Source organism: Aeribacillus sp. FSL K6-1305 (assembly GCF_038050115.1).
GTDB classification, from domain to species: Bacteria; Bacillota; Bacilli; order Bacillales; family Aeribacillaceae; genus Aeribacillus; species Aeribacillus composti.
On the sequence record NZ_JBBOQV010000002.1, the window covers coordinates 57,672 to 115,342 of the forward strand.

The 57,671-nt window shown below is 37.9% G+C and carries 56 protein-coding genes, 2 pseudogenes and 1 riboswitch (2 of these 59 cut by a window edge); of the genes and pseudogenes, 29 read left to right on the forward strand and 29 right to left on the reverse strand.

What is annotated here, in order from left to right:
- Positions 1-47: the 3' portion of a hypothetical protein gene (locus tag NST97_RS10160; protein ID WP_340882080.1), read on the forward strand. It extends 583 nt beyond the left edge of the window; only the last 47 of its 630 coding nucleotides appear in the window; the start codon falls outside the window, past its left edge; it ends in the stop codon at positions 45-47.
- Positions 48-349: 302 nt separating this feature from the next.
- Here the strand turns inward: NST97_RS10160 and NST97_RS10165 are convergent.
- Positions 350-1,694: pseudogene (locus tag NST97_RS10165) on the reverse strand (IS4 family transposase).
- Positions 1,695-2,012: 318 nt separating this feature from the next.
- Here NST97_RS10165 and NST97_RS10170 point away from each other — a divergent pair.
- Positions 2,013-2,585, forward strand: coding sequence for a TetR/AcrR family transcriptional regulator (locus NST97_RS10170; protein ID WP_066247743.1), 573 nt, complete (start codon positions 2,013-2,015; stop codon positions 2,583-2,585).
- A gap of 77 nt (positions 2,586-2,662) precedes the next feature.
- Positions 2,663-5,038, forward strand: coding sequence for a YhgE/Pip domain-containing protein (locus NST97_RS10175; protein ID WP_341343192.1), 2,376 nt, complete (start codon positions 2,663-2,665; stop codon positions 5,036-5,038).
- Positions 5,039-5,212: 174 nt separating this feature from the next.
- Here the strand turns inward: NST97_RS10175 and NST97_RS10180 are convergent, their stop codons facing one another.
- Both NST97_RS10180 and NST97_RS10185 read right to left on the reverse strand, forming a co-directional pair.
- Positions 5,213-5,803 (reverse strand): nitroreductase family protein, encoded by a 591-nt coding sequence (locus tag NST97_RS10180; RefSeq protein WP_063386768.1) that lies wholly within the window; start codon positions 5,801-5,803, stop codon positions 5,213-5,215.
- A gap of 90 nt (positions 5,804-5,893) precedes the next feature.
- A complete protein-coding gene (locus NST97_RS10185; protein WP_130156867.1) occupies positions 5,894-6,280 on the reverse strand; it encodes an OsmC family protein in 387 nt (128 codons plus the stop codon).
- Positions 6,281-6,460: 180 nt separating this feature from the next.
- Here NST97_RS10185 and NST97_RS10190 point away from each other — a divergent pair, with 180 nt between their 5' ends.
- Complete coding sequence (locus NST97_RS10190) at positions 6,461-6,610, forward strand: BH0509 family protein (RefSeq protein WP_375338764.1); 150 nt, start codon at positions 6,461-6,463, stop codon at positions 6,608-6,610.
- 423 nt (positions 6,611-7,033) lie between these two features.
- Here the strand turns inward: NST97_RS10190 and NST97_RS10195 are convergent, their stop codons facing one another.
- Genes NST97_RS10195 through NST97_RS10205 form a run of 3 tightly spaced genes read right to left on the reverse strand, consistent with a single transcriptional unit; the run spans position 7,034 to position 8,704 of the window.
- Entirely contained in the window at positions 7,034-7,861 is an 828-nt protein-coding gene (locus tag NST97_RS10195; RefSeq protein ID WP_063386771.1) for a YihY/virulence factor BrkB family protein, read from the reverse strand.
- A gap of 29 nt (positions 7,862-7,890) precedes the next feature.
- On the reverse strand, positions 7,891-8,214 hold the full coding sequence (locus tag NST97_RS10200) for a YtxH domain-containing protein (protein WP_063386772.1): 324 nt from the start codon (positions 8,212-8,214) through the stop codon (positions 7,891-7,893).
- A 16-nt stretch (positions 8,215-8,230) separates the two neighbouring features.
- Positions 8,231-8,704, reverse strand: coding sequence for a low molecular weight protein-tyrosine-phosphatase (locus NST97_RS10205; protein ID WP_130156865.1), 474 nt, complete (start codon positions 8,702-8,704; stop codon positions 8,231-8,233).
- A 150-nt stretch (positions 8,705-8,854) separates the two neighbouring features.
- Here NST97_RS10205 and NST97_RS10210 point away from each other — a divergent pair, with 150 nt between their 5' ends.
- Positions 8,855-9,085: a DUF1128 domain-containing protein gene (locus NST97_RS10210; protein ID WP_063386774.1), complete on the forward strand. Its 231-nt coding sequence runs from the start codon at positions 8,855-8,857 to the stop codon at positions 9,083-9,085.
- Positions 9,086-9,593: 508 nt separating this feature from the next.
- The gene (locus NST97_RS10215; RefSeq protein ID WP_063386775.1) at positions 9,594-9,776 is read left to right on the forward strand and encodes a hypothetical protein; all 183 of its coding nucleotides are present in this window, start codon (positions 9,594-9,596) and stop codon (positions 9,774-9,776) included.
- 41 nt (positions 9,777-9,817) lie between these two features.
- On the opposite strand, the gene NST97_RS10220 is transcribed toward NST97_RS10215, so the two are convergent.
- The 3 genes from NST97_RS10220 to NST97_RS10230 all read right to left on the reverse strand — a co-directional run bounded on the left by NST97_RS10220 (position 9,818) and on the right by NST97_RS10230 (position 12,095).
- On the reverse strand, positions 9,818-10,189 hold the full coding sequence (locus tag NST97_RS10220; RefSeq protein WP_339193364.1) for a DnaJ family domain-containing protein: 372 nt from the start codon (positions 10,187-10,189) through the stop codon (positions 9,818-9,820).
- A 21-nt stretch (positions 10,190-10,210) separates the two neighbouring features.
- Positions 10,211-10,756 carry a DUF2179 domain-containing protein gene (locus tag NST97_RS10225; protein WP_327863655.1) on the reverse strand — a complete coding sequence of 182 codons (546 nt, stop codon included), beginning with the start codon at positions 10,754-10,756 and terminating at the stop codon, positions 10,211-10,213.
- Between the two features lie 103 nt (positions 10,757-10,859).
- Positions 10,860-12,095: a DUF418 domain-containing protein gene (locus tag NST97_RS10230; RefSeq protein WP_242513770.1), complete on the reverse strand. Its 1,236-nt coding sequence runs from the start codon at positions 12,093-12,095 to the stop codon at positions 10,860-10,862.
- Positions 12,096-12,267: 172 nt separating this feature from the next.
- Positions 12,268-12,371, forward strand: a riboswitch (TPP riboswitch).
- A 69-nt stretch (positions 12,372-12,440) separates the two neighbouring features.
- Here NST97_RS10230 and thiT point away from each other — a divergent pair.
- Positions 12,441-13,001, forward strand: coding sequence for an energy-coupled thiamine transporter ThiT (thiT, locus tag NST97_RS10235; RefSeq protein ID WP_066247732.1), 561 nt, complete (start codon positions 12,441-12,443; stop codon positions 12,999-13,001).
- Between the two features lie 41 nt (positions 13,002-13,042).
- Here thiT and menC read toward each other — a convergent pair whose 3' ends face one another.
- Both menC and NST97_RS10245 read right to left on the reverse strand, forming a co-directional pair.
- Positions 13,043-14,152 carry an o-succinylbenzoate synthase gene (gene menC / locus NST97_RS10240; RefSeq protein WP_242513771.1) on the reverse strand — a complete coding sequence of 370 codons (1,110 nt, stop codon included), beginning with the start codon at positions 14,150-14,152 and terminating at the stop codon, positions 13,043-13,045.
- Positions 14,153-14,417: 265 nt separating this feature from the next.
- A complete protein-coding gene (locus NST97_RS10245; RefSeq protein ID WP_063386780.1) occupies positions 14,418-15,374 on the reverse strand; it encodes a carbon-nitrogen hydrolase family protein in 957 nt (318 codons plus the stop codon).
- 858 nt (positions 15,375-16,232) lie between these two features.
- On the opposite strand from NST97_RS10245, the gene pdxR reads away from it, so the two are divergent.
- The 6 genes from pdxR (at position 16,233) to NST97_RS19280 (ending at position 19,766) form a co-directional block, all read left to right on the forward strand.
- Positions 16,233-17,672, forward strand: coding sequence for a MocR-like pyridoxine biosynthesis transcription factor PdxR (gene pdxR, locus NST97_RS10250; protein ID WP_063386781.1), 1,440 nt, complete (start codon positions 16,233-16,235; stop codon positions 17,670-17,672).
- An 84-nt stretch (positions 17,673-17,756) separates the two neighbouring features.
- Positions 17,757-18,005 carry a hypothetical protein gene (locus tag NST97_RS10255; RefSeq protein ID WP_063386782.1) on the forward strand — a complete coding sequence of 83 codons (249 nt, stop codon included), beginning with the start codon at positions 17,757-17,759 and terminating at the stop codon, positions 18,003-18,005.
- A 249-nt stretch (positions 18,006-18,254) separates the two neighbouring features.
- On the forward strand, positions 18,255-19,097 hold the full coding sequence (locus tag NST97_RS10260) for an SPFH domain-containing protein (protein ID WP_063386783.1): 843 nt from the start codon (positions 18,255-18,257) through the stop codon (positions 19,095-19,097).
- 15 nt (positions 19,098-19,112) lie between these two features.
- Positions 19,113-19,280, forward strand: coding sequence for an Arc family DNA-binding protein (locus NST97_RS10265; protein WP_065095528.1), 168 nt, complete (start codon positions 19,113-19,115; stop codon positions 19,278-19,280).
- A gap of 190 nt (positions 19,281-19,470) precedes the next feature.
- Positions 19,471-19,665 carry a DDE-type integrase/transposase/recombinase gene (locus tag NST97_RS19275; RefSeq protein ID WP_094244459.1) on the forward strand — a complete coding sequence of 65 codons (195 nt, stop codon included), beginning with the start codon at positions 19,471-19,473 and terminating at the stop codon, positions 19,663-19,665.
- The gene (locus NST97_RS19280; RefSeq protein WP_445684614.1) at positions 19,623-19,766 is read left to right on the forward strand and encodes an IS3 family transposase; all 144 of its coding nucleotides are present in this window, start codon (positions 19,623-19,625) and stop codon (positions 19,764-19,766) included. The genes NST97_RS19275 and NST97_RS19280 overlap by 43 nt, the downstream gene beginning before the upstream one ends.
- A gap of 41 nt (positions 19,767-19,807) precedes the next feature.
- Here the strand turns inward: NST97_RS19280 and NST97_RS10270 are convergent, their stop codons facing one another.
- Entirely contained in the window at positions 19,808-20,863 is a 1,056-nt protein-coding gene (locus NST97_RS10270) for an acyl-CoA dehydrogenase family protein (protein WP_341343193.1), read from the reverse strand.
- 385 nt (positions 20,864-21,248) lie between these two features.
- Positions 21,249-21,782 carry a DUF4242 domain-containing protein gene (locus NST97_RS10275; protein ID WP_063386785.1) on the reverse strand — a complete coding sequence of 178 codons (534 nt, stop codon included), beginning with the start codon at positions 21,780-21,782 and terminating at the stop codon, positions 21,249-21,251.
- A gap of 126 nt (positions 21,783-21,908) precedes the next feature.
- On the opposite strand from NST97_RS10275, the gene NST97_RS10280 reads away from it, so the two are divergent.
- The 11 genes from NST97_RS10280 (at position 21,909) to NST97_RS10330 (ending at position 33,270) form a co-directional block, all read left to right on the forward strand.
- Positions 21,909-22,355: a winged helix-turn-helix transcriptional regulator gene (locus NST97_RS10280; protein WP_066247718.1), complete on the forward strand. Its 447-nt coding sequence runs from the start codon at positions 21,909-21,911 to the stop codon at positions 22,353-22,355.
- 639 nt (positions 22,356-22,994) lie between these two features.
- Complete coding sequence (locus NST97_RS10285; protein ID WP_130156861.1) at positions 22,995-23,786, forward strand: ABC transporter ATP-binding protein; 792 nt, start codon at positions 22,995-22,997, stop codon at positions 23,784-23,786.
- 59 nt (positions 23,787-23,845) lie between these two features.
- A complete protein-coding gene (locus NST97_RS10290) occupies positions 23,846-24,826 on the forward strand; it encodes an ABC transporter substrate-binding protein (RefSeq protein ID WP_130156859.1) in 981 nt (326 codons plus the stop codon).
- A gap of 188 nt (positions 24,827-25,014) precedes the next feature.
- On the forward strand, positions 25,015-25,773 hold the full coding sequence (locus NST97_RS10295) for an ABC transporter permease (RefSeq protein ID WP_063386789.1): 759 nt from the start codon (positions 25,015-25,017) through the stop codon (positions 25,771-25,773).
- Positions 25,774-26,277: 504 nt separating this feature from the next.
- The gene (locus NST97_RS10300) at positions 26,278-26,880 is read left to right on the forward strand and encodes a glycerol-3-phosphate responsive antiterminator (protein WP_232515598.1); all 603 of its coding nucleotides are present in this window, start codon (positions 26,278-26,280) and stop codon (positions 26,878-26,880) included.
- Positions 26,881-27,350: 470 nt separating this feature from the next.
- Entirely contained in the window at positions 27,351-28,664 is a 1,314-nt protein-coding gene (locus tag NST97_RS10305) for an ABC transporter substrate-binding protein (protein WP_066247712.1), read from the forward strand.
- A gap of 116 nt (positions 28,665-28,780) precedes the next feature.
- Complete coding sequence (locus tag NST97_RS10310; protein ID WP_327848576.1) at positions 28,781-29,680, forward strand: carbohydrate ABC transporter permease; 900 nt, start codon at positions 28,781-28,783, stop codon at positions 29,678-29,680.
- On the forward strand, positions 29,670-30,494 hold the full coding sequence (locus NST97_RS10315; protein ID WP_003252244.1) for a carbohydrate ABC transporter permease: 825 nt from the start codon (positions 29,670-29,672) through the stop codon (positions 30,492-30,494). Before NST97_RS10310 ends, NST97_RS10315 begins: the two co-directional genes overlap by 11 nt.
- A gap of 14 nt (positions 30,495-30,508) precedes the next feature.
- On the forward strand, positions 30,509-31,654 hold the full coding sequence (locus tag NST97_RS10320; protein WP_341343194.1) for an ABC transporter ATP-binding protein: 1,146 nt from the start codon (positions 30,509-30,511) through the stop codon (positions 31,652-31,654).
- Between the two features lie 11 nt (positions 31,655-31,665).
- A complete protein-coding gene (locus NST97_RS10325) occupies positions 31,666-32,466 on the forward strand; it encodes a sugar phosphate isomerase/epimerase family protein (protein ID WP_341343195.1) in 801 nt (266 codons plus the stop codon).
- Between the two features lie 15 nt (positions 32,467-32,481).
- Complete coding sequence (locus NST97_RS10330; RefSeq protein ID WP_341343196.1) at positions 32,482-33,270, forward strand: HAD-IIA family hydrolase; 789 nt, start codon at positions 32,482-32,484, stop codon at positions 33,268-33,270.
- Between the two features lie 133 nt (positions 33,271-33,403).
- On the opposite strand, the gene NST97_RS10335 is transcribed toward NST97_RS10330, so the two are convergent.
- On the reverse strand, positions 33,404-34,204 hold the full coding sequence (locus NST97_RS10335) for a uroporphyrinogen-III synthase (RefSeq protein WP_327855843.1): 801 nt from the start codon (positions 34,202-34,204) through the stop codon (positions 33,404-33,406).
- A gap of 416 nt (positions 34,205-34,620) precedes the next feature.
- Between NST97_RS10335 and NST97_RS10340 the strand changes: the two genes are divergently transcribed.
- Entirely contained in the window at positions 34,621-35,262 is a 642-nt protein-coding gene (locus NST97_RS10340) for a YiiX/YebB-like N1pC/P60 family cysteine hydrolase (RefSeq protein WP_341343197.1), read from the forward strand.
- A 3-nt stretch (positions 35,263-35,265) separates the two neighbouring features.
- A complete protein-coding gene (locus NST97_RS10345; protein ID WP_341343198.1) occupies positions 35,266-36,336 on the forward strand; it encodes a hypothetical protein in 1,071 nt (356 codons plus the stop codon).
- Between the two features lie 487 nt (positions 36,337-36,823).
- On the opposite strand, the gene NST97_RS10350 is transcribed toward NST97_RS10345, so the two are convergent.
- The 4 genes from NST97_RS10350 to NST97_RS10365 form a co-directional block, all read right to left on the reverse strand.
- Positions 36,824-37,780, reverse strand: a complete 957-nt coding sequence (locus NST97_RS10350) for a siderophore ABC transporter substrate-binding protein (RefSeq protein WP_327863076.1) — start codon at positions 37,778-37,780, stop codon at positions 36,824-36,826.
- Positions 37,781-37,945: 165 nt separating this feature from the next.
- Positions 37,946-38,704 carry an iron ABC transporter ATP-binding protein gene (locus NST97_RS10355; protein ID WP_094244445.1) on the reverse strand — a complete coding sequence of 253 codons (759 nt, stop codon included), beginning with the start codon at positions 38,702-38,704 and terminating at the stop codon, positions 37,946-37,948.
- Positions 38,698-39,648: an iron chelate uptake ABC transporter family permease subunit gene (locus NST97_RS10360; RefSeq protein WP_066249998.1), complete on the reverse strand. Its 951-nt coding sequence runs from the start codon at positions 39,646-39,648 to the stop codon at positions 38,698-38,700. The genes NST97_RS10355 and NST97_RS10360 overlap by 7 nt, the downstream gene beginning before the upstream one ends.
- On the reverse strand, positions 39,638-40,591 hold the full coding sequence (locus NST97_RS10365) for an ABC transporter permease (protein WP_063386800.1): 954 nt from the start codon (positions 40,589-40,591) through the stop codon (positions 39,638-39,640). The genes NST97_RS10360 and NST97_RS10365 overlap by 11 nt, the downstream gene beginning before the upstream one ends.
- 384 nt (positions 40,592-40,975) lie before the next feature.
- Between NST97_RS10365 and NST97_RS10370 the strand changes: the two genes are divergently transcribed.
- Together NST97_RS10370 and NST97_RS10375 are read left to right on the forward strand one after the other, a co-directional pair.
- Entirely contained in the window at positions 40,976-41,452 is a 477-nt protein-coding gene (locus tag NST97_RS10370; protein WP_063386801.1) for an N-acetyltransferase, read from the forward strand.
- A 247-nt stretch (positions 41,453-41,699) separates the two neighbouring features.
- Positions 41,700-43,058 (forward strand): annotated as a pseudogene (locus NST97_RS10375) (IS4 family transposase).
- Between the two features lie 156 nt (positions 43,059-43,214).
- On the opposite strand, the gene NST97_RS10380 reads toward NST97_RS10375, so the two are convergent.
- The 5 genes from NST97_RS10380 to NST97_RS10400 form a co-directional block, all read right to left on the reverse strand.
- Positions 43,215-44,069, reverse strand: coding sequence for a Cof-type HAD-IIB family hydrolase (locus NST97_RS10380; protein WP_327873283.1), 855 nt, complete (start codon positions 44,067-44,069; stop codon positions 43,215-43,217).
- A gap of 39 nt (positions 44,070-44,108) precedes the next feature.
- Entirely contained in the window at positions 44,109-45,971 is a 1,863-nt protein-coding gene (locus tag NST97_RS10385) for an ABC transporter ATP-binding protein (protein WP_339197573.1), read from the reverse strand.
- A complete protein-coding gene (locus NST97_RS10390; RefSeq protein ID WP_341343199.1) occupies positions 45,952-47,685 on the reverse strand; it encodes an ABC transporter ATP-binding protein in 1,734 nt (577 codons plus the stop codon). The genes NST97_RS10385 and NST97_RS10390 overlap by 20 nt, the downstream gene beginning before the upstream one ends.
- Positions 47,686-47,960: 275 nt before the next feature.
- Positions 47,961-49,424: a catalase KatA gene (katA, locus tag NST97_RS10395; protein ID WP_117017086.1), complete on the reverse strand. Its 1,464-nt coding sequence runs from the start codon at positions 49,422-49,424 to the stop codon at positions 47,961-47,963.
- 450 nt (positions 49,425-49,874) lie between these two features.
- Entirely contained in the window at positions 49,875-51,077 is a 1,203-nt protein-coding gene (locus NST97_RS10400; RefSeq protein WP_063386806.1) for an MFS transporter, read from the reverse strand.
- Between the two features lie 160 nt (positions 51,078-51,237).
- Here NST97_RS10400 and NST97_RS10405 point away from each other — a divergent pair, with 160 nt between their 5' ends.
- Positions 51,238-52,206, forward strand: coding sequence for a hypothetical protein (locus NST97_RS10405; protein ID WP_094244440.1), 969 nt, complete (start codon positions 51,238-51,240; stop codon positions 52,204-52,206).
- Positions 52,207-52,497: 291 nt separating this feature from the next.
- Here NST97_RS10405 and NST97_RS10410 read toward each other — a convergent pair whose 3' ends face one another.
- The 6 genes from NST97_RS10410 to NST97_RS10435 form a co-directional block, all read right to left on the reverse strand.
- A complete protein-coding gene (locus NST97_RS10410) occupies positions 52,498-53,553 on the reverse strand; it encodes an ABC transporter substrate-binding protein (protein ID WP_375338818.1) in 1,056 nt (351 codons plus the stop codon).
- A 14-nt stretch (positions 53,554-53,567) separates the two neighbouring features.
- Positions 53,568-54,371 (reverse strand): ABC transporter permease, encoded by an 804-nt coding sequence (locus NST97_RS10415; RefSeq protein WP_130157449.1) that lies wholly within the window; start codon positions 54,369-54,371, stop codon positions 53,568-53,570.
- Between the two features lie 10 nt (positions 54,372-54,381).
- Entirely contained in the window at positions 54,382-55,173 is a 792-nt protein-coding gene (locus NST97_RS10420) for an ABC transporter permease (protein ID WP_063386810.1), read from the reverse strand.
- Positions 55,163-56,242: an ABC transporter ATP-binding protein gene (locus NST97_RS10425; RefSeq protein WP_066250021.1), complete on the reverse strand. Its 1,080-nt coding sequence runs from the start codon at positions 56,240-56,242 to the stop codon at positions 55,163-55,165. Before NST97_RS10425 ends, NST97_RS10420 begins: the two co-directional genes overlap by 11 nt.
- 26 nt (positions 56,243-56,268) lie before the next feature.
- Positions 56,269-56,811, reverse strand: a complete 543-nt coding sequence (locus NST97_RS10430) for a helix-turn-helix domain-containing protein (RefSeq protein ID WP_066250024.1) — start codon at positions 56,809-56,811, stop codon at positions 56,269-56,271.
- An 820-nt stretch (positions 56,812-57,631) separates the two neighbouring features.
- Positions 57,632-57,671, reverse strand: partial view of an HD domain-containing phosphohydrolase gene (locus NST97_RS10435; RefSeq protein WP_063386813.1) — the 3' end only. The gene runs 947 nt beyond the window's last position; 40 of the gene's 987 nt are visible here — the last part of the coding sequence; its start codon lies off the right edge, out of view; the stop codon is at positions 57,632-57,634.

Sequence of the window (57,671 nt, forward strand, 5' to 3'; positions counted from 1 at the left end):
AATATACTTATGGTAATAAATATCCTCCTATTGTCTTACCTCAATAAAAAGGGTTGAAAATTATGAAAAAAGCTATTATATCTGCAATTTTTGCAGGATTAGTCGTTTTAATAGGTGAGTATATATTCACAAATAGCTTAATTAAGTTATCGGTTCAAATACCCGTGTTATTAATTGGTATTGTGCTGATATATAGGCTACTGGGAAAATAGATTGATACACATTTTCGCTGTATAAAATCTTTACAACATTCCCCTGTACTGTTTTAAGTGCAGGGGAATGAAGATAATTGCTAGTAATAGTCATATCCATTTTCTCCTTTATTTTTGATTTTATTTTAATTACTAACTCAACTTTCGCAGATAGAAATTGGCAAATAAGCCTTGATATAACTAGGAAGGCCTGCAATCCATTGCTGTAGTTGACTTTCAATGATTTTTTTGTCATTTTATTTATCTTTTTTAGGGTATCTTGAAGAAGCTCGATCAACTGCTGTAAAGCTACAGCCCAATCCAGTTCATTGATTTCATCGCATAGTTCATAAAAGAGACCGCCAATGGTCCGATCATCCGTGTTACATTGATTTTGCCACGAGAGAACGATGTAACGAGTAAACACAATGTTGGTATGGCTGATAAGCAAGTCGAAAGAACGGCCTTGGAATTCTTCCTGAAGGCGCAACAGTGACTTAGTCGTCTTGAAAAATACTTCGATGTCCCAGCGTATTCCATAGATGCGCACGATTTCTTGTTCTGTCAGGGTACAATCGGTGCTAAGAATGGCCACCCATTCGTTTTTCTTGTTTCGGTTTTGAATGAAGACCACTTTAACTGGTATTCCATTTGCCATCACCGTGTGAATGGAACGAAGGATTCCTTTCTTTCCTTGAACCGGATTAGACAATCGATAGAGTTTTTTTAAAGAGACGGCTCTGCCCCCTACGAGATAGCGTTGATTGGTCGCTTTCACCATGCCGATCACATCAAGTCCCTGTTCCACGATTGCTTGAATGAGAGGTTGTTGAGTAAACCATGTATCCATCAAGACGTAACGGGCTCCAACCCTGCGGTCAAGGCACGCTCAAGTATAGCAGGGATTTGTTCTGGTGCTGTCTGTAATGCCTCAACACGGCGTTTATCCCCTGATGTACGCTTATCTATTTTTTCTGAAATCCCATTGATTTGAGCCTTTTTGGAGCTCAATAAAGAAAAGTCAATCGGCATAAAGGAGTAGCCGTCAGACCAGCCTAAAGTAAGCATACGAAAGCCTTTATAGAATCGCTTCCGGAGCGACGAGTGATCCATACAACGTGCAAGCAGTTCCACTTTCTTAATGCGATTCCGTCCAAACATCGAATCATCAATAATGAATACTTTTACCCGGTATTTATCTGTTAGGCTACTAACCTTGGCAATGACCGAGGAACTAAAGGAAAGTAGAACGGCACCATGGTTGAGGAAACGGTAGACCGCATCCTTGACTGGCAGCTGATCCGCTTTTTTAGAGTCCAAAAGCCGGAACCAGTTCTTCTGTTGGAAAATGAGGCAAAACACCAGTTGAAACAAATAAGAACAGGTGAATCAGAGATTTTTTTGGATGTTTGCCTTTCGAAGATGTTTCAAGATTTCTAATTCGTTGAAAACGGATTTTAGTTTATTTGGTAATTGATTATTTTGTTCCTTCTGCTCTATCATTTAGAGGACACCATGTGCAAAATACTCAAATCTAAAAAATACAACAACAAGAAAAAAATGATGTCTGAAGCAGAAGCCTTTTGCCGATTACAGCTTCGGATGATTGACGGTATACTATAACGTGGTGGTTTTTGCAAACATTTCACAACGTTACCGTGCTTGGACCTTCTTCCCTTTTTAAAAATGAGGACAGCCGCATGTGTAAAGCCTGTCGATCATTTTGTAAAAAAACCCCTTTATTTTAATCAGGCAATATAGTATGATAATTTTAACGAAATGACCAAAATGTCCATTTAGTCAATCAAGAGGATGAGGAGCATGGCTATCGATCGAAAACAAAATATTATTGATGCGGCGACAAAATCTTTTTCCTTATTCGGGTATAAGGCAACGACGATAGAACAAGTGGCGAAACTCGCGAATGTAGGCAAAGGAACAATTTATACGTTTTTTAAAAGCAAAGAGGATTTGTTAGACGAAATTATTTCCTCAGTTATTGTAGAAATAAAAGAAACGGCAGAGCATGCAATGGACCCCGATCGTCCATTTCTTGAAAACGCCCATCGCGCTTTATATCGCATTGCAGAGTTTCGAAAGCAACATCCACTAACAATTAAGCTTCTCCAAGAAATTCGGGATATCGGGACTCCGGCCGTTCAAGAAGTGATGAAAAGATTGGATCGGGCGATTATCGCCTTTATCCGCGAAAAAATTGACAACGCCATAAAAAAAGGAGAAATTCGCAACTGTGATTCCGAAATCACCGCCTTTTTAATGTTAAAAATGTATATCGCCCTAAACTTTGATTGGGAAAAGGAACATGAGCCGCTGCCAAAGGAGAAAATCGCAGAATTATTTGAGCTGTATTTTTTAAAAGGATTGTCGAAATAGATAGTCCTTCTTCTTTTATCATAAAATGACTAAATGAGCAAAATGGTCAAAAGTACGAAAAAGGAAGGAGATAACCGTTGCGTGGAATCTCATTATTTTTACATGAGCTAAAAATGATTGTAGCGAATCGGAAAATTTTGATTCCTGTTATCGCTATTTTATTTATCCCCATTATGTATAGCGGAATGTTTATATGGGGATTTGGAGATCCGTATGGCCACTTAGAGAGATTGCCGGTCGCTGTAGTCAATCAAGACAAAGGGGCAACATTGAATGGGGAAAAGTTAAAGATCGGCGACGATCTAGTGGAAAATCTAAAAAAGAAAAAGCAGCTTTCTTGGGAATTTGTTGACGAGAAAGAAGCGGAAAACGGATTAAAAAACCGGAAATATTATCTAGTTATCAAAATTCCAGAAAACTTTTCAAAGCATGCAACTACGATAAAGGACGAACACCCTCAAAAAATGGAGCTCATTTATATGCCGAATGAGAGCATGAACTTTTTCGCAGCACAAATCGGGGATAAAACTATTGAAAAACTGAAAGAAGAAGTTGGTGATACATTAACGGAAACATATGCCGAAACAATGTTCCAAAATATTAAGAAGCTGGCAGAAGGGCTCGAATCGGCAAGCGAAGGAGCAAAGAAACTGCATGACGGCATTGATTCAGCAAAACAAGGAGCAATAAAGCTGAAGGACGGGGTTGATTCGGCCAAAGATGGTTCACAAGAGCTGTACAACGGCGCGCTCTCTGCGGAACAAGGAGTTCAAGAAATATATGGACATTTAAAAACGATGGCTGAAAAATCATTGATATTTAAAAATGGGCTGCAATCCGCTAGTTCCGGAGCCGAGCGTCTGAACAGCGGAATGAACCGTTTTAATTCCGGTCTTGAACAATTGATTGCAGGCCAAGAGAAATTGCTCGATGGTGCAGAAAAGGCAAGAAATGGTTCTCAGCAGCTGGCGGATGGATTAAAGCAATCACTTCATGGAATGAAACAAATAAATGAAAAAGCTCCTCAGCTCGCAAACGGAGCCGAGAAAGTACGAAGCGGAGCCAGCAATCTGTCGTCATCACTCGGACAATGGGCTAAGGGAGCAGAACAAACGAAAACGGGAGCGGTACAGGTGAGTGCCGGACTGGAACAACTGACAGCCCGGCTTGATGCTATGATCGCTCAAACGTCTGATCCGCAGCAAAAAACGGCACTCAAAGAACTGCGTGCAAGTGTAGGGCAGCTGGCGGATGGAAGCAAACAAGTAACAAGCGGTATAAGCCAGCTTTCCGAAAATGCTGCAGCATTGAAAGATGGAGCTGATCAGCTTTCTTCTGGATCAGCGCAATTGCATAGCGGAACAGTCGCTTTAAGCGACGGTCTCAAACGACTAGTAGCAGGGCAGGAGCAGCTCGCCGCAGGTGCCGAATCATTAGCTGGCGGACAGAAGGAGCTCTCCCAAGGATTATCGACATTCGGTGAAAAAATGAATGAAGCGAAAAGCGGAATAACCCAGCTGATGGAAGGAAGCGGACAATTATCAGCCGGCTTGCATGATCTCGCTTCCGGTTCTGATCAACTGCAAGATGGCACTAATCAGCTTGCTGCTGGTTCCGGCGAATTAGCAAACGGAATGGAAAAACTCACAAATGGGTTAGGGAACTTTTCACACGGAATCGAGCAGCTCTCTAACGGGTCTGGTCAATTGACGGAAGGAATGACGACGCTGGATAAAGGTTCTAATGAATTGGCAGAAAAATTGCACGATGGAGCCAAAGATGCCAGCAACGTCAAAGCGGACAAAGAAATATACGATATGTTTGCAAAACCTATTAAAATTAAAAACGAAAAATTAAACGAAGTTCCTAACTATGGAACGGGGATTGCTCCGTACTTCTTATCGCTGGGATTGTTTGTCGGCGCCTTGCTCGTAACAATTGTGTACCCTCTTCGTGAACCAGCAACTACACCTAAAACGGGAATGAGTTGGTTTTTTAGCAAGTTTGGTGTTCTCGTTATGATCGGCGTCATGCAATCGTTGATAGCCGATACAATTTTACTAGCAGGAGTAGGCATTGAAGTGCAAAGTATTGCGAGATTTATCGTATTTACGATCATCACAAGCTTAACGTTCATGACGTTAATTCAGCTGCTTGTCACAACGTTAAGTGATCCGGGAAGATTTTTAGCAATCATTATCTTAATCTTACAATTAACTACAAGCGCCGGTACCTTCCCGTTAGAGTTAATCCCAACAGCGTTGCAGCCGCTCCACAACTGGCTGCCAATGACATATTCCGTAGCCGGCTTCCGTTCAGTCATTTCGAGCGGCGATTATGCGTTTATGTGGCAAAATGCGTTTATTTTGCTCACTTTTATGATCGTGTTTGTTCTCGCAACGATCACCTACTTTACAATCCAACATAAACGCCGTTTTAGCGAGGCCGTATAACTTTTTGTTTTTGAATTTGCCGGACGAACTTTTACACCTTCGACTCTAGCGTAATAACTGAAAGGAAATTTTTCAGAACTAAATGTGGTAAATCGGCAATGCCACAATTCCTCTTCATAAAAATGAAATAGAAGCAGATCTCTATCATCTGCTTCTATTTTTTTGTTGAAACTTTTATTCATTCAGCGATTCGCCAAAAAGGCCTTCAAAAATGGATTCTTTTATAGGACGACGAGGGGTTGGTGCCTCTCTTTCCTGCAGGCTTTCCGGCAGAGCTTCTTTTTCCCCTTGATAGCCAATTGCAATGAGCGCATTGATTGCATACTCTTCAGGGATGTTTAAAACTTGACGTGCTTTTTCAAAGTCTATGCCTGTCATCGGATGCGTAATCAAGCCTTTTCTTGTTGCTTCTAATGATAAATAGCCCCAAGCTGCACCTGCATCAAAGGCGTGGGAGCCGATTTCCCCCCGCTCGCTAGTCTTTTTAGAAATAATCAAGGCAAAAACCGGGACGTTTTTGCACCAAATTTGATTAAACTCGCCAATGAATGACATAAATCTTTTGCGGTCTTCCTCTGTGCGAGCGATAATAAAACGCCATGGCTGGAAATTGAAAGCAGAAGGCGCCCAGCGTGCTGCTTCAAAAAGGCTTAGTAACACATCCTCCGGGACCTCTTTAGTTAAAAACGAACGCGGAGACCAGCGTTTTAAATAAATAGAATCAATTTCATATTCGGCCTGGCGGGCAAGCTTCGTTTGTGTCATCACATTACCTCCTAGAAATCAGATCGGAATTATACACATTTATTGTATTACATTTTTTTCTAAAAACAATTTTTTTGCTCAGAAAAGCTTTTATTTTAGTTCAAATGTTTCCGTAACGTTGATGCTGCCTTCTACTGATTGAACCATTGGACAATTTTTGTGCGCCAGCTCCAAGCATTTTTGAATTTGCTCACGGTCCAAATCCTCGCTGGAACTTGAAATGATGAAATGAAGATGAATTTTTTCAATTCTGTTCGCTTTTTCTTCGTTCCGTTCAACTTCAGCTTGAATCGTAATATCGTCATAAACGATTCTTTTTTTATCTAAAATTTTTCTGAAAACACTTCCGCTGCAGCCAGCAATGGCGGAAACCATCAATTGAAATGGACGGAATCCGTATGTAACATCACCTGCCACATGCAGTTCTCCGTATTCAAAAGTTGTTTTATATCCAATTTCCTTCATTTGAAATTCCATGCTGTATCATCTCCTCCATTAATATCTACAATTTTATTGTAATTGATTAATTTTTTTATTTGCAATTAATACAAATTGCGGGAAAAAAATTAAAAAATAAGTTGAACATCTACTCCATCTGTTATATAATAGTTTAAAAATAAAAAAACTGTATCATAACATTATAAAGGAGAGGGAAAAATGATGAAACGGCAGGAAAGAAAAAATATGATTGATTTTATTGAAAAAATAGGAAATATTGATCGGGAAACGCTTATGTACATGACGGATGCGGACATTGAACACATTTATGCTTCTATTTATGATCGATATTTAGAAATGGCTGAGTAGAAAACGCAAAAGAAGCCTTCTGCCGCCGGAGGTCCGATGCGAACATTCCCGCAAAAAAAGAAGCTTAAACGCGCAGACACTCACCTCTTGCCGAACTTTATTTAATATAAAATTAAAGCTCTGAACTCATGGCAAACATAGCTAAATTCTTGCTGAATACAAAAACCCGGGCTGTCGAAAAATTCGACAGCCCGAGGAATGCGCTTGATAATATCTCTTTTAATGGTAGCCGTTTTGGCCGTTCGCACTTCCGCTTGTTTTATGCTTCGGCTTGGATTTTGAGTTTTGCTTGTTGTGTTGACCGCCTTTTTTTGATTGCTTTGCCACTCGTATGTCCTCCTGTTTACGTCAATTTTTTCAGCCTCATTTTTAATATGACCATGTGAAATGAAAAAAAGTCTTCGAAATAAATGGCGGCCTTTATTAATTATTGGAATTTTTTGATAAAATTGCATTGATCTCCCCGCCTAATATAATAATAACCGCGGAAAGATAAAACCAAATTAGAAGAATGATCACCCCGCCGAGGCTTCCATATGTCACGCTGAAATTCCCAAAATTTCCGACATAGTAAGAAAAAAGAAGAGAAACAACAATCCAGCCAACGGTAGCAAATAAAGCGCCTGGATATGCTTCAGAAATTTTCATCCGTTTATTTGGCGCAATAAAATACAGTCCTGTAAAAACGATGCACAAAATAACAGCACTTAATAACCATCTTATCGTATTCCATATCGTTAAAAACACTTCTGTAAATCCGAACGCCCGAAATATAAACAAGCCTATCTCTCTGCCAAACACCGGAAGCAGCAGTGCAACTAAAATGACTAAAATCATGGCAAAAGTCAACAAAATAGACATCAAGCGAGCTACAAGGAAATGACGGTTTTCTTCCACTTGATATGCTTTATTAAAAGCTCTGACAATCGCATTAATCCCATTTGAGGCAGACCAAATTGTTCCAATGACTCCGAACGACAAAAGGGTCACATTTTGAGTTTCAATAATATGCCTCACATTGTTTTCGATCAATTTCATTGTATTTCCCGGTGCATATTGTGCGACAAAATCAAGAACAACATCTGAAGAGAGGGGCAAATATGCAAGGAGATTCATTAAAAAAATAAGGAATGGAAAAAGAGACAAAAGAAAGAAGTAGGCTAACTCCGCAGCTAAACTTGATATTTCATCTTCTTTAAACCGTTTAAAAAGCTCTTTAGCGATTTGAAGAAGGTTGATGTGGTCATCCATCTTGGCACCTCATTTCAAACTAGTTTCTGTCAAAGGCGCTCCTTCCATTTCTCTTTTGCTTCTTTCATTATTTCCATTACTTTCGGTGTCGTTTCTTTTAATTCTTTCACTTTTTCAGAAACAAATTCAATATCTTCGATTGTTTGCTCGATTGTTCTTTTGACAGAGTTCATTTTTTCCTTTGTTTTATCAGCAATCTCCATCGGATTTTCTGCGCACTGCTTGATTTTGCTAAAAGCTGATCTGCTTTTGCTGATTACATCGTCCCTTGTTTTTTTATCCAATAAAGAAAGCGCTGCGCCTGCGATCGCTCCGATGAACAGCCCTTTTAACAATTTATTTTGCGATTTCATTTGACTTTCACCTCTTCTACGAAAGATGGTGTTCTTCTTTGATCTTCTGGAGCAGCCCTTTGCAGCCTTTGACAACCATGTCATAAACCTCTTCAAAGTTCCCAGTATAATACGGATCAGGGACGTCCAAAATATCAGCATCTGGTACGAAATCCATTAAACGACTGATTTCACCCGTATTGTTATATCCTGCCATCCGGCGCAAATTTCCTAAGTTTTCTCCATCCATGGCAATAATATAATCAAAATCTGATAAATCATTCTTATGAATTTGACGTGCTTTTAAACCTTCATAAGAAATTTGGTAACGGTCTAATATTTCTCGAGTCCCTCTATGCGGCGGGCTTCCTACATGCCAGCCTCCCGTTCCCGCTGAATCGACAAAAATTTTATCTTCCAGACCTTCCCGTTTAACTAAATCACGAAAAACCGCCTCAGCCATTGGCGAACGGCATATATTTCCTAAACAAACAAAAAGTACTTTTATCATTGCTGAAACCTCCTGAAACCATTGCTTCAATCGTTTTTTCATAAGCTGCAAAGAATAGTTTGGAAAGATCAATTTTTTTGATCATAATATTCAATCTTTCATAATACATGATACAATGAAACAAATAAAAAAACGAGAGGATGAAATCAATTGAATTTATGTGAAAAATCAGCAGAAAATATGGAATACATGATTAAAAAAATTACAGAAAAATTGAATATGATCAACATCAGTGCAGTTCAACCAACACATTTTAATGTAAATATGTATGAAGACCTAAAAGAAATTTATGACCATGTAATGAAAAAAAATACTTTCAGCCCCAGCGAAATGCAAGCAATTGCAGAGGAATTGGGGAACCTACGAAAGAGCACTCTTTAAGTGAATTGAGCTTTCTGCTGCTCGTTGCGAATGGGCTTGTGCAAATGACGGCAATTAGTGTTTAACTTAGCGATGTTGAAGTGTTGTGAAAACTCGCAGCTGCTGTCCTCATCAGCTTGCTTCAGTTGATTTGTTATATGTGGTTCTATACGCTTCTCAAAACGATGTTCGAGTCACATTAGGAACCGCCCAATCTGCCATCCATCAGAGGTTTAGCTTGGATTCTAAAGCAGGCGAATCGTGTACGCGCTCCATTTTCATCATTCTCTTTTTCTTTTGCAGGAGAAAAATAAAGATAGACCTCCTTGTTGTTTAGATGCCAGATTTCAGAAGAAATCGTTTTTACTTTAAAGCAGCTTTATAAATTCAGTATAAGCTGCTTTTTGTATAATAACTTTTTGTCAAAACGGTGTCTATTTTTTGAACAAAATGTGAATTTTTTGTTTCGTTTTTGTGACAAATGATTTATAATAAAAGAAAACGTTTTCTTTGTTTGGGGGTCAAAAAAATGGTCGTGACACTTATGAAATATTTTTATTTATTCGTTGCTCTCTTCTGTTTATTGTCTGGAATTTTGGTCGGTTTTGCAAAGGAGCTGCCGCTTTCGGTGATAGTCATTTTCTTAGGTTTTTTCAATCTTGCTTTATATTATGTCTTCCATAGAGAAGCCTTGAAAAAACAGCAAATTTAAAAGAATGGCGAAAATAAAGGCACCATTCTTTTTCGAAAACGTCAAATAAGCTTTTTATAAACTTTATCTTTATAAAATTGAGATGCAGGTGTGTTGAATATATTCCTTTTCTTCACGATTCGTTCCAATGCTAATTGTTTTTCCGACAGCTTTTGTTGTAATTTTTTCCTTTCGGCTTCATCTTCACAGCATTTTAGTAAATCTTGAATAGTTAATAGTTCCTTTTTCAAGTCATTTTCTTGATCGACCATTCCGGCGTTTCTCAAAAGACGATAAGCCATTCGGAGTTCTTCCGGAATATCAGACAAATCGTCATGCGGGAGAGGCTTCCCCATCCCGGGAAGTTCTTTAAACTCTCCCTCTTCATATGCCTTTTTGATCCGATCCTCAGCAATTTTTGCAAATATATCCACGCTTCACCCTCCCTTCGACCGTTATGTTCGTCCTTTTTCTAAACGCTTTACCCGCTTTTTCATCGCTTTTGTTAAATATCCACCTTTAAAAGAACGAATTTCATACGAGCTTAAAAACGCTTTTGGTTCTATTTCATTGACAAGGTTTAAAAATTCTTCCTCCCGAGAGCGTTGAGCAACAACTTCCAAACGATACCTAATCGAATTCATTCCTTCTCCTTGAAAGACCGTAACCCCAAAACCAGCCTCCCTCAATTTTTTGACTAATCCGGAATTTTTATCCATTAAATTCACATTGTATGTTACATATCCAAAAGCCAGCTTTTTCTCCAGTTCACCGCCCAACAACAGCCCTGCACCAAAACCGATAATATATGCACTAATATTGTAAATATTAGATAAATCTTGAAAAACTATTCCTAAAGCGACAATATAAATCGCTGCTTCTAGCAAACCTATACCAGCAGCAGCCTTTGTTTGATTTTTCACTAACAAAATAGTTCGGATCGTCAATACTGGTACATACAATAATTGCAGCAAAAAAATAAAAATTGCTTGTAGAAACATGTTGCCTAGACACTCCTTTGTTCCATCATACTATAAATTATTTTCAAAAAGAAAGAGCTATCATAAACTCAAAATCTGAGATTTGAAACTACATTTTTACAATTCATCTTGATCTGTTATTATGCTTCGAAACTTCCTTTTTCATGCGAATAGGCTGGCGCTTGAAATACATCGCTGTTCTCCATACCCACTCCAACGGCCCTAATTGAAAATATTTAAACCAAATATGGCTGATGATAAGCTGCACGGCAAAAATTGCGAGTGCAAGCCAAAAACCGGCGAAGGGGTATACTTTACCGTACAATCCCAATCCGTAATGATAAAAAAGATATGTACAAATAACAGATTGCATGATGTAATTTGTCAATGACATGCGTCCAACAGGCGCAATCTTCTTAACAATTTGCCGACAGATTGGGTGAAAATATAAAAATATTAGAGAGATCACATAAAACAACATGAGAAATGGTGCACCGAACACCATGTAAAAACTATTTTTAGCGGTGACCGCAAAAATATTTAACGGAAGCCCAATGATAAGCCCGAAAAACCAGATGGCTGTTAATAACCTTCGATGCTTCTCCGGTTCTTGAAAAAGCTTTTGTTTCGCAAATATCATGCCAACTAAAAACATGCTGATATATGGGAGCATGTTTATTATATAGACAAGCGGTTGAAAAGGCCACATGCCAGACATAGACATGTAAAAAAGCCGATCATGAATACGCTGATGGAAAATATCAGTAAAACTTCCGTTTTGATATGAATGGATTGCGTTTCTTGCCTCCTCTTCCAATAAGGCAGCCTGCTCTCTTTTTTGGACTAAAGCATCCTCACCATTGGATACAGCCGTCATCAAACCAATAAGGAGCAAATATAAACTAAATAAACATACAGTCCATACCAAAAGGGTTTTCCAGGAACACTTCCGGAAAAAAAGGAGAAGAAACCCCAGCACAGCATAATCCATTAAAATGTCTCCATCCCAAATGAAAAATGAATGAATTAGTCCAAATACAAAAAGCACCACCAGTCTGCGTATATATATAGAAACAAAGTTCCTGCCGTTTCCTAAAGCCCGTTCCTCCATGATGATGATTCCAAATCCGAACAATAATGAGAACATTGTAATAAACTTCATTTGTACAAATATTTCCAAAATATTTTTCGTTAGAAAATCCCATGTTCTCCATGTTTCAGTAAAAAAATTTTCGCTGCCTATTTGGTATAAATATACATCTGGATAGCTGAAATGCGCCATATTCACAAGTAAAATGCCAAATATCGCAGCCCCCCGCACCACATCCACTACTTCATAACGCTCACGTTTAAGATTCAAACCAAAACCCCCATTCTGAAAAAAGTTCTTATTGTTAACGCCCTTTTTTCATTACTTTTTGTCCAAAGGCTGCATTTCAGCTTTATCGTGTTTAAATTTATTTGAATATAGCGAAAAAAGAATGACAATTTTCTTATAGTCTATTATGATAGACATAAGATTCGAATATCAACAGATCCACAAGGGGAGCTATATGCTGAGAGTGGACGGATATTTCGTCCAGACCCTTTGAACCTGTTAGTTAATGCTAGCGTAGGGATGTGGAAGTATACTGATCCATGATACAGCCTTTTTCCCCCTTATGGATATTTGTTGATAGCAAATAATATACAGGGGGTTTTATTTTTGGAAAAAAATCGCTTATTACTATTAATAGAAGCAGCAATCTTTGCAGCATTGGCAGTTATACTTGATCTTCTCCCTTCCATTCAATTATCATCAGCCATTTCTATATCCATTGCCATGGTGCCTGTACTCATATTATCGTTTCGATCCGGTGCAAAGATTGGCTTCATTTCCGGCTTTTTATGGGGATTATTGCAAATTGTATTAGGTGATGCATACATCCTGACGCCTGTTCAAGGCTTCATCGACTATTTTCTAGCTTTTTCCTTTATCGGTTTAGCCGGTCTTTTCAGCAAAACTATTCAAAATAAGCTGAAAGATGGAAAGAAAAGCTCTGCTCTTGTTTTCATCATCTTTGGCGTCTTCATCGGAGCTTTTGCACGTTATTTTTGGCATTTTATCAGCGGTGTCTTTTTCTTCGGAGAATATGCACCAGAAGGAATGTCAGCGGTCGTTTATTCTTTGATCGTAAACGGCATTACGATGATAGGAGCGTTTGTATTATGCGCTGTCGTTACTGTTATTCTCATTATGGCAGCGCCAAGATTGGTTGTAAAATAAACAAAATCATCCTCTGCAAAACATGCAGAGGATAATTTTGTTTATAGGGTAAATACTTTCGTTTCAACAGTGTATTTTTTTAATTTTTCACGGCTTACATGAAAACCGATCCCCGGGTTATCAGGCAAGGCAATTTTTCCATTATAAACCGATATTTCCGGTTCAATAATATCTTCTTCCCAATACTTAGATGAACTGGATATATCTCCTGGCAGTGTGAATTGTTCAAGTGTCGCTAAGGCTATATTATGGGCCCGTCCAATCCCTGATTCAAGCATCCCTCCGCACCAAACTGGAACATTTTGCTCTTTGCAAAAATCATGGATTTTTTTTGCTTCTGTCAAACCGCCAACACGGCCGATTTTTATATTCATAATTTTGCAGCTTCGAAGTTCAACAGCCTTTCGAGCATCTTCGAAGGAACAAATACTTTCATCTAAACAGATCGGTGTGTCCAATTCTTTTTGAAGTTTGCTATGATCCACAATATCATCGTGCGCAAGAGGCTGCTCAATCATCATTAATTGAAACTCATCCAATTGTTTTAGATGATTTATATCTTTTAATGTATAGGCACTGTTCGCATCAGCCATTAAATCCAAGTTCGGAAAATGCTTCCGTATTTCCTTAACTACTTCAATATCCCAACCTGGTTTAATCTTTATTTTTACTCTCTTGTATCCTTCCTCCTGATATTGTTCAATAAGACTGATTAAATCTTTTATTGTTGGCTGAATACCGATGCTCACCCCAGCTTCAACTTCTTTTTTCATTCCCCCGAGAGCTTGTGAAAGAGGTATATTTTGCTGTTTTGCATATAGATCCCACACGGCACCTTCCAAAGCCGCTTTTGCCATATAATTTCTGCGAATAAAACGAAACGATTCAGCCAACTCACGAGGATGATGAAACGTCGTCTTTGATAAAATCGGAATGAGGAAATCTTCGATCATGTGCACAGTTGTTTTCACGGTTTCTTCTGTATACCATGGAATGGAAAAAGCAACCCCTTCTCCAAAACCGGCTGCACCATCATCATCCTTTACTTCTACGATCAACAATTCGCGATCGTGAATGTCTCCATAGCTAGTAGAAAATGGGGCTTTCAAACGCATCTGTAATATATGCAAAACAATTTTCTTAATTTTTATCAATTAAGAGCATCTCCTTTTTTAAACAAGCTCTCAGCTAAGTTCGACAAAATCATTCCCATTCGCCAGAGGGCTCGATATTTCCCGGAAAATATTTCTTAAAATAGCGAATCCACTCGAACGTTTGTTTTACACTAATTATAAAATAAACGCTTTCTTAATGTAAAGGAGCAAGGGATTTCTTTATTTCCCTTATTGTTTATTGAACTGCAAAAATCTCAAATAAATAATGAGATCAATCGTAGAAACGAGTCTCATCATGAGATTAATTTTTCCACTCAATAGTTGTCTTCTTCTCTTTGTTGACTAGCAATTTAAAAACATCAGGTCTTGCATAATGCCCAACAGGATCAAAATCAAACTGGCTATAGGCGATTTGTTTCATATCCAGTTCTGCAATGATGATGTCTTCCTTGCCAAATACGGGCTCTGCCACATATTCGCCCAACGGTCCAACAATCGCGCTACCACCTCTGCTCATTACTTCAGGTGAAGAAGCAAGTTCATCATAACAAGCCAAATCTTTCGGATACATATCTTTTGTCACATATTGATTGGCAGACAAAACAAAGCATCTCCCCTCCAAAGCAATGTGGCGGATTGTTGACTGCCAAGTTTCCCTTGCATCAGCCGTTGGGGCAATATAAATTTGAATTCCTTGTGCATACATCGCAGCCCTTGCTAACGGCATATAATTTTCCCAGCAGATTAGCGCCCCTATTCTTCCATAAGGGGTGTCAAACACTGGTAATGTGCTTCCATCCCCTTCCCCCCAAACAATCCGTTCTGCTGCAGTCGGTTTTAATTTGCGGTGTTTTCCTAACAACTGTCCGTCAGAATCGAAAAATAAAACAGAACAGTAAAGAGTCCCGCCGCTAAATTCATTATCCCTTTCTGTAACGCCTATCACAAGGTAGACACCTGCTTTTCGAGCCGCTTCGCCCAGTTGTTCCGTCGTTTCGTCCGGAACAGCTACAGAATTGCTCCAGTATCTATACCAATCCTTCCTCCCTTCAGCCGAACGGCTCCCAATCGTTGTACCGAAAGATAAGCCTCTAGGATAAGCGGGAATAAAAGCTTCAGGAAATACAACAATCTTTGCTCCTTTTTCAGCAGCTTGATGTATGAGGCTAACCGCCTTTTTTGTCGTGGCGTCCCGGTCCATAATAACAGATGAGGCTTGTATAACAGCAACTTTAACCTTTTGTGCTCTGTTCGACATATTCTTCCCCTCCACCAAATTGAAAAATCTAAAGCCATCTTAAATGCCGAAGCTCACGAACCTTCAAAGTCAATAACCTTCGGAAGTTGCCCCCTATTCATCTTCCATAAAAAAATCTGCACAGGAAGGAAAACACTTTGAATAATCCTCTTTTTAAGCATAGAAGGGCCGGCCCATGTATTAGAGTTCAAAATAATTGGATTATGTTTTTCCATGAGAGCTTTTCATGTGATATCTCATCTGAAGTAATTTAATGGTAATTTCTTAGCATGCTCCTTTGTACAATACAGCTGTGGCTGAGTGTCGAACTAACTATCAACACTTAATTCTATAGAAGCATTAAGCGTAAAATATGAGAAACGGTTTGAATTGGAGTATATTATTCATAATAAAAATGTTCAAAAATTTTTGGACCATCCAATCAAAGACTTTGTCAATCATCCAATTTCAATACTGCAACAGCCATTTATCCAAGATGAACCATAAAGTGAAATAAATTTGCCGAAAATCGCACATCTATTTTAAGGGTTTTCAACTTCAAGTAAAGAAAAAATCGGGCAGGACAGCTTTAAGCATTGCGTCCATGTTACAAAAGATAATGATTTTTCAGCAGCGTTCAAATCATGTGCTAAAAACTCCAAGTTAAAATAAAAGTGGATGGGTAAAATGTTACTGAATTGGATGGGCATTATTCTTTCATCTAGCGTTATAATTAATGTTTGAACAGGTTCAAATTTTGATGGATATAACAACATTTTCGATTATGTTCAATAGGAACATTCTATAGATAAATAACAAAGAACCTGGTTAACTTGCCATATAGCAGGAAGTGCCAAGCAAATCTAAAGGGTGAAGCATATGGACTGGAAACCGGATCGAAATGCAAAAAAGCCTATATATAAACAACTGGCCGAATATATTGAAAATGGAATTGCGGATGGCACATTTCCCCCTGATAAACCGCTGCCTTCTGAACGGTTTTTGGCCAATAAGCTGCAAATAAACAGAAGCACAGTTGTGGCTGCATATGACGAATTAGAATCAAACGGACTTATCGAGAGAAAGAGAGGAAGCGGAACAACAATCAGCAAAGATATATGGGGCATGACAAAGAAGCGTGTACCAAGCTGGAATCGGTATATTGAGGCAGGATCGTTCTTGCCGAATTTACCTGTGACCCAGAGAATACGCAAAGAGATGGAAGAGCATAAACTAATCAATTTAGCTAGCGGTGAATTGTCGGAAGATCTTTTTCCAATCGACTCCTTGCGAGAAATCATTTCGACAAGGTCATTTATCGGAAGCCTAGGATATGATCATCCTCAAGGGAATGAGATATTAAGAAAAACTATCACAAAGCATGTGAAACGATATCGGAGAATTGAGACAAATCCGTCTTCCATTCTCATCACATCAGGAGCGCAGCAAGCTTTATATTTAATCGTCCAATGCTTATTAAAGCCGGGTGATGCGATAGCATTAGAAGAGCCTTCGTATTATTACAGTCTCCCGGTCTTTAAATCAACCGGAATTAGACCTTTCTATTTACCAGTTGACAAAGACGGTATAAACCCGGATGATTTGCTTCTATTGCATAAAAAACATCGAATCAGGATGATCTTTTTAAATCCTGCTTTCCAAAATCCATCAGGCGCTTTCCTTCATAAAAACCGGCGGGAAAAAATATTGGAAATATCGTCTGAGTATGGAATACCGATTGTTGAAGACGATCCTTACAGTTTAACGTCCTTTAATGGGGAAGAGACCTACCCGCTAAAATCAATGGATGAGCATGGAAATGTCTTATATATCAGCTCATTGTCAAAAATTGTTGCTTCTGGTTTGCGAATTGGTTGGGTTATTGGACCAAAGCCTGTGATTGAAAGATTGTCTGATGCCAAACAGCAAGTGGATTTCGGTCATGCCAGCTTTACTCAATGGATTGCCAATGATTTTCTGGAATCTGACGACTTCGATGCCCATATCAACTGCTTAGTCAAACGGCTCGAAAACAGAAGGGATCAAATTGTCAAAAGCCTTCGATTCTACTTAAAAGACGATGTTGATTTTTATATCCCACAAGGAGGCATTCATTTATGGTGCAAAATAAAGAAAGACTTTAATGAGATCCAGCTGCTAGAAGAGTCGATCAAGCGCGGGGTTATTTATGTTCCGGGCTCAACGCTTGGATCAAGTACAAAATATGTCCGTTTTACCTTCGCAAGAGAAAATGAAGAAAATATAAATGAAGGAATAAAAAGATTTGCTGATGCATTTTATAATATTCAGCATAAATAAATTTCTATTTTCAGGTGATTATCAAGCAAGGACATTAACGAATCAATTCTCTACCACAATGTAAAGAGACAGGGAGATGGTTTTATGTATAGTATGTTATTGACCGTAGGCATTATTATTTGTGTACTTGCACTCATTTTAACTGCGTTTATCGGAAAAGAAGTAGGAAACAAAATAGAAACATATAAAGCGATCGGGAACAGTCCCCATGATGAACTCGCAAGGTCAAGGGAATATGAAACAAGCTCCTTTCGCAATGTTCGCTCGTTGACATGGATTTATACCTTATTGTTTATTGTCATCCTCATTGTATGTCTTATTTTTCTGTTTTAATGCTAAAGAAACGAACCTATGCAAACAATAATGAACTAAATATATTTAAACCGAAATCCTCGACTAGCCCTTGCTAACGAAATGACGTTTAGCATGGTTGTTAGTTGAGGTTTTTTATTTTGGCTTTCATTGAATTTTCATAGCTCCAAAAACGTTTTTCGCCAAAATTTTTTGACAATAATAATTTACATTTATTTCAAAAAGTGATATCATTTTAATATAAAAATAATATGAGAGGGGCAATGAAAGTTGAAAGAAAAAAAGGCATGGTTTATTGACGGGTTTATTGGAATTGTATTAATCGTTGCACTTTTGCTCGGAGCAGCTTTTACATTTATCCAGGAGTTTATTGTTCCTGCAATTGTATTGGTTGTTCTTGCCGCACTGCTTGGAAGCGGCCTTACCATTGTACAGCCGAATCAAGCAAACGTTGTCATTTTCTTCGGACGTTATTTAGGAAGCATTCGGAAAAGTGGCCTTGCTTTAACGGTTCCATTAACTATTAGACAAAAGGTGTCCCTTCGCGTTCGAAATTTTAACAGCAAAAAGCTAAAAGTAAACGATGTGGAAGGGAATCCGATTGAAATTGCTTCGGTCATCGTCTTCAAAGTAATCGATTCCGCAAAAGCAACTTTTGATGTGGATGATTATGAAGAATTCGTGGAAATCCAAAGCGAGGCTGCCATTCGTCATGTAGCAACGAAATATCCTTACGATACGTTTGATGACCACAATATTACATTAAGAGGCAACGCCGATGTTGTTTCAAAAGAGCTGGCAGATGAATTGCAAGAAAGGTTGAACGTCGCTGGAGTTGAAGTAATAGAAGCTAGACTGACTCATTTAGCTTACTCGACTGAAATTGCCAGCGCCATGCTTCAGCGCCAGCAGGCAGCCGCCGTTTTATCTGCGAGAAAAAAGATTGTCGAAGGAGCCGTCAGCATGGCCCAAATGGCTGTCGAGCAGCTGGCTAGCAACGGAACGATTGAGCTTGATGAAGAAAGAAAGGTTAACATGGTGAATAATTTAATGGTTGCGATCATCTCCGATCGCGGCACCCAGCCGGTCATAAATACCGGAAGTCTATATTAATGGTTGTGTCGCATCATGGCAAAAAAGAAAAATTTCCCTTTAAGAATCGATCCTGAATTGTATGCCGTTATTGAACGTTGGGCGCAAGAGGAATTCCGCAGCGTCAATTCCCATATTGAATTTTTATTGCGGGACGCTGCTCGACGCGAAGGAAGGTTAAAGAAAAAAAAGGAGAAAGAATAAAACATCGATCATCTTTTCCGCAAGTCGAAAAATTGGCTGCTGACTTCCTTCAGATCTTGGCGCCCTAGACACCCTTGTCTTAAACAAAATACTGCTGCTTTAAAGCTTGGCGAATGTACAGATGCCAAGCACATACAAAAAATCCCTTATGGATAACTGAAGTGACCCAGTAAAATGGGACAAGGAAAAAATACTCCATAGCGATCAAGGGGCGGTCTATACGTCTTATGCTTTTCAACATTTAGCCAAAGAAAAAGGCATTACCACGAGCATGTCCCGCAAAGGAAACTGCCATGATCATGCCGTAATAGAATCGTTTCATTCTTCATTAAAGGCTGAAACATTCTATTCACAAAAAAACAACATTTCACTAACTCTATTGTAAAACAAATGGTTCAGAATGACATCTATTATTATAATCAAATTCGAATTCAGGCCAAATTAAACTACCTGCCACCTATTGAGTTCAGGAAACAGGCAGCATAGGTGTTTTTTCTGTGTCTCAAATAGGTGGGTCAGTCCATTTTTTATGAGTGAAGAACTTTTTCTAAATGTTTCACTGTTGGTGTTAAATTAGCAAAGAAATACGCTTCGCGGAGTCTGCGGGAAGGTGCACTATGCATGAGATATCCGGCACTTCCGTGATGAAGCATGTTTGCCTGTACAGCTTCAAGGGTTAAATAAGCAGCTTCCAAACGTATCTTTGCAATTTCTTTCCAGTCGAGTCTTTGACCGCTGAACAATGCATGAATGTCATCTTGAATTTTGCGCTCTTGTGTTTTCAATTGACCCGGCTGTATTTTTAAAAAGCTGTTGCAGCCATTTTGTTTATTAATAACCTTTTCAATGGAGGCGATGGAAGATCGTATAACACCTAAACCAAGAGGTATTTGATATAAAATGAAAACCGGGCGGATTTTCTCCACAAAAAGATCCGCATCGTCAGATAAAACCCACTGATTCGGGACAAAAACATCTTGAAAAGTACAAGAATATGTTGCGCTTCCATTTAAACCTAGAAAATCATTTTTTTCCTTTAATATTAATCCTTCTGCATTGCTCGGAATGAAGCACATGATTCGTTTGTGTTCATCCACCTCAGCAATCACACCGAACCAATGATTGTCACCTAGATTGGATACATTCGGCAAAACACCTGAAAGTATATAACCATCTTCTTTAGGTTTTGCCTTTAAGTGCAATTTTTCAAGTCCTGCATAATATTTCATCGGATTCGATAAGCCTGTTGCACCTAAAATTTTTCCACTCTCCAACAAAGGGAGCAATTTATTTTTTAATGAAAGATTATTGGAATTTCGCACATAAGTTAAAGCGGCCAGATGGCACCATAGGCAAAATGCAGTCGTCATACACCATTTTGCTGTTTCTTCTACTACTTTCATTTCTTGTAAAATATATTCCTTTTGCGACTTATGATTCGTAGAGAAAAATCCAGCTTTCCCTAGCTCCCGCAAATATTGCTCCTGATAAAAACCTTCCGCATCAATTTTTTTTACATATGGTTTCAATTCTTTTTCAATTAACTGCTCCAACGTTTCAACTTTTTCGTCCAAACTATTCATTTCAATCATCACCCGCGTTCATAATGTCCGAAATCAGGCATTCCAATTATTATTAAATAAATAATTCCTACGTGTTTAGTCGGTTTAAAGTTATTTTATTATATTAGGTTCAAAAAATCAATCTTTATTTTGCCGCCTCTCCTATTTTTTTGATAAAGATGAACCTGTATATGTATTTCAAAAGAGCTTTGAAAAAAAAGACAATAAACCAATGCTTGGCTTATTACAACTTCCTGAAAGTAGCCGGCATCCGCAAGCAACTTTCAGATAAAAATCGAAAAAATATAAAAGCAAGTGGAAAGAAACGCATTGTTTTTCTCCACTTGCTTCATTTTAGGGACTTATCGGACAGCCCCGCCTCTTAAAAAAAGGTGATTAAAATTGATTATTTATCTGCCAATATTTCCGTAATGGAGTCAATTGGTGTTTTTACTGCGTTGCGGGCACGCTTAACAGCCTCTTCATCTGGTGCATCGTAGAAGCAAAGGCATTTTGTCATATCTTCACAAACATAAGTTCTCGAAAATGTTACTTCAGGAACTTCTTGATAATGTACAGAGTTTTTCTTCTTTCTCTCCAAATATTGTTCCATTGTCAAATCTTCTGGTAAATTCCATTCAACCAAATAATTGACAACTTCATTATTTTTCTTTACATCTTCGAGTTCTTTTCCAACAAGACGAACTTGTTTTACTAGATGAATAGGTATCTGAATGTCTTTTAACGTTTCAGTGGCAGCTTTTTGATTTTCTGCTTCAACAATAAAGAATGCGCGTGAGAAATCCTTTGATACTTGAAGTTCAATTAATGATGCCTGATTTTCGTTTAATTTTCCTTGAAGCTCTGAAACTTTTTGATCTAATTCCTCTTTTGCTGATACAATACCATTTAAGGATGATTCAATTAAGTATAGCGCCATATTTTTATCCCCCACTTTTTTATTATCATAAAGTCATTTTAATATACTTAGTTCAAAAAATCAACTTAATCACTTTTAAATTATTTTATGTTAAAATGGATTGTAACAAATGGAGGAGATTAGTTTATGAAAATAAGATATGATATCCCTTGCAACATCGCGCAATCACTTAATATCATTGGAGATCGTTGGACACTGTTAATTATTCATGAAATTTTAAACGGAAATGCACTTTTTAATGAAATTAAAAAAGCTTTACCGGGAATTTCTTCTAATTTGCTTTCGGAACGTCTCAGATATTTAGAAGAAGAAGGCCTCGTTCAATCAGAGCTTTATTCACAGCATCCACCTCGATACCGCTATGTATTAACACAAAGCGGAAAAGATTTAGAGCATGTTTTCAATGCACTTATTATTTGGGGAAGCAAACATTTAAAAAAATGTTATAAAAAACTAATTGACCCGGCTACAGGTGATGAGGTGGACATTGCCTATTATTCCAAAAAAACAGGCGAACTTGTCCAAAATGTTGAAGTTATTTCTATTGAAAGTGAGCTTCAAAATATTAAATAAAAATGCTGTCAGGTCCTCTAAGACTAGTTTAAGGATAGGCGTGCTGGAAGCTCCGGCAATTGCCTTTCAGGAGGAGTTTTTCCACGCGTCTAGCCTCTTAGATACCAATTTTTACATAAATTCATTTCCCTTTGTCTATAACGAATACGAAATCCATATTATAAATCCCCTATTCCAGGTTATCATCATTCCCTTGTTCTCCTTTTTCAACACCTTCCGTAAAATCCAGTATGCTTGAATCACCTACCTATTCTTAAAGCATCACTTTAAAAATCCCGCTTACAGCTTTAAATGTTTTCCTGCCTCCGGCTTCAAAAATGCCGTCCGCAAACGTCCTTCATAATAAAAATCTATAAAAACGCAATTACTAAGCTTATCCTCATTGAACTCCCATCACTTCTTCTGAAAAACGTCCAGATACATCGGTGCAAACCGCTCACAATCAAAATAACACGATTCATTCTCAAAAATTAAAATCATTGACACTAAAAAATATTTTCTATATATAGTTGAAAAAACTAACAAAGTATAATAAAATGATCTACAAATATTAAAACTCACTATTCTTATAAGAATTATTTTGTTAATGAATTAACCGAAGATTAATGAAAATCCGACGACTAAGAGGCGGTGTAATGAATGGATTCTCAGCAGTCTACAATTATTAAAGTTGAAAATTTGAGCAAGAGCTACACAAATAAAAATAAAGAAATACACGTTCTAGACAATATTTCACTAGAAATAAAGCAAGGTGAAATCATCTCCATATTAGGAGAAAGCGGCTGCGGGAAAAGCACTTTTTTAAATATTATCGGCGGCTTTGAAAAGGCGGATAGCGGTCAAGTTTTGCTTGATGGGAATGTGGTGAATCAGCCGAATCGCAAATGCATAATGCTGTTTCAAGACTATGGACTGCTCCCATGGCGAACAGTGCTTAAAAATGTAGAATTGGGGCTGGAAGGTCTCAAGCTTCATCCTGCAGAACGGAAGGAAAGAGCGTTACATTACTTGGCATTGGTTGGTCTAAAAGGAAAAGAAGATTTGTTTCCTCATGAACTTTCTGGAGGAATGCAGCAAAGAGCAGGAATTGCCAGAGCACTTGCACTGAAGCCAGAATTAATTTTAATGGATGAACCGTTTGCAGCATTGGACACGTTTAATCGTTATTATTTGCAGGATGAACTGCTTCGCATCCAGCAAAAGGAAAAAACAACTATTATTTTAGTTACCCACGATATTGATGAAGCAATCTATTTATCAGACCGGATTCTCATAATGCATCCAAATCCCGGTCATATTCACAGGGAGATCAAGATCGCTCTCTCGAAGCCTCGAGACCGAAGCCATTCTGATTTTCAGTATTATCGAAAAATCATTTTTGAAGAATTCCACTTTAACCATCCTAATGTAACAACGGAGTATTATATCTAATTTTTCAAAGCAAGCTCACATTGTATATAAAAAATAAAAATAGGAAAAGGGGAAATTAGATGAAAAGGATTATTCAATCTGGACTGTTTCTATTAGTTATATCAGTATTGTTATTGACAATGGCTGCTTGTGGAGCAAACGGAAGCGATAATACTTCCGAAAGTGGTAAAGATGGAAAAAGAACAATCAAGATCGGGTATTTGCCGATTACTCATGCAGTACCTCTGTTTATCGAGAAGGAATTAGAAAAATATGAAAAATTCAATCTTGAACTCGTGAAATTTGGTTCGTGGCCTGAGCTTGTAGACGCCTTAAACACAGGCAATATTGACGGAGCTTCCATGCTAGTTACTTTGGCTATGAAGGCAAAAGAGCAAGGCATAGATTTAAAAGCTGTCGCATTAGGACATCGAGATGGGAACGTACTTGTCGTAGCAAATGATATTAATAGTGTTAAAGACTTAAAGGGGAAAAATTTTGCTATTCCACACAAATTCTCCACTCACAATATTTTGCTTTATCAAATGTTAAAACAAAACGGATTAAAGTACGATGATGTAAAGGCTGTCGAGATGCCTCCAGCAGAAATGCCGGCAGCTTTATCTGAGGGCAGAATTGCTGGATATGTCGTTGCAGAACCTTTTGGTGCAGCTTCCGTATCGATCGGAAAGGGCAAGGTACTATTTCAAGATAATGAAATTTGGCAGAATTCCATTGACTGTGCACTAGTACTGCGCGGTGAATTTATCGAAAAGGAAAAAGAGATTGCTCAGGATTTTGTTAATTATTACTTAAAAGCTGGTGAGGTAGCAGAGCACAAGGATGAGCAAACAATTGAAATGTCCTCCAAATATATGAAAGCGGACAAAGAAGTAATGGATTTATCTTTTAAATGGATTGCCTATGACGATTTAATCATTCATGAAAAAGACTATAAAGAATTAACGAAAAACTTGATTGAGATGGGCTTACAAAAAAATCCGCCATCTTATGAAGAATTTGTAGATAATTCGCTAATAGACAATGCAAAGCTTCCATAAGGGGAATTCCTATTTCTCGAGCAAACCGAAAGATGGACGCGAATTTAAAGATGTTCTATGGTTAAGCAAGCACTAGGCATGTTGAACAACAGAAGCCCTAATGATGGAAGTATACTAAAATGACAGTTCCGCATGGTTGATGATGCATAAATTCACCAATTAATTTGAGAAAAAAGAGAAGTGATAGGATGATTAAATATAAGAATTTCATAAACGTCATCATTGGTTTTGCTATCTTGATTACCTTGTGGCAATTAATTATTTTCATTGGAAAATATGATTCAGCACTTTTCCCTTCACCCATTCAAGTATGGGATGGAATACTTTCTTTGATTAAAGATGGCACACTGTTCGAACATTTTCAAGTGAGTATCATGCGATTTTTGGCTGGATATCTTTCTGCCGTTGTATTAGCGATCATTTTAGGACTTATTTTTGGCAGAATACCACTATTATGGGGAGTGATTGACCCAATTATCCAGGTATTGCGGCCTGTTTCGCCAATCGCATGGTCGCCGTTTATTGTACTTTGGTTTGGGATTGGCAATATGCCGGCAATAGTAATTATTTTTATTGCTGCCTTCTTTCCTGTTTTGCTATCGACAGTATCTGCTGTAAAGAACGTTGATAAAACTTATTTGAAAGTGGCACAAAATTTCGAGATTAAAAAATTCGAGCTATTGCGCAAAATCATTTTTCCTGCCACATTCCCTTATATTGCGAACGGGCTTCATATAGCTGTAGGTACAGCTTGGATTTTTCTTGTAGCAGGAGAGATGGTTGGAACGCAGTCAGGACTTGGTTATTTAGTTGTCGACGCCAGAAATTCCATGAGGCTAGATTTAGTCATGGCTGCCATACTATTTATCGGCGTATCCGGGCTGCTTCTCGATAAAGCGGTCGGACTTATTGAAAACTGGATTAATCGTATTTGGGGAAGAGCATAATCGCTGTGCACGGCAAACTTTCCTGTTTCAAGGGATATCTCAGCCCTACAAGTTGAAAGTGCTTTTCCAACTAATCATCTAATTACCTATATTAATTTTTCAGAGGATAGTATGTTCATGATTAGAGCATACATCCTCTTTTTTTATACACATCTTTCTTATTTGGAACTAGTCTCTCCAGCGATTTTAGAAAACGGCAAAAATAATTCGGCTATTAAAAATAATCTTTCGGGCAAAATCATGCTAGATGTAAATCTTTTGTAAAGCAAAATTTACAATGAATTAGCTTGGGCACAATATTTGCTTAATATTTGTTTTTTATATTTCTTTTAAAAGCTTTTGATCCTCTGCCCCCATCCAAAGAGCAAGCATATTCTGCCCAACAAGATGTTTCGCGCAATCCAAAGTATAACAAACGTTTGCCAATCGAATTGCTTTTATAACAAAATACTTTGTTAAATCTTGAGAGCAGATTCCGAATTTTAAAAGAAAGGAAATTTAGCTGTGGCAAAAAGCAATGCAGGAACAATTTTGTTGGAAAGATTAAAAAAACATAGAATGGTAGCAGCTATTAAAGAACCGAAATATATTGAGAAAGCGATCAAGAATAAAGAACATTTAAGTGCTGTCTTACTAATGACAGGGACCATTTTAACGGTAAAAAGATATGTTGATTTCATCCAGTCTGAAGGGCTCCCCGTCATATTGCATGTTGAAAAAATAGGCGGTCTAGAAATGGATGGCGATGGAATTGACTTTGTAAAAAAGAATGTCCAGCCAACGGCGATCGTTACAACGAGGAACGGCATTATAAAAAAGGCAAAATCAAGCGGTTTATTTGTTATTCAGCGAATCTTTTTAATTGACACGGAAGTTTATCATAATTTAGTGAAGGATGCGGACCAAATCCGCTCAGATATAATAGAAATTATGCCGTGCCGTGCTCCGGATTTTTTAAAGAAATTCACAAAGGTTTCGCAAGTTCCCGTTATAACAGGAGGGCTGTTGACTTTGCCTGAACATGCGAAGGAAGCGATAAATAATGGCGCACTCGCTGTAACGACGTCCAACTCAAAATTGTGGGAAATGGATTTAAATAAATTTTAAAAGAGAATTTACATATGATTTATACTAGATTAACAATTCTCATCTATATTATAAGTAACAAGTGAATAATTACTGGTGCAAATAGAGAGACCTCAAATTTAATGTATATGGAATAGATATATACATTATATTTGGAGTCTCTTTTTTTGTTATGCAAGCAATTGGAGGTGATTTCGACATCATTTAATAGTTTTGTCAGGCCGGGAGATGAAAAGCATTTACACCTAAAATATTAATGGCAAACGATCTGCCAACCTGTCATTGGCATAACGATGAAAAATAGCTTTATCTGTAATTGAAGACAGCTTGTAGAAGCCGCTTGCTCGAACACGGACGGTGATAGCCAGTCAAAGGCAACACGATTTGTTAACTGATTCATGTAAAGAATTTTCTAAATAGGCGAAATGTCACGACAGTTTGAAGATCCCTTTCATTAATTACGCTCAAACAATTTGGTGAGGAGGAATATAATGAAATCATTTGTAAAATTGATTTGCGCATTTACATTAGTATTTATGTTAGCAGCTTGTAACAACACGAGCAAGCAGGCAGCCAATGACTCTCCTTCTAAATCAGAGGACGGCAACAAAAAAACTGTTATCGAATACTGGCACGTAAATGCTGAAACTCAAGGCGGAAAAACAGTAGAAGAGTTAGTGAAGGAATTTAATGCACAAAGTGATACTGTAGAAGTCGTAGCCAAATACAACCCGGACATGTATAAAGGGTTGATGCAAAATTTACAGGCTGAAGTAGCTGCGGGCAATTCACCAGCAGTTGTACAAGTAGGATGGGCATTTTTAGACTACTTCTCAAATAATTTTCATTATGTGCCGCCGCAAGAAATAATAGATAAATATTTTCCAGAAGATAAAACATTTTTAAAAGATCATTTCTTAAAAAATGTTTTGGATTTAGCGAAAAATTCGGATGGTGAACAAGTCGGGATTCCATATTCGTTAAGCAATCCAGTCCTCTATATTAATCGAGACCTTTTACGAAAAGCTGGTTTAGATGAAAATGGGCCAAAAACGTGGGAAGAGGTAAGAGAATTTTCCAAAATAATAAAAGAGAAAACAGGAAAATATGGGTTTTATTTGCAGGAGCCGGCAGATAACTGGGCTACACAAGCTTTATTAGAAAGCAACGGAGCCAAAATGATTACGGACGGAAAAGCAACATTTGCTTCAAAAGAAGGAATTGAAGCGTATCAACTATGGGCTGATATGGTGTTAAAAGATAAAACAGCCTTGCATTTGCCTTGGGATCAAGGTGTACAAAGCTTTATCGATGGCAATGTCGCCATGGTCTATACAACGATTGCCCAACGTTCGCATATCCAAGCGAATGCCAAATTTGACGTAGCGGCAATCAAATCGCCAGCATGGGAAGGAAAAGAAGTAAGACTGCCGGCAGGTGGCGCAATGCTGGCTATTACAGCAAAAGATGAAGATCAGCAAAAAGCAGCATGGGAATTCATGAAATTTCTTTATAGCGTTGAATCAATGGCTAAATGGACAGAAGGAACAGGTTATGTGCCTCCACGTAAAGATGTTGCAGAAGCAGAAAATGGACTTAAATCATTTTTAGAAGAAAATGAAATGATGAAGCCTGCCATAGAACAAATGGACAAGATTGTTCCTTGGGCATCATTCCCTGGAGACGCCGGTTTACAAGCAGAGCAATTATTAATAGATGTACGCGACGAAATTCTTACAGGAAAAGTGTCAGTAGAAGAAGGTTTAAAATCAACGGAAAAATCCATCAACGAATTGTTAAAGTAAAAGGAAATGTCTACAAAGGGTGACTAACATTTATAACAATTTTTCAAAAAAACTTCCTTTAGTCACCCTCCCTTTTAACTTTTATTTTCGGTATCAGTGCGGAGGGTAATAAAAATATGAGTGATGGGACGGTTTTTAAAAATAAAGAGAGTTGGAAAGCGTATTGCTTATTGATTCCAACGTTAATTATATTTTCGATATTCATGTTCTGGCCATTTTTATACACGATTTATTTAAGCTTTTTTGACTGGAACATGATTACTCCGACAAAAGAATTTGTCGGATTGAAAAACTACATTGATGTTTTATCAGATCGAAATACATATAAAATATTGGGAAATACATTTATATATATTGCTTTCTTATTAGTTATAAACTGTATCATACCGTATCTTTTTGCTTTCGTTTTAGATTTAATTTTAAAACGATTTAATGGTTTTTATAAAAGCGCCTTGTTTCTGCCGGCATTCATCTCATTGGTCGTCGGTTCGATATTGTTTACGTGGATTTTAAATCCAGTTTCCGGACCTGTTGCCATTATTTTAGGATGGTTCGGCATTGAAATGCCGATTTGGAGTAAATTAGACGGTTGGGTCATATTGGTTTTAAGTTTGATTACATCTTGGAAAGTATTTGGCTATAACTTTATCGTCCTTTATGCTTCTATCAACGGTATTTCACGCGAAATAATAGAAGCAGCCCGTTTGGATAATGTTCCTTTATGGAAAATATTCTTTCATATCGTCTTGCCTATGAGCAGCGCTACTGGCATTTATGTGTTTATTATTACAATCGTCCAAGGACTGCAGTATGTATTCACGCCTATAAAAGTGATAACACAAGGCGGTCCAAATTACGCCAGCTCCAATGCGATCTATCACGCCTATCACGAAGCCTTCGTACTTTACAGAACAGGACATTCTGCAGCTTTATCAATTATGACGATGTTAATCTTTTTCATATTATTAGTTCTTGAATTTAAGTTTGTTGAAAGAGGTATCTATTATGAAAATTAAACGATCTGTTGCGATACCTTGGCACATTATTTTTATCATTACAATCATTATTCTTTTATATCCTATCGTTTTTGCATTAGGTTCATCGTTTAAAACGTTGGAAGATGCCTACAACAATGTTTTGAACATAGTTCCGTTAAATCCGACATTCGAAAACTATATCACATTCTTTAATAGTTTACCCGCTTTCAAAATTACGATGAATACGTTCATTATTGCCTCTGTTGCGACAATTTTCAAACTGATTACTTCATTTTTAGCAGCGTATGCTTTCGTATTTTTGCAGTTTAAAGGGAAAAACATTTTATATTTTATGTTAATTAGTACAATTTTTATCCCTTTTACCGTAACAATGATTCCAAACTATTTGATCATATCGGGTATCGGTTTAGTCAACAGCGTTTGGGGTGTTATTTTGCCGCAGCTCGCCAATGCGCTTGGTATCTTTTTAATGAGGCAGTCGATGAAAACAATCCCCATCTCGTTAATTGAAGCAGCCAAATTAGATCATATTGGACACGCCCGGATTATGAAAGATATCGTTCTCCCATTAGTGAGGCCGGCTGTCACATCAACAGGCATCTGGTTTTTCATTACTACCTGGAATGAATACGTATGGCCGGTGCTCATTTTAAAAAGCAAGGAAAATTATACATTGCCTCTTGCTTTACAGATGTACATCAGCTCAGAAGGCGGCACGAATTTTACTGTCGCCATGGCCGTATCAGTCATCACAATGATAATACCTTTAACTTTATATTTAATTTTCCAGAAGTATATTATAGGAACATTTACTTCTTCTGGAATTAAATAACGGAGGATGACACAATGAAGGAAATAAGATTTGAAAACGTTTGGAAATCCTATGGAAAAACACATGTTGTAAAAGGGCTCAATCTTACCATTCATCCTGGAGAACGTTTAGTTCTTCTAGGTCCGTCCGGATGCGGCAAATCGACAACTTTACGCATGATTGCAGGCCTTGAAGAAATTACTTCGGGCGACTTATATTTGAATGGCGTAAAGGCGAATGACATTCCAAGCGGAAAAAGAAATGTAGCGATGGTATTTCAAAATTATGCATTATATCCTCATATGAATGTCGTTGAAAATATTACGTACGGTTTAAAAGTTCAGAAGGTTCATAAAGACGAAATTCAAAAAAGATTAAATGCTGTGTTAGAAATGCTCCAGCTGAAAGGATATGAAAACAGATTGCCGAAAGATTTATCCGGCGGGCAAAGGCAGCGTGTCGCTTTAGCAAGAGCCGTTGTAAAAAAATCTGATTTCTTTCTGCTTGATGAACCATTATCAAATTTAGATGCGCAGCTAAGAGTATCTGCGCGCAAGGAACTAGTGAAAATCCATGAAATGTATAAGCAAACAATCGTTTATGTTACACATGATCAAATTGAAGCAATGACTATAGGGGATCGGATTGCGTTAATGAATCAAGGGCAATTGCAAATGGTAGATACGCCGGAAAATGTATATAACCGCCCTGCAAACATCTTTACGGCAAAATTTATCGGCTCGCCTCCAACGAATATTGTCGATATGGATTATTATGATGGCAAAGTTGTGATCGGGAAACAATCATTTTTATTACATCCGATGTGGATCCGAAAAATAAATGAAAGCAATGCTAAAACGTTTGTTTTTGGAATTCGTCCTGAACATCTAGAAATTTATAAAACTCCCCAAGAAAACACATTAAAAGGCACAGTGAAATACGTGGAAAACCAAGGAAGCAGCTACAGTATTTATATAAATTTAGAAGGTCATGAAGTGATTGCGATGAGTGAAAAAAAGAATTGGCATCCGGGGGAAATGGTCTATTTAAAACCAAAAATGGATCGTATTCATATTTTTGATCAAGAATCCACACAATCAATAGGCTATCCGCAAGAGCTGGATCTGAATGAAAGCAGTCCGATGAATCACAAAATCAATGTGGAAACATATCTTTCATGAGGTGGTTGTTTATGAAAAGAAAAATCTGTTATTCTGATTTGCCGCTTGTATCAAAAGATCCTTTAAAAAATGTCCATGACTTAATTGAATATGGAGCTGATAAAGTTGAACTATTAATGGATGGCGAAAAATGGGATGACATGGAAAAATCATTCAAAAAATTGTCTTCCAAACTAAAAGAATTGCCCATCGGCTACACCATTCATCCGCCAGCATGGGATATTAACTTAACAAGTGAAAATAAAGCGATTCGGGAAGCTTCATTTTTTGAATACAAAAAAGCGATTGAATTTGCCGGCATGATTCAGGCTTCGCATGTTGTGATCCATCCTGGGTTCTGTTTTTCTCCGGTTTTTGACAAACGTTTAGCAAAGCAGCGAGCTGAAGATTATATCCATCAATTATGTGAATTTGCTAAACCTTTGAACGTCAAGCTGGCAATCGAAAACGTCGGATACAACGGCAGTTCGATTTTTACGCAAGATGAGTTTACGAGCTTTTTGGATAATATTGATGAAACGGCAGGATACTTACTTGACATTGGCCACGCAAATTTAAACGGTTGGGATATTCCGCAAATAATGAAACAGACAAAGGATCGGCTGATTGCCCTCCATGTTCATGATAATAACGGAACAGGAGACGATCACTTGCCAATCGGTGAAGGAACCGTCCCATGGCAAGAAATCTTTAAAACGATTCATGAACAATCAATCGATTGTCAGCTCATCCTGGAATATGCACCCGGAACACCATTAGAAAAGTTACGCGAAGGCAAAGAAATTCTTCTAAAAGAACTTTCAACAGAATAAAGGTGGAGTATTGTATTGTTACACATTGACGATTTTGATGCATATTGTTTTGATTTAGATGGAACTATATATATTGGCAATAAACTTTTGCCCGGTGTAAAAGAAACGATCGACCGATTAAGGAGCCATAACAAAAAAATTCTTTTTATCACAAATACATCGACACAAACAAGAGAAGAATGCAGAGAGCGGCTTCATCATTTAGGAATTCAAGCGAAACTGGACGAAATCATGACAGCTTCTTATTTGTCAGCTGTATATTTTTTAGAGAAATCTCCGGACTCTCTAGTCTATATTGTAGGCGAAAAAGCGATTTCGGAAGAATTCCATAAATTTTCCCTAAAAATGACCGACAATCCTATGGACGCGACCCACGTACTTGTCGGGCTTGATCGCAGCTTTACTTACGAAAAACTCAATTTGGCAATGAACGCGGTTCGTAATGGAGCCAAATTAATTGCAGTCAATCCGGATTCGCTTTGTCCAGTTCCTGAAGGGTATATTTCAGATACACTGGCAATAGCGAAAGCAATAGAAGCTGCATCAGGACGGCCGATCGATCAGGTGATCGGGAAGCCTTCCTCTTTTTACGGCAAAAAAATTCTTGAAAAATTAAACATAAACAGCAACAGGTGCTTAATCATTGGCGATCGCTTAGAAACCGATATTTTGCTTGGAAAAACAAATAATTGCCGCACATGCCTTGTATTAACAGGAGCCTCTAGAAAAGAAGATATTGAAAAAAACAAAATTTACCCGAATTATATTGCACAAAATTTACAGTATTTGTTTTTCATGAAATAAATCGATGCTTTCATACATACTGATTTTTAGGTAAAAAGTTCAAACCCAGGTGGACGTGATTCATCCTCAAAGCTGTCACGCTCCACCTGTTTTTTATACACACAATCAGCCATTAAATTTTTTGACAACAACATCATTGAAAATACTCATCCAAAGCGACAATCATCGCCCCCATCCGCTCCAGCTCTGGAGCCACGATGCGCTGCACCCCATATTCCTTCAATTCTCCAGCAGTTACTTTGCCGACGGCTGCTGCCACAACATTTTGTTGAAATGCCTCTATAAGGTCAGATGTTGCTCCTTTTTTTTCAGCCAATTTAAAAAGCACTCTTACTTGCGGGGCAGCTGTAAACGCAACAGCATTCAGCTTATTCTCGATAATTTCATCCAGCAGCTGCTCAACGGTCTCAGGATTAGGTACAATGGAGCGGTATGGCAAAATTTCATGCAAAATCGCTCCGTGCTTTTCAAACCATTCTGAAAGCTTTGGCACCGGTTCTCCATGCAATTGTAAAAAAACATGCTTGTCTTTAAAAGAAAATCCTTCAATAGCCCGAAGCAGCCCGTCATTCGTTCCGTCATCATCGGCAGCATCCGGCTGAATGCCGATTTGTTTAAGAGCCGCTTTCGTTTTATAGCCGCGGGCAGCTATTTTTGCTTCCTTTAAAACGTTTATAAATGAATCCAAAATGCCGATCTTTTCTGCCGCTTCCAACAGAGCGTTCGTCCCTATTCCTGTCGTAAACACAGCCCAGTCAGTCCCTTTTTCAACAATGCTTCGAAGATCAGCCTCCAAATCCGAAGGAGAGCATTTTATTGTTTCTTGAATAGCTCGAATAACAGGCTCCCCTCCTTTTTTACGAATTAACGTGGAAATTTCCTCGCTCTTTCGAGAGCCTGTGATGGCGATCCGCTTCCCATGTAAATTTCCCATGCCTTTCTTCCCCCTTTTTCTCTATCATACTATAAATACTCCGTTCATCCCTTATTTTCAAATGAAAAAGTTTGAGTCAAGTATTTGTGGGCAACTTTTTTATGGAAGTAGAGTTAGAGCCGTTATGGAATTTCAATGTTTTTGTATGTTAGCGGTAGACGGGATTATAGGAAAAGCACACCTGGCTTTCTGCATTAATAAGTGCCGGTGTTGTTTTTGGCTAACTTTATCTGCAAAAAGGATCACCATTTTCTATGTTCATCTATTATTCTATTTACCAGAAATATTTTACTAAATTACCAAATTTAAGTTGAAAAAAGTTAAGTTTAATATATAATGAAAATGAAAAGGAATTTTTTCCTAATACTTTATTAACAGAGGAGGAGAATTCTTAATAAAGGGAAATTAGAAAAGTATTGAGTACAGTCTTGTCCTTATGCATGTTATCGGTAATTTTGCCAGCTGTATCTCATGCAAATTCTACTTCTTCTGAGGACATAGTCCAACAACAGTTAGAAACTTTTGAAAGAGTGGAGAAAGAGATCGAATCTGACCCAGAACTAGTTCAACCTGATAAAAATTCATCATCTTATAATTTTAAAGCTAATAATTTTCAAGCGTTAGCAGCACCATCATATCCAAAAAGAAAAGGAGTTATATTAGTAACTAAAGATGGAAAATTTGGTTCTCTAGTAGGGCATGCAGGAATCATATACTCAGAAACATCAACAGTTGAATCTTTCCCAAAAGAAGGAGTGAAAACATTCAAAAATAATTGGAATACAAAATATAAAACTGTTTATGCGGTAACGACAAAGGGAACAACTGTCGCTCAAGATGCAAAAGCTGCAGACAGAGCGTATTCACACAAAGGAAAACCTTATAATTGGGAATTTACGAATATCAACACTACAAAAAAATTTTATTGTTCGCAATTAGTATATGAAGCATATAAGTATACTACAAGTTTAAACTTAAATCATGGCGGAGGAATCGTATTTCCAATTGATTTAGTTAACTCTTCTCACACGTATATCATTTATACTAAAGGAGTTTAACAAATGAACCTTTTTAATACGATAACAAACAGATACAAAATGATCTTTATCTGTTTGTTATCCTCCATGATCTTTTTACAAGGATGCTTCTCAACGGAAACAAAAAACATCGAAGATTACAAATATGCAGTGATTTATACAGATATGTTTGAGAAAGCAGTTATACACCTGTACAATGAAAAAGGAAAGTTTCTTTCAAAACATAAAACGAAATACAGAGGAATGCCTCTTGGAGCTTTTATGGAAAGACCTATTCATATGAATAATAAAGTATATTACGCTAATCCACAATCTAAATACAACACCAATGAATTTATATTAGAGTTAAATAAAAATAATTTGCAGATTAAAGAAATTCCTAACGAAGAAAAAATTGCTCCCACAGTTTGGACTGTTGATAAGGAGTTTGCTTACATGTCTGGGGGAGATCTCACTTCCTCTGATCTTGCCAAAACAAATATAGCAACAGGAAAACAGGTCGCATCCACTGAGCTCAAGGGGCAAGCCATTCATATGATTGAACATTCAGACAAATTATATGTATTAACCTTTATACACTCCAATCCAGATGATATTTACGGTATTATCAATGTAATCAATAAAAAAGATCTATCTTTAATTGAAACAATAAAAATAGACGATATGATGTATTCATCAGATATGGAGCTCGTTGACAACGATCTTTTCCTAGTAAAAACATCAGATGGAAAAGACAATCAGTCAAATGAATTAATAAAAATAAACTTGATGAACAAGAAAATTGAAAAGATTACCCTTCCGTTCAAATCTTTGAGTGATATGCATGTACACAAAGATCATATCTTTATCACACAAGGAGATATACAACGAGAACCCACGGAAAAGAAAATTGCGAAACTTCATTTAAATTCTTCTAAAATTGATGTATTTACTACAGAAATTGAAAACTATGTATCATATATTCATGAAGATCAATTTATTACATCAGACGGCACAAAGATACAAATTTATAATCTTGATAACTTCAAAAAAGAAAAAGAATTTAAGTTAAAAGGAGATGAGAGTCTATTCACTTCATTTTTCATCAATGATTAAAAGCCAATACTATGTAGAAAAGTATTGGCTTTTTGTAATGCCTTCTCACGGTGTCTAACTTGCGAGTCTCATAATCAAATGTTGACCTTGTCTATGACTTTCAGCATATGGATGTGTTTCTTGCGTCTGTTTCTTTTATGGAAAAGGTTAAGACGTTCATACTAATCAATTCGACATGTCGGTCATACCTCCCTGGGTAAGGGTGCAGTCTTTCCTTCCACCTGTCTGCTTCATTTACTCTGTACCATCTTCGACAGAAAGGACTTTGTTTCATCCAATGGCAACTAGCCTCATATGAAGTTCGTGTTTCGAGAGACACCCTAAGTTTGCTGCCCGCTTCCTTCAGATTCCACATCACCACGGACACTATTGCGTTAAGCTAACTGCTACTTTTGCCTTCGCAGCTCGAGACTTTCACCCTAGAGATTACACCCATGCCCGGGTGCATATGAAAAAAGAGAGCTGTTTTCAGCTCCCTTTTGAAAAATTATTGGATCGCATTATCCACTTCTTTCACCATTTCAGCAACCGAAATCAATCCGCCGCCGGATAAATACCAGTAGTTAGGATCTAAGTACACAATATTGCCGTTTTTGTAGGCATTTGTCTTTTTCACTAATTCATTTTCTACTGTTTGTTTTGCAGATGATTGGCCGCCTACAACAGCACCGCGGTCTACCACAAATAAGTAATCAGGATTTTTTTCAACGATATATTCAAATGAAATGCTTTGTCCGTGTGTAGAAACTTCAATGTTTTCATCTACAGCTTTAATTCCAAATTCATCATGGATGAGTCCAAATCTAGATTTCGGTCCATATGCGCTGACTTTCCCTTCATTGGCTAAAATAACTAATGCATTTTTTCCAGACGCTTCTGCTTTTTCTTTTAGCTTTTTAATCGATTCATCGATTGCTGCCAGTTCTTTTTCAGCTTCCTCTTCTTTACCGAAAATTTCTCCAAGTGTTTTCACATTTTCATGGAATGACTCTAAATATTTCGTTGTATCAACACCCATAAAGATGGTTGGTGCAATTTTCTCAAACTCTTCATAAACCTCTGATTGTCTTCCGGAAATAATGATCAAATCAGGCTCAATCGAACTGATTTTTTCAAAATCCGGTTCTTTTAAACCGCCGACATTTTCATATTTATCGTCACTGTATTTGTCTTTTAAATAGGATGGAAGGTTATCCTTCGGTACACCTGCCACTTCAACGCCAAGCTTATCCAATGTGTCAAGAGCACCAAAATCAAAAACGACGACTTTTTCTGGATTTTTCTTCACTTTTGTTTCGCCAAGCTGATGCTTAATCGTCAGTTCTTCTGACTCCTGTTTCGTGTCATTTTTTTCACCTTCGCCGCTAGTTGACCCGTTCGAGCCGCAAGCTGCAACAACAAAAACCATCAAAGAAGCAATGAGAAAAACTAAAAACTTTTTCATAAAAATTACCCCCTGTATATTTTTTTAATGATGTCGGCAATTCTTTAAACATCTCTCAATTGAATAAGAAAATCATTATCATTTCGAATTCTTTGTAAGGAAGAGCTGACAGCTCTTCCTTCTGCTGAGATGTTTATCAAAATGCCTCCATCCATACTACCCTTCTTAAGAAAAGTACACACATATTTTGCAATTGTTTATTTGCTGGATGTTTATATCCATATCATATACGTCTTTTAAGACAGAATGATCTATGACTTGATCAGTTGGCCCGACGTGTACGAGCTCTCCATCTTTCATTGCAACTACATAATCGGCATACACCGATGCAAAATTGATATCGTGCAGTACAATGACAATTGTTTTTCCAAGTTCATCGACAAGTTTTCTTAACATTTTCATAATTTGCACAGAGTGCTTCATATCTAAATTGTTCAATGGCTCATCAAGCAAAATATATTCGGTATCCTGCGCGATCACCATAGCGATAAAAGCCCGCTGCTTTTGGCCTCCGCTCAACTGATCAAGAAATTTATGTTCGATCTCTTCAAGCCCCATGTAACGGATCGCTTCATCCACATGCCTTTGATCTTCTTTTGTTAATCTTCCGCTTGAATACGGAAATCTGCCGAAAGAGACAAGTTCCCTGACTGTTAAGCGAAGATTAATGTGGTTTGATTGCTTTAAGATCGAAATTTTTTTCGCCAAATCGTTGCTTTTGCATGCGCCAATTTCTTTTCCGTCAATCAATATTTCTCCTTCATCTTTTTTTATTAATCGGCTGATCATTGATAGCAGTGTGCTTTTTCCAGCTCCGTTTGGGCCGATGAAGGCTGTGATTTTTTGTTTCGGAATTTTCAGCGAGACGCCTTTTACTACAAATTTGTTTCCGTACTGTTTTGAAACATTTTTTACTTCTACCATGATCGATTCTCCTTTAATAGAAGATAAATAAAATAAACCCCTCCAACAAAATTAATGACAACACTTAACGTAGTTGAAAATGTAAACACTCTTTCGACCAATAGCTGACCGCCAACCAACGCAATGATGGAAAAAAGAACGGTCCCGATCGTTAAAACACTATGTTTATATGTGTTTAAAAATTCCCTTGCCACGTTAATCACGAGAAGACCCAAAAACGTCATCGGACCGGTTAAAGCTGTCGAAATCGAAACGAAAACAGCCACAATGATTAAAAGCCTTTTGACAACATGATCGTAATCAATGCCGAGATTAATCGCATGCTCCCTTCCAAGTGCCAGCACATCTAAATATTTGGCATATTTCAGTGAATAAAGACCCGCCAGCAGCATAACGGCAATCGACAAGTACAGCAAATCCGTATTCACGTTATTGATGCTGGCAAACATTCTGTCCTGTACAATTAGAAATTCGTTAGGATCTATCAGCACTTGCATAAAAGAAGTCAAGCTGTTAAATAATGTTCCGAATATCAGTCCAATTAGAAGAAGAAAATAAATGTCTTGACCCTCGCCTCGAAGAAGGAATTTGTAAAAGATCAGTGCAAACAGCATCATAAAGAACAAGGAAAGCGCAAAGTTAATATTTTTATCGATCATCGCAACATGTGTTGAACCAAATAAAAAGACAAGCATGGTTTGCAAAAGCATATATAAAGAATCTAAACCTAAAATGCTCGGAGTTAAAATTCTGTTGTTTGTAATCGTTTGAAATACTAACGTTGAAAAACCGATTGCTACACTTGTAATAATAACCGCCAGCATCTTCACCGAACGGCGCGGCAATGCATAATCCCAATTTTTGCCGAGGTCGATGAACAAAAAGGTGATAATTAAAAGGACTGCGACCACTAGAAGAGATGTTATTTTCGCTCTATAACCCATATGCTTTTCTCCTCATAAGTAAGTAAACAAAAATGGCACTGCCGATGACACCGACGGTTAAGCTGATCGAGATTTCGTACGGATATATAATGATTCGCCCTAAAATATCGCAAAACATAACGAAAACAGCACCGAGCAAAGCGGTATGAATCAAATTCTTTTTCAAATGGTCTCCATTGTATATGGCGACAATATTCGGAACGACAAGACCTAGAAACGGAATGGTTCCAACCGTCAATACAACAGATGAAGTGATCAAAGCTACGATAACAAGTCCGATATTGACAACTTGTTTATAATTCAAGCCTAAATTTTTCGAAAATTCCTCTCCCATTCCAGCGACAGTGAATTGATTCGCATACAAGTATGCAATTAATACAAAAGGAATGCTGACGTACAATAATTCATATTGACCTTTTAAAATTAACGAAAAATCTCCTTCCAGCCATGAGGAAACATTTTGAATCAAATTATTTTTGTATGCAAAAAAAGTAGTGATAGATCCAATGATGTTGCCGAACATCAGCCCGACTAGAGGAACAAAAATAGTATCTTTATATTTAATTTTTTCTAATATTTTCATAAAGATAAATGTTCCTAAAAGTGCAAAAGCAAAAGCGACAATCATTTTTTGAATCGGACTAGCGTCTGCAAAAACCATGATCGCAACTAAAATCCCCAATCTGGCGGAATCCATTGTTCCTGCCGTAGTTGGGGAAACGAACTTGTTTCTGCTCAGCTGCTGCATAATAAGACCGGCAATGCTTATACTCGTTCCTGCAATAATAATGCTAATAACGCGCGGAATTCTGCTGATGATCAAAATTTGTATTTGTTCATCTGTCAAATTGAATATATCAGTTGGTTTAATATCGTTTACTCCGATAAAAATCGATGCAATTGAAAGGATAATGAGAGCAATGATCAAATATCGTTTTTTCATTTTTTAACTCTTTCCGTAATAAATTAATAATGAGATTCGTTATCAATTATAATAAGAATAAGACTCATTTTCAATAAATTAAGAAAAAATGTCTGAATTTGTCCACAATTTGATGGATGAAGAAGATTAAACCTCTCTTGCAAACATCTATTTTTTACCATAAGTTTCATTGAATGCTAGCTTCCTTGTAGTAAAATCCTCTTATCAAATATTTTCTCCCTCCAAAATTTTACTTACAGAAAATGTTTAAATATTTGATGAACTTGCATAATTATAAATTGTTTGGTTTTTTTATTGACAAAATAATGTTCATACCGATAATATATATGAATAAATATTTTGTTTTATTTATAATTATTCATTCGATTAAATGAGGGAGTATACATGCACATTCGAAGAGCGACTATGAGCGATACAGATGCCATCTATCAATTAATTAAACATTATGCATTGGAAGGAAAGCTGCTCAGCAGAACGTACGCATCTATTTATGAGAATTTACAAAATTTTTATGTTGCAGATGAAGGCGGAGCAGTGGCTGGCGTTGCCAGCTTGCATATTTTAGACAAAGATTTGGCTGAAATCCGCTCGCTGGCCGTTGACCCTGACCATACCGGCAAAGGCATCGGAAAAGAGCTCGTAAAACAAATCATTTATGAAACAAACAGGTTGGAAATTGAAAATTTGATTGCCTTAACGTATCAAATCGAGTTTTTTACCAAATTAGGATTCGATATCGTTGACAAGCAATCTCTCCCGCAAAAAATGTGGAAGGATTGCATCAATTGTCCGAAACTTCCATCGTGTGACGAAACAGCTATGTTAAAAAAAGTATGGCAGACAGAACTAGCGAAACAATAAAAATAATTCATCACACTTTTTTATTGCCCGCCTCAAAGAAGCCGCACCGTCGCAGTTTTCAATAGTAAATAACTCAACTTTCGCAGTGAAAAATTTATGAATAATCCTTGATTCGATAGGTTTCTTTGGGTATCTCATATTCACTTGACACTGAAAAAATTCGTCTAAAAAACAAGAAGACACCTCTTTCTTTTGGTAAACGATTGGTGACCAAACCAAAAACCAAAGAAAGAAAAGTGTCACCATTATGATAACGAAAAAAGAGTATTTTGCGCAATTACTAAAAGAAATAAAAGACGGATTTTCTGAATGACAAATTGGTAATCATTTAAGAAAAGCAGGAATTATCAAGGCTTGTGGTTATTCTTGTTTATCGATTTTTCAACTATTATTTCTTCTTGTTTTTCAATACAGAAACTGGTACCACTCCTTACAAAGCAAAAAGGCTGCCGATTTACCAGGAAAAGATACCATTTATCGTTTTTTGAACTCGTCTACGTATAACTGGTGAACCTTTTTACTATCTCTGAGCTCCGAAGTGATTCGTCGTGTGAAACAAACGATTTCGAAGCGCCGTGTTACCGTGTTTATTGTAGACGATTCGATTTATTCTCGTAACCGTAGTAAATCGGTTGAGCTTCTAGCTAAAGTATTCGATCATTCCACTCGTCAGTTTGTCAATGGTTTTCAACGATTAACGCTCGGATGGTCCGATGGCTTTACATTTGTACCTATCGATTTCGCTCTTTTGAGTTCAGCGAACCAAAAGAATCGCTTGAACGAAATCCATTCGTCCATTGATAAACGAACCACAGGCTACAAACGACGGCTCGAGGCATTGGAAGCAAAACCAAACATGGTGTTGACATTAGTAGAACATGCATTGGATAAAGGGATTTTCGCTGATTATGTGCTCATGGATACATGGTTTACTCATGCCCCGTTGGTGGAGATTCACTCCAAAGGCCTTTTTGTCATTGGCATGGTCAAACAGCTGAAACAACGGTATCTTTTTAACGGAGAACGTTTAACCTTGGAACAACTGTATCGAAAAGCGAAACGAGACATTGGCAAAAAAGAAACACTCGGCTCGATTCACGCAACCCTTCATACGGGTTTACCAGTGAAAATCGTGTTTGTGCGGAATCGAAACAACCAAAGTGAATGGCTGGCCATTTTGAGTACAGATACTACTCTGTCTAATGAAGAAATCGTTCGAATCTATGGGATGCGTTGGGACATCGAAACCTTTTTTAAATTCAGTAAATCGTTTTTACATTTAGCCAAAGAGTTTCAAGGTCGTTCCTATGACATGATGATTAGCCATACTGCCATTGTCTTCACTCGGTATATCTTGATTGCTTGGCAACTTCGAAAAGAAGAGGATCCGACGACCATGGGCAACTTATTCTTGTTTCTATGTGACGAAGTAAAGGAGATGGACTTTAAAACGGCTTTACTACAATTGATTTCTCTTTTCCAAACTTTGGCTGAAGCTAAGGTTTATTTGAGTATGGACATTTTTCAGTGTCAACTGTCCAATTGGATTACTTCTTTACCTCGTTATATCAAGGACTGTCTGCATATTTCTGTGTGCGAAAGTTGAGTAAATAAAATGAAAGGAGCTATCCCAGAAAGTCAAATCCCTATCGTAAACAAAAAATTATAAACGTCGATATATCAACGTTTATAAAACATTAAAGGGGGCGTCAATAAGCCGTAAAAACGACTTATTAGACACCCCTTCACATCCATAAACCATTTACAGCACAAATTGTCGAATAGCATAGGCGACACCGTGTTCATCGTTTGTCCTCGTCACGATATCGCACATTTCTTTCACCTCAGGCTCGGCATTCCCCATTGCAACGGAAAGCCCTGCAGCTTCCAGCATTGGAACGTCATTGAAATTATCACCAATCGCAATCGTTTGTTCCAATGGGATATTGTAGTGCTTGGCAACAGCTTTTAATCCATATCCTTTATTTCCCTTTTCATCCATTATTTCAACGTTGTAGTCACCTGATGTCGTAACCGCAATCCCAGCAATGTTTTCTAATTGTTCCATAATTTCTTTTCTAGTATGTTGATTAAATTGCAAAATAAAAAACTTTTGGACCGATAAATCACCGCGGTTTATAACATCTTGTATATGACGAAAGTATCGATTATTGTCGGTCCTTTTTGGCTGCTCGATAAACTGTTTGTACTCAGATTCAAGCAAACATTTTGCCAGCTCCGGATTCGACTGCAGAGCAGAGCGAACTTTGGCGCTCCAGTCTTCCGGCATCCAAATACCATCATTTGTATAAAGTTTATACGGCACACCATAACTCTCCAAAATTTCGGCTGCTTCCAACATGTTTTGTTTGTTCATTGAAATGTATTTCGGCTTTTCTCCTTCGATTACGACAACTGTTCCATTGCTTGCTGCAAATGGACATGCAAAATCATATTCGTCCAGCAGTTCACGAATACTCTCAGGCGCCCTGCCGGAGCAAATCATGATGATGTTTCCCTCATTTTGTGCTTCCCGAATAGCTGTAAGATTTTCTTCTGATATGGATAAATTTGAAGATAGCAATGTCCCGTCTAAATCAATAGCTACTAATTTCATACTGTTTCCCCTTTTAACAAAGTAAAGTGATTATATTCATTATATATGATCCTTTATTTCTGACAACATGTCTTTCGTTTTTAATTGCGGTTTTAGCTGGTTTGTGACTAAATCAAAATAAAACCCCTCTTTTTCCAGCAATTCATCATGAGATCCTTTTTCCACAATGCGACCATCCTGGATAACAAATATTTGATCTGCTTTTTTAATCGTATTCAGCCGATGAGCGATCACAAAGCTTGTTCTCCCCTTCATCAGCCTCTCCAGCGCTTCTTGAATCTTTAATTCTGTTACAGTGTCAATGCTGCTTGTCGCTTCATCCAGCAATAAAATGGACGGATTTTTTAAAATCGCCCTCGCAATTGAAAGAAGTTGTTTTTGACCTTGACTGATGCTCGTTCCACCTTCGTTAATGATTGTATCATATTGATCAGGCAGGTTTTTAATAAATGAATGAGCATTTGCTAGCTTTGCCGCTTCCTCCACTTCCTCATCTGTTGCATCCAATCTTCCGTATCGGATATTTTCACGAATTGTCGTGTGAAACAAAAAAGGATCCTGCAATACAAACCCCATTGCTTGACGAAGTTCACTCCGTCTTAATTTGGAAATATCCTTTCCATCTATCAAAATTCTCCCTTCTTTTACTTCATAAAAGCGTGCCAGTAAATTGATGATCGTTGTTTTTCCGGCGCCGGTGGCACCGACAAGGGCAACTGTTTCTCCCGGAGAAACATGAAAGCTAATATTTTTTATCGTTTGGCTCTCTTCCCCGTATGAAAAAGATACTCGATCAAACACAATGTCCCCTTTTATATTTGCGGATTGTACATATTCTCCAAAATCAGCTTCCTCTGCCTGCTCATCGAGCAAATCAAATACCCGCTCTGCACCAGCAACCGCAGATAATAATGTATTAAATTGATTGGCAAGATCATTTAAAGGCCGTGTAAACTGCCTGGCGTACTCCGCAAAAACAACAATCGTTCCGATGGTTATCCACCCTTTTAGAGCAAAGATTCCACCGAACCCTGCAATCAATGTAAAACTTAAATTGTTTAATACGTGCATAAGCTTTGGGATAAAACCGGAAATCGTCTGAGCCCAAAATGAAGATCTCCGCAGCCTTTCATTTTTTTCTAAAAACTCATGCATAACCCGGTTCTCTTGTGAAAAGGTTTTGACAATTCGCTGACCAGTGATGGTTTCTTCAATGTATCCATTCAGTTCTCCTAAACTTCGCTGCTGCTCTTTAAACAATTGTCCAGTCCGCCGGGTAATCCATTTCATACCTACAACCAATAAAGGAACAACTATTAAGGTGATGATTGTCAAAAAAGGGCTCATCCATAACATAACAGAAACAACACCAATTAATGTAAGAACACTGGATGAGATTTGAATCACTGAGCTGTTTAATGTCGAGCTGACGTTTTCAACATCATTGGTCATTCGGCTCATCAGCTCTCCCGTTTTTTTCTGATCAAAAAAAGAAATGGGAAGAAGATGAAACTGGCGAAATAGATCGGATCTTATTTTATACACAGTATTTTGCGACACTTTGATCATCCATATGTTTTGCAGCCAAATGGAAAGGGAATGCAATGCATAGATCAAAACAAGAACGACGAAAAAAAAGAAAAAGTGATTTCCGCTTTTTTCTACAATATAAATGTCGATCCCTTTCCCTACTAAAAAAGGCCCAAGGATTGTTAAAACTGTGCTAATAAAAACCATGAGCAAAACGAAAAAAAACAAAACCTTTTGATCTGACATATATCCCCAAATTCTTTTTAATGTTCCTTTCCAGTCTTTAACTTTTGAAGAGCTTTTCTTCACTTTTGACTCATTTGTCAGCTTTAGTTTTTCATATCGGAAAGGTTCAATAAGACTTTTGAGCATGACGGATGCCATCCTTTCCATATTGTGATTCATAGATTTTTTGGTAAAGTGGAACGCTGCGTATTAATTCATCATGCCTTCCTTTCGCAAGCACCTTTCCGTTTTCTAGTAGCAAAATTTGATCAGCCGCCATCGCTGTTGCAATTTTTTGCGTAATGATCAAGGTCGTACATGGATATTTCATCAATGCTTGAAGCAGTTTTCTTTCCGTCTTTAAGTCTAAAGCACTCGTGCTGTCATCAAGCAGCAATATTTTTGGCTTTCGGACAAGCGCTCTGGCAATCGAAATTCGCTGCTTTTGCCCTCCGGAAAGATTCACGCCTTTTTGGCTGATAAGGGTATCATATCCATGAGGTAGCTTTAAAATCGTATCATGTATTTGGGCATCCTTTGCAGCAGCAATGATTTCTTCCATAGTAGCATCTTCTTTTCCCCATAAAATATTATCTTTTACCGTTCCAGTGAATAACAGCGATTCTTGCGGAACCATCCCAATTGACCTTCTTAAATGCTCAAGCTTGATCGTACGTATATCGAAACCGTCAATATAAACGGCTCCTTTTTCTAAGTCGTATAATCGCGGAATTAAATTAAGAAGAGTCGATTTGCCGGAGCCGGTAGCCCCCATCACCGCCATAGTTTCTCCAGCATTTACCGTAAACGATACATCATCAAGCACCTTAACGGCTGAATCCGGGTATGCAAAGGACACCGATCGAAATTCAATTTTTCCCTCTTTTATTTGATGACTTGATTCGGCAAGCTCATCAGTCAATTTTACTTCTGTTTGAAGCACCTCCGAAATCCTTAAGCTGGAGGCTTTTGCCCTGGAAAAACCAGAGACAATAAAAGACAGCATAGATAAAACAGAAATGATCCTCGTTGAATAATTGACGATCGCAACGACTTCACCTACTTTTGCCTCACTTGGTCCAGCATGAGCCGCCCATAAAATAATTAAAATGCTTACATTCATTACAAAAAGCAAGACAGGCTGCATGATTTCCATAAAGCGGAGCACGAAAATTGTTTGGTCTTTTAAATCTTTGTTCGCCTCCTGAAAGCGATTAACTTCATAGTCATTTCGCAAAAAAGCTTTGATTAAGCGCATATTCGTCAAGTTTTCCTGTATGACTTTATTCACCGTATCCAGCTTTTCTTGCACGATTCGAAACATCGATCCTGCTCTTTTCATCACCCATAAAAGAAAAAAGATAAGGCACGGAAGAATGACGATGAGAATGAAGGATAATGTAAAATTTACTGCTAGAGCCATAACCGCGCCGCCGACCACCAACAATGGAGCACGCAGCATAATCCGAAGTCCCATAAAAATTGTGTTTTGCACTTGGGAGACATCATTTGTCATCCTTGTAATGAAAGATGAATTGGAAAATTGATTATAGTTCGCAAAAGAAAAGGTTTGAATTTTCCCAAAAAGAACTTTTCTAATATCAAATCCAAAGCTCTGGCTGACATGCGCCGCAAAAAATGAATTAATGATGCCTGCTGCAAAGGCAAGAGCCGATACACCAACCATCACCAGCCCCCAATGGACGACAGCTGATAAATCCCTTTTCAAAATTCCATCATCTACAATTTTTGCCATAAACAAAGGCTGGACAAGCTCCACTGTCAGCTCGGTTAACATGAGAGCAAGAGCAATAACAACCGCCAAGCGGTACGGTTTTAAGAAAGACGCCACTTCTTTCATAAGCATAGCCTCCAAAAAGTATGAACGAAACTATTTATATTTTCCATCATACAACTTTATAAAAAATTTTTTAACTATTTTTACTTTTCCCTATTAAAGAAGGCAATTATATGTTTTTATGGGACGTGTGGTAATTCCAACTATTGTTTGCAAGCTGACGCATTCACAAGCAAGCAGGTTGTAATTCCAAATATTTTTTCGAAAGTGACAAAAATTAAGACGACCCCGAAAAGTTCGTTTGAACCTTCCGAGATCGTCCAGCTATGAAATATTTATTAACCTTTTTTTACTTCTTCAGGCACTTGCAAACCAAGACCTTCTGCAACGCGGGTGCCATATTCAGGATCTGCTTTGTAGAAGTGGCCGATTTGGCGGAGTTTTATTTCCTCCAGCTTAACTGGCTTCATTGAATTTACAATATTTTCAATAAGGCGTGCTCTTTCATCTTCACTCATGAGACGGTATAAGTCGCCCGCTTGAGTATAATGGTCATCATGGTCATAAGGAACGTTTTCCGCAACACCTGATACTGGGTATGATGCTTGTTTTGCTTCAGGTGTTTCTTTTGGACCGCCAAAGCTGTTTGGTTCATAATATACAGAGCCTCCGCCATTTGAGTCAAAGCGCATAAATCCATCGCGTTGATAGTTGTTCACTTCAACCCGCGGACGGTTGATTGGAAGTGAGTTATAGTTTGCCCCGATGCGGTAGCGATGTGCATCATGATATGCAAAGAGACGACCTTGCAGCATTTTGTCCGGCGATACATCGACTCCTGGAACTAGGTTTCCCGGTGAGAATGCAGCTTGCTCAACTTCTGCAAAATAGTTTTCAGGGTTTTTATTTAATACTAATTTTCCTACTTCAATTAATGGATAATCTTTGTGAGACCATACTTTTGTCACGTCAAATGGATCCCATCTGTATGTGTTGGCATCTTCAAGCGGCATGATTTGCACATAAAGCGTCCAAGAAGGATAGTCTCCGTTTTCAATCGCATTGAATAAATCCTCTGTATGATAATCCGGATTTTCTCCGGCAATTTTTACAGCTGTTTTCGTATCAAGGTTTTTTATACCTTGGTCAGTTTTGAAATGATATTTGATCCAGACGCTTTCCCCGTCTTCGTTTGTCCATTTAAATGTATGGCTTCCATAACCATTCATATGACGATATGTTGCCGGAATTCCGCGATCTCCCATCAAATAAGTTACTTGGTGCAATGATTCAGGCGATAGAGACCAAAAATCCCATACGGCAGTAGGATTTTTCAAATGTGTTTTTGGATCGCGTTTTTGTGTGTGGATAAAATCAGGGAATTTAATCGCATCGCGAATGAAGAAAATCGGCGTGTTGTTTCCTACGATGTCATAGTTTCCTTCTTCTGTGTAAAACTTAACGGCAAAACCGCGCGGATCGCGGACCGTATCAGCGGAGCCAAGCTCACCTGCAACAGTTGAGAACCTTACAAATACTGGTGTTCGCTTGCCTACTCCGTTGAAGACTTTCGCTTTCGTATATTTTGACATATCATTTGTCACTTCAAAGTATCCGTGAGCACCGGCACCTTTTGCGTGAACAACTCGTTCAGGAACTCTTTCTCTATTAAAATGGGCTAGTTTTTCCAGAAGATGTACGTCTTGAATTAATGTCGGACCTCGATGGCCTGCTGTCATCGAATTTTGATTGTCCCCTACAGGAGCACCCCAGCTCGTCGTAAGCTTTTTATTCTCTCCCATTTACCGATCACCTCATAATTTAAAATAATATTTCTCTAATCATTACAACTATATGATAACATATTTTAATTAAAAATCAATAGTAAATTATAATAATTTTAATAAAGGGGTTTGAAACCGTTGATCCATCAATCAATGAACCTCGTTTATTATCAATTAGCCACTATTTTTTTCATGTTGTTCTGTTTATTTTCTTTGACAAGTTGTTTAAAAAATTGGCAGAAAAAAACGGCTGAGCAAATATAGCTCAGCCGCTACAAATTGAGAGGTTCTTATGGAAGCTATCGAATTGAAACTGAAAAAACAACATACATAGATGAAAAAGACCGTTGATCTCTCCGTGCAAAAACAGCCAGCCATTTTCATTTATAGCAAGATGTCATTTCATATTCCCAAGCAATATAGGATTCAACGCTAATATGAAAAATGTTCGTATTCCACTTTATCTCTTTACGAAGAGATTCGCTCCGCTTTCCTTTCCATGCGGGAGCTTGGAATGAATAAAGACAGAAAAGCAGCTGCAAAGGCAAGCAGGCCTGTTGCAAGAAACACTTCATAAAAACCGATGTGATCTGCAATAAAGCCCGCTAACATCGGACCAGTGAAAATGCCGATTGCATAAAATGATTGATAAAAGCCCATTGCGGTCGTCCGATATGCTTCTTGACAGCTTTGAATAACCATCGCAAGCAGCAGCGGAAAAATAAAACCAAGCCAAAACCCTATGAAAATATGCATGAAGCAAATCCATAGAATCGAATTTGACAACGGCAACAGAAGATGAAATAATCCGCTTAAAATAAATGAAAGCAAAAGCAGTTGTTTTTGCTTTCGAACAGGAAAATAGGCAAGCAGCAATGATGCAGCTGCATGCGGAATAAAAAAGGAAGTGACGACCCAAAAAAACACGGACTCACTAAATCCGATTTTCGAGACATAAACCGGTGTAAATCCAAAAATCGTCATAAACAAAATTCCGTGTCCGGCAAGCGATAAAGCTGAGATGCCCCAAAGCGGCTTGATGCCGAGAACATATTTTAATTGACTCATATATTTGAAATCAATAAGATTCACCTTATCGCCGATTTCTTTAATGCGAAATGAAAGAATAAGACCAATCAAAGCCATGACGGTCCCAATGAGAAACGGCATTTCCCAGCCGAACCACTCTACAATTTTCCCGCTGATAGCCATGCTAATAAATTGGGAAACGACCGTCATAAACTGGAGAATTCCCATCGCTTTGGAAGATTGACTTTCCGTAAAATATTGAGCGTATAATGTAGTAGCCATTACCCACATCGACGCGGTAATTCCTGAAAGAAGTCTTGCAATAAAAATCGGGATAAATGATTGAAAGAAAAGAAACAGGATTCCGCTGGCAAACGCCATAAAAAAACCAGCTATAAGCATTCCTTTTCTCATTTGCCCTAAATAATCTGATAAAACTCCAAGAGGCAAACGAATCAAAATCTGGGTGATGCCGTAACTGCCAAAAATAATGCCAACAAGTGAATAATCAAACTGCAAATGTTCTAAATAAACCCCAAAGATTGGAACATAAATATAAATGGAAAACCAAAAGCAAAAGATAACTGTTAAAAAAATAATATGATCTTTTTTCCCTGCTATATTTATTTTTTGAACGTTCATCGCCAAAACCTTTCTATATGATTAAATAGGAATTTTTTGCTCTTTCCATTTTACGATATTTTTGAAATTATACAATATTCGAGTTTCACGAAAATCGTTTCTATAAATTTCCTATTCCAATAGTATAATTAAGATATATATAGTGTTGTGGAGGGATATTATGACTGAGCTTTTAGTAGGATTGATCATAGGTATTTTCATTATGTTCATCGTTGTCAATATCAATAAAACGAAGAAAAAAAGATCATTAAAGCTTGTTCAAGAGGCTGTCCCGGCAGAATTAGCCTGCCGCATTCCAGAAGGGCTGCCAATTATCTCTCGTTTGGAAGACTCTCTAAACTCAGAATATATGGAAAAAGTAAAGAAAAGAGTGTTAGCAAATCATCCTAGTTGGACCGAAACGGACTTTAACTGGCGCCTATTTGAATTAAAAAGATATTTTTTGTTGGCAGGAATTTTAAAATCAGTTCCAATGTTCAGCGATGAAGTGGATGAAATATGGCATGAAATGATTATGTTTACGAAAGAATACGAAAATTTTTCAAAAAAATTTTTTGGATCATTTCTGCATCACAGCCCTAATGTGGAACGGACACCGATTCCCCATGAAAGAGCCCTTTTTGATTGGATGTATTTGCACTTATTTGAAATCTATCCAAACAGCACGAAGCTGTGGGGAGGCTTTTTAAAAAATCCGCTAAGCAAAACACTTTTGGAAGAAGTTCGCTCAGCTAGTGACGAAAAACTGTTTGATAAATATTTTCGTTCGTTTGACCCGATCAAACCATTACAAACAAAGCTGCTTGAACAGCTGAAAAACGATATTGAAAAAGCAGAAGAAATGAAACGGCAAAACAAATCGCTCCGCAAGGAAATAAAAACAGACGATACGTACTCGATGCTGCTGCCGGCTATGGTATTTTTATCGCTGTACGAGCAGGACAGTTATACAGAAAAAATGTCGCAGCTTTTGAATAAGGATGCAGGGACAAGCGGAGGTTCTGTTTATGCATGCGGGGCTGCACTCAGCGATTCCAATGATCATTCAGGGGGTTCCGGATGCTCTTCTTCAGGATGCTCCAGTTCAAATTGCGGAAGCAGCTGCGGCGGAGGATGCGGCAGCAGCTAAGGAAATGTTCATAACCACACTCTTTTAAAGGTGAGCGCGATGAGCAGAAACCGGCAAAGTGCCGATTCTTGTTTTCGATTTTAAAAGCCCATATGCGCATTTTTTCTATGCTGCAAACAGCTGCCCTTCAAAATACCATTAGATCTACTATGCATCCATTTTTACAGTACATAAGGGTAGCTTATGCCGTATATGTTCCAACAACAGCTCGTTCTTGCTTCAAAGATCAGATTTCGCAAAAATCATTAAAAAACCATCGCCTCCCAAATTGAGGATGGCGATGGTTTCCTTTTATTTCGAGTGCATTTTAAATTCTAAAAATAAATCATTATAATAGGAAAGCATTCGTTTCCCTAGGTTTTCATACACTTCCAATTTATCCGTTAATTCAGGGGGCGGGTAAAACCGCTCATCTTCAGAAATCTCTTTCGGCAAGTATTCAAGCGCCTTTTCATTTGGAGTAGAGTAGCCGACATATTCAGCATTTTGCGCAGCCACTTTCGGGTCTAGCATAAAGTTGATAAATTTATGAGCGCCTTCTATGTTTTTGGCCGTTTTCGGAATAACCATATTATCAAACCAAAGATTAGAGCCTTCTTTCGGCACCACGTAATCTAGCTTCTCATTTTCCCACATGATATCTGCAGCATCTCCCGACCAGACGAGAGCGGCACCTGCTTCTTCGTTTGCCATCAGCATTTTGATTTCATCTCCAACGATCGCCTTCACGTTTGGAGTCAGTTTATCCAGTTTCTTTTTCGCTTCTAGCAAATGGTCTTTGTTCGTATCATTCAACGAGTAACCAAGACTGTTCAATCCCATTCCGATTACCTCTCGGGCGCCGTCGACAAGAAGTATTTGATTTTTCATATCTTTATCCCATAAATCATTCCAGCTGTCGATCTTTTTTCCCCCGAGAGCTTCCGGATTATACAAAATGCCGACCGTTCCCCAAAAATATGGAATGGAATATTTATTCCCCGGATCAAACGATAAATTTAGAAAACGGGGGTTGATATATTTTAAATTAGGAATTTTCGAATGATCAATCGGAATAAGAAGACCTTCTTCCTTCATTTTGCTAATGGCATACTCAGAAGGGACGGCAATATCAAATGTTGTTCCTCCTTGGGAAATTTTTGTCATCATCGCTTCATTAGAATCAAATGTTTGGTAAATCACTTTTATACCTGTTTCTTTTTCAAAACGGTCGATCAATTCCGGATCAATATATTCTCCCCAGTTGTAAATCGTAAGGGTATTATCACCGGAGTAGCCTTCAGATGCATTCAGTCTCGCAATAAAAAACAGGATGGCAAACGAAGCGATAAATACTATCGCAAACATCTGCACAATTTTTTTCATTTCCGTCCCCCCAATCTTCCCGGACGATTATAGCGCAGCGTGATGAAATAATAGCCGATCACAAGCAAAATCGTTAAAAGGAAAATGAGTGTTGACAAAGCATTAATGGTAAGGGAAATGCCTTGTCGAGCCATTGAATATATTTCAACAGATAAAGTGGAAAAACCATTTCCAGTAACAAAGAATGTAACGGCGAAATCGTCCAAAGAATAGGTTAAAGCCATAAAAAATCCAGCAAAAATCCCAGGGGTAATATAGGGGATTACTACTTTTGTTATGACATTCCACTGGCTCGCCCCTAAATCTCTTGCCGCATCGATTAATGTCGGGCTCATTTCCTGAAGCTTTGGCAATACCATCAATACGACAATCGGCACACTAAAGGCGATATGAGACAGCAAAACAGAAATAAAACCAAGCTGAATGCCGACAATGGTAAACAAAATTAAAAAGGAAGCTCCGATGATGACATCAGGACTGACTAATAGAACATTATTTAACGAAAGCAATGTATTTTTCACCCGTCTTGTTTTGACGGAGTAAATGGCGAGCGCACCGAAAACGCCGATGATCGTTGAAATCGCCGCAGAAAGCAAAGCAATTACAATCGTATTCAGTACAATAATCAACAGACGCACATCCTGCAGGACTTCTTTATACCAGTCCAACGTAAAATTTTCAAAATGATGCATTTTTCCGCCGCTGTTAAACGAGTAATAAATAAGGTAGAAAATCGGAGCGTATAAGATGAAAAATACGATGATTAAATATATATTTGAAACCTTCCATTTTCTGTTCATTTTTCATCCCTCACTTCCGATTTCCTGTTAAAAACATGATGATCACCATTGCAAGAATTAAAAAGACCGCAATGGTTGCTCCCATTCCCCAGTTTTGAGTAACTAGGAAATGCTGCTCTATTGCTGTGCCAAGCGTAATTACCCGGTTTCCTGCAATCAAGCGGGTAATCATAAATAACGATAATGCAGGAATAAACACTGCTTGGCATCCGGATTTAACACCGTCCAGCGTCAGCGGAAAAATGACCCGGCGGAACGTAATCCAAGGGGATGCTCCGAGATCCTTAGCTGCATCTACAAGCGTTGGATTTAATTTTTCTAAAGCATTAAAAATCGGCAAAATCATAAATGGAACGAAAATATAGACAGAAACAAACACAAAGCTGAAATCTGTAAACAATATTTGTTTAGCACCGACACCAATTAATTCCAAAAAATGATTAGCTATTCCATAGGTTCCAAAAATGCCGAGAAAGGCGTATGCTTTTAACAGCAAATTGATCCACATCGGCAAAATGATTAACAAAAGCCAAAGCTGCTTATGTTTTGTTTTCGTTAATAAAAGAGCTGTCGGATAAGCGATCAATAGCGAAAAGGCTGTAATTAAAAACGCATACCAAAATGAGCTTAACGCCATTTTCAAATAGACCGGCGTGAAAAATTTCTCGTAGTTTTCAAAAGAAAATGTTCCTTCAATGTTAAAAAACGAATAATAAATGATAAGCAGAATCGGAACGACAACAAATAGTAAGATCCATAACACATATGGTAAGAAGTATAAAGCGCGAATATTACTTTTCATCGGCAACACCAATACGAGAATTTTCTTCTAAACGCATAACGTGTATTGCTTCCGGTTCAAAATAAAGACCAATTTCCTCGCCGACTTCTGCCTTTTTTGTAGAATGAACAAGCCACTCGTTGCCATCCTTATCATAACAGCAAATTTCATAATGAACTCCTCTAAACAGCTGGGAATCCACATAAACCTTCAGCTTCCCTTTTTCAGGTGTTGTTATTTCCAAGTCCTCCGGTCGAATTACCACTTCTACGTCCTCGTTCGGAGCAAAGCCTTTATCAACACATTCAAACTGCTTTCCGACAAATTCAACAAGATAATCTTGAATCATTTTTCCTGCGACAATATTCGATTCTCCGATAAAGTCTGCCACAAAGCGGTTAACAGGTTCATCATAAATATCTTTCGGCGTTCCGCTTTGCTGAATTTTCCCCTTATTTAAAACAAAGATTTCATCAGACATTGCAAGAGCTTCCTCTTGGTCGTGTGTGACAAAAATAAATGTAATGCCGAGCCGGCGCTGAAGCTCCCGCAGCTCGTACTGCATTTCCGTGCGCAGCTTTAAATCAAGAGCTGACAACGGTTCGTCTAACAGAAGCACTTCCGGTTCATTGACTATCGCTCTCGCAATGGCGACCCGCTGCCGCTGTCCTCCTGACATCTCCTGAATGTTCCGTTGTTCATAGCCAGATAAGTTTACAAAACGAAGGGCATCTTTTACTTTTTGTTCGATGATATCCTTTTTCATTTTTTTAATTCTAAGACCAAAGGCAACATTTTCAAACACATTCAGATGCGGAAAAAGGGCATAATCTTGAAACACTGTATTGACTTGACGTTTGTTCGGCGTTACATGGTTAATATTTTTTCCGTTAAAATAAATCGTGCCGCTGGTCGGTTCCGTAAATCCCGCAATTAGACGGAGAATGGTTGTTTTTCCGCATCCTGAAGGTCCAAGCAACGTGTAAAATTTTCCGCGTTCGATTTCAAAACTTACATTATCCAATACTGGCAAATCATCATCATATTTTTTTGTCACTTGTTCAAAACGAATAATTGTTTTATTGTTCATGACGTTTCCTCCAACCGCATCAAGAATTATAAATAAGATTCAGTTGCCACTAAAATTACTTGCGACATGCTTTCTGCCTCATTGACAATTTGATGCTCATCGGATGCATGATAATAAATGGATTCTCCTTCCTTTGCCACATACTTTTTTGTTCCGATCCGAACTTTTATCGTTCCTTTCAGAACATAGGCAAACGTTTCAGATAAGGATGGTTCAAAAACTTTAAACTCTCCTTTTTCAAACAACGTTAAAAGAATCGGCTCCATTTCTTTTTCATTTGATTCAGGAACAATCCATTCAACCTTATATCCTCTCTCTTGGTCAATAAATACTTTTCGTTCTTCTTTGCCGTAAACTACTTTTTGCTCGGCATCCTCATCATCGAAAAAATCTTTTGGATTGCATCCCAGCACATCCAATATATTCAGAAACGTTTCCAATGAGGGAGAGCTTAAATCTCTTTCCAATTGGGAAATGTATCCTTTAGACAAATCGGTTCGTTCGCTTAGCTCTTCTTGCGTCAGACCTTTTTTTATCCGCAAATTTCGAATTTTCCTCCCAATTTTCATCATAACAACCTCATTTGTTTAATACTAGTAAACTTTTTGTCAAAAAAAATTAATATATTTATCGAAAATTGTTTATTTCACGACGATTTATTATACACAATTACACAAAAAACACAATAAAAAATTTTCAAAAAATCGAGTAGGAGGGAGCGATTAACTCCCGTCCTCTCACACCACCGTACGTACGGTTCCGTATACGGCGGTTCAATTAAGATAATTGACGCAAGTCTTTATAACTTCCGTGAATAGCTGTTCTCTTTATGCCAGTGGTCACTCCACCCTCCAAGAGATCTCCCACGGGATTCACCGCTTCCTCCCTCAAGTGAGGTACTACGTTTTCTGTGTTCATCATGACTCACTGAATGCCAAGGGCTATTCTCTCTTAATTGTTCGGTCCTTCTTAGTTGTTCTAGACCAACTAATACTATGACCTCTGCTGACTTCTGACTGTTCAGCTATCTATCACTAGATAGGTTACCAAGGTTACTTGGCGTGCCAGCCAGACCTCCCCGGGTAAGAGTGTAATCTTTCCTTCCATCCATCTGCTTCATTTACTCTGTATCACCTTCGGCAGAAAGGGCTTTGTTTTGTCTTGCAAACTCACCCAGTGATACCTAGCCTCATATGAAGTTCGTGTTCCGAGAGACCTTAAAGTTTGCCGCTCGCTTCCTTCAGATTCCGCGTCACCACGGACACCCTTGCGTTAAGCTAACTGCTACTTCTGCCTTCGCAGCTCGGGACTTTCACCCTATAGATTACACCCATGCCGGGCGCACAAGAAGGAAATTTTAGTTGATCTTCAACTAAAATTTCCTTCTGTTTAAAAATCCTTAATTGTCAGAAATGAGGCCACTACATCT

What these genes read in the sequence shown, in the direction of transcription:
- NST97_RS10170 (WP_066247743.1), top strand. Translation starts at nt 2,013, where the DNA reads ATGGCTATCGATCGAAAACAAAATATTATTGATGCGGCGACAAAATCT.
- NST97_RS10180 (WP_063386768.1), bottom strand. Translation starts at nt 5,803, where the DNA reads ATGACACAAACGAAGCTTGCCCGCCAGGCCGAATATGAAATTGATTCT.
- NST97_RS10185 (WP_130156867.1), bottom strand. Translation starts at nt 6,280, where the DNA reads ATGGAATTTCAAATGAAGGAAATTGGATATAAAACAACTTTTGAATAC.
- NST97_RS10190 (WP_375338764.1), top strand. Translation starts at nt 6,461, where the DNA reads ATGATGAAACGGCAGGAAAGAAAAAATATGATTGATTTTATTGAAAAA.
- NST97_RS10195 (WP_063386771.1), bottom strand. Translation starts at nt 7,861, where the DNA reads ATGGATGACCACATCAACCTTCTTCAAATCGCTAAAGAGCTTTTTAAA.
- NST97_RS10200 (WP_063386772.1), bottom strand. Translation starts at nt 8,214, where the DNA reads ATGAAATCGCAAAATAAATTGTTAAAAGGGCTGTTCATCGGAGCGATC.
- NST97_RS10205 (WP_130156865.1), bottom strand. Translation starts at nt 8,704, where the DNA reads ATGATAAAAGTACTTTTTGTTTGTTTAGGAAATATATGCCGTTCGCCA.
- NST97_RS10215 (WP_063386775.1), top strand. Translation starts at nt 9,594, where the DNA reads ATGGTCGTGACACTTATGAAATATTTTTATTTATTCGTTGCTCTCTTC.
- NST97_RS10225 (WP_327863655.1), bottom strand. Translation starts at nt 10,756, where the DNA reads ATGTTTCTACAAGCAATTTTTATTTTTTTGCTGCAATTATTGTATGTA.
- NST97_RS10245 (WP_063386780.1), bottom strand. Translation starts at nt 15,374, where the DNA reads ATGTCGAACAGAGCACAAAAGGTTAAAGTTGCTGTTATACAAGCCTCA.
- pdxR (WP_063386781.1), top strand. Translation starts at nt 16,233, where the DNA reads ATGGACTGGAAACCGGATCGAAATGCAAAAAAGCCTATATATAAACAA.
- NST97_RS10255 (WP_063386782.1), top strand. Translation starts at nt 17,757, where the DNA reads ATGTATAGTATGTTATTGACCGTAGGCATTATTATTTGTGTACTTGCA.
- NST97_RS10265 (WP_065095528.1), top strand. Translation starts at nt 19,113, where the DNA reads ATGGCAAAAAAGAAAAATTTCCCTTTAAGAATCGATCCTGAATTGTAT.
- NST97_RS10270 (WP_341343193.1), bottom strand. Translation starts at nt 20,863, where the DNA reads ATGAATAGTTTGGACGAAAAAGTTGAAACGTTGGAGCAGTTAATTGAA.
- NST97_RS10275 (WP_063386785.1), bottom strand. Translation starts at nt 21,782, where the DNA reads ATGGCGCTATACTTAATTGAATCATCCTTAAATGGTATTGTATCAGCA.
- NST97_RS10280 (WP_066247718.1), top strand. Translation starts at nt 21,909, where the DNA reads ATGAAAATAAGATATGATATCCCTTGCAACATCGCGCAATCACTTAAT.
- NST97_RS10285 (WP_130156861.1), top strand. Translation starts at nt 22,995, where the DNA reads ATGGATTCTCAGCAGTCTACAATTATTAAAGTTGAAAATTTGAGCAAG.
- NST97_RS10290 (WP_130156859.1), top strand. Translation starts at nt 23,846, where the DNA reads ATGAAAAGGATTATTCAATCTGGACTGTTTCTATTAGTTATATCAGTA.
- NST97_RS10295 (WP_063386789.1), top strand. Translation starts at nt 25,015, where the DNA reads ATGATTAAATATAAGAATTTCATAAACGTCATCATTGGTTTTGCTATC.
- NST97_RS10305 (WP_066247712.1), top strand. Translation starts at nt 27,351, where the DNA reads ATGAAATCATTTGTAAAATTGATTTGCGCATTTACATTAGTATTTATG.
- NST97_RS10310 (WP_327848576.1), top strand. Translation starts at nt 28,781, where the DNA reads ATGAGTGATGGGACGGTTTTTAAAAATAAAGAGAGTTGGAAAGCGTAT.
- NST97_RS10315 (WP_003252244.1), top strand. Translation starts at nt 29,670, where the DNA reads ATGAAAATTAAACGATCTGTTGCGATACCTTGGCACATTATTTTTATC.
- NST97_RS10320 (WP_341343194.1), top strand. Translation starts at nt 30,509, where the DNA reads ATGAAGGAAATAAGATTTGAAAACGTTTGGAAATCCTATGGAAAAACA.
- NST97_RS10325 (WP_341343195.1), top strand. Translation starts at nt 31,666, where the DNA reads ATGAAAAGAAAAATCTGTTATTCTGATTTGCCGCTTGTATCAAAAGAT.
- NST97_RS10335 (WP_327855843.1), bottom strand. Translation starts at nt 34,204, where the DNA reads ATGGGAAATTTACATGGGAAGCGGATCGCCATCACAGGCTCTCGAAAG.
- NST97_RS10345 (WP_341343198.1), top strand. Translation starts at nt 35,266, where the DNA reads ATGAACCTTTTTAATACGATAACAAACAGATACAAAATGATCTTTATC.
- NST97_RS10350 (WP_327863076.1), bottom strand. Translation starts at nt 37,780, where the DNA reads ATGAAAAAGTTTTTAGTTTTTCTCATTGCTTCTTTGATGGTTTTTGTT.
- NST97_RS10355 (WP_094244445.1), bottom strand. Translation starts at nt 38,704, where the DNA reads ATGGTAGAAGTAAAAAATGTTTCAAAACAGTACGGAAACAAATTTGTA.
- NST97_RS10360 (WP_066249998.1), bottom strand. Translation starts at nt 39,648, where the DNA reads ATGGGTTATAGAGCGAAAATAACATCTCTTCTAGTGGTCGCAGTCCTT.
- NST97_RS10365 (WP_063386800.1), bottom strand. Translation starts at nt 40,591, where the DNA reads ATGAAAAAACGATATTTGATCATTGCTCTCATTATCCTTTCAATTGCA.
- NST97_RS10370 (WP_063386801.1), top strand. Translation starts at nt 40,976, where the DNA reads ATGCACATTCGAAGAGCGACTATGAGCGATACAGATGCCATCTATCAA.
- NST97_RS10380 (WP_327873283.1), bottom strand. Translation starts at nt 44,069, where the DNA reads ATGAAATTAGTAGCTATTGATTTAGACGGGACATTGCTATCTTCAAAT.
- NST97_RS10385 (WP_339197573.1), bottom strand. Translation starts at nt 45,971, where the DNA reads ATGCTCAAAAGTCTTATTGAACCTTTCCGATATGAAAAACTAAAGCTG.
- NST97_RS10390 (WP_341343199.1), bottom strand. Translation starts at nt 47,685, where the DNA reads ATGAAAGAAGTGGCGTCTTTCTTAAAACCGTACCGCTTGGCGGTTGTT.
- katA (WP_117017086.1), bottom strand. Translation starts at nt 49,424, where the DNA reads ATGGGAGAGAATAAAAAGCTTACGACGAGCTGGGGTGCTCCTGTAGGG.
- NST97_RS10400 (WP_063386806.1), bottom strand. Translation starts at nt 51,077, where the DNA reads ATGAACGTTCAAAAAATAAATATAGCAGGGAAAAAAGATCATATTATT.
- NST97_RS10405 (WP_094244440.1), top strand. Translation starts at nt 51,238, where the DNA reads ATGACTGAGCTTTTAGTAGGATTGATCATAGGTATTTTCATTATGTTC.
- NST97_RS10410 (WP_375338818.1), bottom strand. Translation starts at nt 53,553, where the DNA reads ATGTTTGCGATAGTATTTATCGCTTCGTTTGCCATCCTGTTTTTTATT.
- NST97_RS10415 (WP_130157449.1), bottom strand. Translation starts at nt 54,371, where the DNA reads ATGAACAGAAAATGGAAGGTTTCAAATATATATTTAATCATCGTATTT.
- NST97_RS10420 (WP_063386810.1), bottom strand. Translation starts at nt 55,173, where the DNA reads ATGAAAAGTAATATTCGCGCTTTATACTTCTTACCATATGTGTTATGG.
- NST97_RS10425 (WP_066250021.1), bottom strand. Translation starts at nt 56,242, where the DNA reads ATGAACAATAAAACAATTATTCGTTTTGAACAAGTGACAAAAAAATAT.
- NST97_RS10430 (WP_066250024.1), bottom strand. Translation starts at nt 56,811, where the DNA reads ATGAAAATTGGGAGGAAAATTCGAAATTTGCGGATAAAAAAAGGTCTG.